We start from the raw sequence: 57,671 nt of genomic DNA on the forward strand, positions 1-57,671 counted from the left end.
ATTTGGATATATGCAGGAGTGCATCATTTTTTAACCCGATATCGATAAAGGCTCCAAAGTTAACTACATTTCTTACAGTTCCTTCCAGTTCCATCCCCTCTTTTAGATCGGATATTTTCAATACATCTGATTTTAGAAGTGGTTTCGGTATATCATCTCTAGGGTCTCTTCTATCCCTTATCAATGCTTCATAGATATCTTTAGCAGTTTCTTTCCCTACCTCTTCCTTTATTATAAATTCTTCTAAATCCATACTCTTTAAGTTAGACCTCACGCCTTCTAAATCTTCCTTATACTGAGCTAAACTAGTATCATTATTTTTCAACATCTTTTCGGCTATTTTATAAGACTCTGGATGGATGATAGTATTATCCAGGGGATTTTTACTTTCAGGTACGATCAAGAAGCCAGCCATCTGTTCATAGGCTTTTGCTCCTAATCCCTTAACCTTTAATAACTCTTTTCTGCTAGTGAACTTTCCATTCACCTTTCTATATTCCTCTATATTTTTCGCTACATTTTTCTTTACACCGGATATATAAGCCAGCAATGCCCAAGATGCTGTATTTACATTTATTCCAACTGAGTTTACTACTCCCTCTATGACATCTCCCAAAGAACCTTCTAATTTCTTCTGGTTTACATCATGCTGATACATCCCTACACCAATAGATTTTGGATCTATCTTCACTAATTCTGCCAGGGGATCCTGGATTCTTCTGGCTATGGATATAGCTCCCCTCACCGTTACATCAAAATCAGGAAATTCCTCTGCTGCAATTTTTGATGCAGAATATACCGAAGCTCCTGCTTCATTTACAATAAGATATTTCACATCTTCTTTGACCTCTTTTAATAGTTCAGCTACAAAGGCTTCTGTTTCCCGGGATGCCGTCCCGTTACCGATAGCTATGATATCTATCTTATATTTTTGTATATATCCCAATATTTTCTTCTTGGCTTCCTCTAATTTCCCTGGATTATGCATCCCCTTTACCAGGTATAATACGTCATCCATCTGGTAAAATCCATCTGAATTTATTACAACAGTTTTACACCCTGTTCTATAGGCCGGATCCAGACCTAAGATGTTTTTCTCATGTAAAGGTGGTTGTAACAGGAGGTTTTTAAGATTTTCTTTGAATATCTTAATAGCATCCAATTCACCTTTTTCAGTCATAATGTTTCTGACTTCTCTTTCTACAGATGGCAAAATAAGCCTGCTTAAGGCATCTTTTACTACGTCTAAATAAAATTCTTTCAGATCTCTATTTATGAATTCACTCAATAGATGAAATTCCACCATCTCTCTGGTTTTATCATTTAATTTTATGGATACTGAGATGATCTTTTCTTTCTCTCCACGGTTTACTGCTAATATTCTATGAGACGGCATTCTAGATACATTTTCTACATGTTCATAGTAGTCTTCATATGTTTTTTTCTCATCCAATTCCTTATTTTTTTTGATTAAAGTTGTATTAACTTCACCAAATTTTAACATTCTTTCCCTTATATTTTCCCTGTATTTAGCTTTTTCACTTATATTTTGAGCCAAAATCAATTTAGCTCCTTCTATAGCATCCTTAATCTCTAATACATTTTCATTGATATATTTTTTTGCTTCTTCCTCTATATCCCTTAATTTAATTCCTAGTTTCCTTGTATACAGGGCTAAGGGCTCTAAACCATTTTCTATAGCTATATCAGCCTTTGTCTTCTTTTTCTTTTTATATGGCAGATATAGATCTTCCACTTTTTGCAGTTTTTTAGCTCCTAAAATAGCTGTTTTTAATTTTTCTGTCAATTTCCCCTGTTCACTTATTAACTTTATAACCTCATCTTTTCTCTTCTCCAGGTTTCTCATATAAGTAGTTTTTTCTAAGATCTCTCTTATAACTACTTCATCTAAGTTTTCCGTAACTTCCTTTCTATACCTTGAAATAAAAGGAACAGTAGCTCCCTCATCCAATAATCCAATGGTATTTTCTACCTGTTCTACTTTGATTTTCAGCTCTTCAGCTACTATTTGGTTAATATTCAATTATTCTCCACCTACCTTCGTATTTTTACTCATAATTATACCATATCAAACACTTTTTTTAAAATAAAAAGAGAGTATAGGAGGGATTCCCCCTCTCTACACCCCTTGTTTTTATTATAACTTTATCGTTTTTAAATATTCTTTCAGCCCATCTTTAGTCTCTTCGTTACGCAGACCAAACTCTATATTAGCCTTAAGTAAACCTAATTTACTTCCGATATCATATCTTTTACCCTTAAATCTATACGCTCCTATATTTTTTCCATCCTTTATCATAGCCAGGATCGAATCTGTAAGCTGTATCTCACCACCTACACCTGCACCCTGCTTCTCCAAGTGCTTAAATATGTCACTGGTCAGCAGATATCTGCCTAAACAAGCCATCTTAGAAGGGGCATCCTCTAAGTTTGGTTTTTCTATAAAATCCTCCATGAGGACAGTATCTTCATCTAGATTTTTAATAGGTTTCACAATACCATATTTAGATACATCTTCATCTGCTACCTCTTGAACCCCTATGACACTATTACCGTATTGTTCATAGTTTTCAATCAGCTGTTTAGTTACCGGTTTCTCTTCATTATACATGATATCATCACCTAGAGCGATAACAAATGGTTCATCTCCTATAAATGGTTTAGCTTTCAAGATTGCATGGCCTAACCCCAGAGGTTTATTTTGCCTTACATAGAATATATTAGCCATATCAGATATATACTTTATCTTATCTAGCAGTTCTAATTTCCCTTTTTCCTCTAGAGTTTTTTCTACCTCATATGAATAATCAAAATGATCCTCTATGGAATTTTTATTTCTTCCTGTTACTATTACAATATCTGTTATTCCAGATTCTACCAATTCTTCCACTATATACTGTAACGATGGTCTGTCTACGATTGTGAGCATCTCTTTAGGCTGGGCTTTTGTTGCAGGCAGTACTCTGGTTCCTAATCCTGCTGCCGGTATAACTGCTTTTGTAATTTTTTTCATATTCACACCCCTACAATTTTATATTTCAAAAACCTCTATAAAATTTTGATACAGATTACATAAATCTAAAAGCCTTGACGCAGACTAAAATCTGATTTTTTGAACCTTTTTTTCTCACGACTTATCACTAATTCAAAAGATTCGATTTTTCTTTAATACAGAGATACACAGATTTTTTTCTCTGTGTGACTTTCTTTTACCTCAGTGTATCTCCGTGACCAATGTTTTTTATGAAATCCATAGAACACAAATTAATTTAATCAAAATTCTATATCTTTTATTTTTTATCTGTGTATACTCTCGCATCCACGCTCTATTTTTTCGTGTCATTCGTAACTAAGTTATTAGTTAAAACTATTTTATCTTACTGGCTACTTTTACAGCATCATCTATAAAGATTAATTTGGTTCTCTTTTTTTCCACTGTAGTCAGTAACATCCCTTGTGATATTTCACCCTGTAATTCTACTGAATTTAAATTTAACACCGCCATAACTTTCTTCCCTACTAACTCTTCTGGTTTTTTATAAGTTTTAGCTATTCCGGATACTATTTGTCTGATCCCAGATCCTGTCTCTACTTTAAATTTAATCAATCTTTTAGAACCTTCTACTAACTCTGCTTCCAATATCTCTACTACAGCCATTTCTACCTTCTCGAAATCCGTAATATCAATAGGGTTTTCAATAACTAAGTTCTCGTCTATTTCCACTTTTACTTCCTCTACAGGTTTTTCCAATCTTGGGAAGATAGGAGTAGCTTCTCCTAATTTATGCCCATTTTTTAATATATCCCATGCTTTTATATCTTCTATCTTAGCTGATTTTATATCTCCATGGATTCCCAATTGTTCCCACATCTTGGAAGCTGATTCTGGAATATACGGATATACCAATACTGCTATTTTATTCAGTGCTTCCACTAAATTTTTGAGTACCACTGCTAATCTAGGTTTCCCTTCATCGGTTTTAGCCAAAGCCCAAGGCATAGTTTCATCGATATATTTATTCATTCTTGATACAAATTTAAAAATAGCTTCCAAGGCCTTAGAAAATTCCACATTACTCATGTATTTATCTACCTCTACCAGTGTTTCTTCCCATAATTCTTTAATTTCATCATCATAGACTTCACGGCCTTCTCCGGCTTCAATTACTGAACCAAAGTATTTACTATACATCCCTAAAGTTCTATTTAATAGGTTCCCTAAATCATTGGATAGATTAGCATTTACCCTGTTTATCATAGCTGTAGTATTATAATCTCCGTCACTTCCAAAATGAACTTCACTAAGTAAGAAATATCTAAATGCATCCACACCATATTTTTCTATTTCTGCTATGGGATCCACTACATTTCCCTTAGATTTTGACATCTTTTCTCCTGCTACAGTCCACCATCCGTGAGCCACTATCTTCTCCGGCAATTTTTCCCCGGCAGCAAGCAGCATACAAGGCCAGATTATAGCATGGAATCTTAATATATCCTTTCCTAAAAGGTGTACAATTTCTCCGTCTTTCCAGAATTTAGAGAACATCTCTTCATTATTTTCATATCCTACAGCAGTCAGGTAGTTTGTCAGTGCATCAAACCATACATAGGTAATATGATCTTCATCTATCTTTAACGGGATTCCCCAGTCGAAAGTATTTCTTGAGATAGACAGATCCATCAATCCCTGCTTTATAAAAGATATAACTTCATTTCTTCTGCTCTTAGGCAGGATAAATTCAGGATTTTCATCTATATGTTTTAATAACATATCCTGGTATTTACTCATTTTAAAGAAGTACGACTCCTCTTTTACTACTCCTAGTTCTTTACCACAATCCGGACATCCGTTTTCTCCTACAATTTGATTTTCAGGAACAAAAGTTTCACATGAAACACAATATTTCCCCTCATAGGATCCCTTGTATATATCTCCGTTGTCATATACTTTTTGAATGATCTTTTGTACCGCTTTTTTATGTCTGTCCTCAGTTGTTCTGATAAAGTCGTTGTTATCTATATTTAATCTTTCCCACATCTCTTTAAATCTAACCGACATCTTGTCTGTCCACTCTTGAGGAGTATACCCCATCTCAATAGCTTTTTCCTCTACTTTTTGACCGTGTTCATCTGAACCAGTCAGAAAAAACACATCATATCCCATTGTTTTTTTATATCTAGCCAATACATCCGCTGCTATAGTTGTATAAGCACTTCCCACATGGGGATCTCCGTTTACATAATATATAGGTGTTGTCACATAAAAATTCTTACTCATAATATATCTCCTTTTTAATATTTATATTTTTGTATTCTTTAATTTACTTTCTGCCTGTCTATCCAATTCCAATAAGATTTTCTCCACTCTTAATGCCGCTGCTTCTAAATCTTCACCTGGCTCTATATTTATAGGATCTCCCAATATGTACACTATCTTGGAAAATGGTTTCGGCAGTTCTATCTTATCCCAAGTTTTTTCAAATACCCATTTATTTTTAGATGCAGTACCAATCGGAACTAATTTTTTCCCGGATTTTTGAGCTAAAAACAGCATCCCAGGCTTAACCTTATATACCGGTCCCTTTGGCCCGTCTACCGGTGTGCCCACACTGTATCCATCTTTCATTAATTTAACCATCTTCAAAAGACCTTTAACTCCATCCCTTCCGCTGGAACCTCTGATCACTTTATATCCAAATTTTTCTAAGGGTATACTAATTAATTCCCCGTCTTTAGAAGCACTGGCAAGAGCAGCTTTTTTCTTTATCTTATCCATAATCACAGTGACAGAAACTGTTTTATTATGCCAGAAAACATATACTGCATTTTTATTCATAGCTCCTTCTGCGCTTATCTTTTGGACTTTATATGTCTTAGATAAAATTCTTAAGATATAGTAGATCAGTAATCCAAATATCTTATACTTTTTCTGTTCTTCCATCGATTCACTCCCCATTCCCTTACTGGTTATAAAATTTAATAATGCCACTATATTATAGCACAACTTTTTTATATTCCCAGCAAATAATCACAGTAACTAAAAAAAATCAACATAATATTACACAAAAAAAGAGCTCGAAAGCTCTTTTAGATATAATTTAAAATTATCCTTAGAATAATCCTGGAATATTCATTCCACCAGTTACTGAAGACATCTCTTTTTCTGCTAATTCTTCAGCCTGTCTCATTGCCTCGGCTACTGCTGATACGATAAGATCCTCTAACATCTCTTTGTCGTTATCTTCTACAGCTTCCTTTAATATTTCATCTGAAATATTAATCGAAAGGATCTCTTTTTGTCCATTGATCTTAACGTTTACTGCTCCTCCACCTACTGAAGTTTCTAACTCTTTACCTTTTAATTCCTCTTGAATTTCTAACATTTTTTGTTGCATTACTTGTGCCTGCTTTAAGATATCCCCTTGATTTCCTGCCGCTTTATTTCCTTTAGATTTAATTTTTCTAACCAATTGTTGTTCCTCCCTTTATTCATTCTCTTTATTTTAAATGCATTTCTTGCTTCTTATGACAATATTGCACCCTTCATAAGGGCTTCTTACTCCTTAAAAGTATAGCATATCCACCTGGGATGGTGTCAATAATTTAATTAAATTCGTAGGGCATAAATAAAAGTGGTGTCTTTATCCTAAATCGTGCAGCTTCTATCATAGGTGTCCTCACAAAACTTCTCACCTTACTATATATATCCCTGTATCCCAGTACAGTTTCATACATCCCTTTTTTCTCCATTATCTCAACAACTTGATAATCTTTTAATTTTAAATCTCTTCCCAAAGTTTTTATAGTTGTTTCAAGTCCGCCAATTTCATCTACCAATCCATTCTCTACCCCCTCTTCTCCCAGCCAAATTCTGCCACCTGCAACGCTCTCCAGCTTATCCAAGGGAATATTTCTTCCCAGGCTTACCCTATTTTTGAATTCATCATACACTCCCAGACTGGATCTTCTTATCTTTTCAATTTCTCCCGGAGTCATCTCTGCAGTCAATGAATTCATCCCAGAATACCTACCTTTTTCTACCCTTTCTACATTAATCATTGATTTTTTCACCAACCCGCTTATCTCAGGAATTATAGACACCACTCCTATGGAACCTGTTATGGTTGATTTTGTAGCAAAGATTTTTTTTGCTCCTGCAGATATATAGTAGCCTCCCGATGCCGCAACTCCTCCCATGGACACATAGACCGGTTTACTCAATTTAGATATCTCGTGATGTATTATTTCAGATGCAAGTGCTGAACCACCTGGAGAGTTTACCCTCAAGACGATTCCCTTGACATCTTTATCTTCCTCTGCTTTTTTCAACTCACTTTTCATATTTTCCACATTTATGCTGTTTTCACTTCCACGAGGCCCTTTATATACTATATCCCCGGAAGCATATATTAAAGCAAGTTTTTCTTTTTTTTCTATCCTTTTAATGGTAGTCAGATAATCTTCCAAGGATATTTTATTTCCCACTTCATATTTTTCATCAAATTCACTCTGGTAGCTGAGTCCATCTATAAGGCCTATTTTTTTCCCGTATATTGGATTTGTCATGACTAATTCTCCACCTAATATAGCCTTATTCATTGTAAGTTTTTCTATATCTCTCCTTTTTGAAATCTCCTCTATCCTATCATTGTACACTCTGTCATATACCCTTTTGACATCTTTTTCAAACTCTTTTGACATCTTCCCCTTTGAATACTGCTCCCCGTAAGCCTTATATTCCCCTATGTGAATCACATTGAATTTTATACCTACATAGTCAGCTAAGTTTTTAAAATAGTTGAATTCCCTGTAATACCCGCTTAGATCTATCATAGCCGATTGTATGGGCGGCATCACTATCTTTGTAGCATATATTCCCAGCCTGTAGTTTTGATTATCTATATTTCTAGTGAAAGCATATACTTTTTTCCCACTTTTTTTAAATTCATCCAGTGCTTCCCCAACTTCCTCAATATGGTTGACCGAAATATCTACATGGTCAATATCCATATAAATCCCTTCTATATTGGGCTCCTTGGAGGCCTGTTTTATCCCCTCTAATACCTGGTATAATTTTATAGCTTTTTCTAACTCAAAGAACCCTCCTTCATCTTTTTCACTTATTCCCTTAGAAAAATCAAGTTCTAAATATGTATTTTTTTCAATTACAATTTCTTTTTTATATTCAGTTAAAGTCGCAGTTATTACTCCTGCTATAATAATTAAAAATATCATCACCACTAAGGTTGCCTGTAACACTTGTTTAGAAAAAAACAAAATAATTTTCCCTATATATTTTAAGATCATTTTCATTTTACACCCCATCATTATATTTATTATTTCACTTATTTTAGTTTATCATAAAAAAACACCTTAAGTATATTTATTTCATTTTAAACCTAATTCCTTCTTTTATAGATAAATTATAGATCAAACTTATAATTTTAGCAATAAAGTCTATTTTTTTCTAAGATTTTAACCTTCTATTTTCGCTTATTTTTTTTATTCAAATCAAAGTTTTTTTGATTTCATTTAATTTCAAACTTTACCTTAGAAACATTTTAGTTATTGAAAATACTCGTAAAAAATAAACACCGCTCTTTATAGTACTATTTTTCAGAACAAAAATCTTTTTTTTTATTTTGTGTTCTTTTATTGATAGTATCATCCTATTTCCAAAATGAAGTAGTTGACATTCTCTTTTATCTAAGTTATACTCCTAATACAATTCTAATGAAAAACTAGAATTATTAATTGAAAATTCAAGGAGGAGTTATGAACACATCAACGGTTAAAATCGAAAAAAAAATTAGTTTCGTAGACAAATTTCTAAACGTCATTGAAAAAGGTGGGAATGCATTACCCCATCCAGCAACATTATTTGGTATCTTAGCACTTGTAATGGTGGTTATATCTGGAATAGGATCAGCATTGGGCTGGTCAGTTGAATTTGAAGGAATAAACAGAAAGACAATGCAAATGGAAAATATGGTTATTCAAACTAAATCTTTAATGAATGCAGAGGGGATCAATTATATCTTCACACGTATGGTTAAAAATTTTACAGGGTTTGCACCCCTTGGGACAGTGTTAGTAGCTATCATCGGTATCGGTGTGTGTGAAAGGTCCGGATTAATGGCAATCTTATTAAAGAAAACAGCTCTTTCTACACCAAAGAAATTAGTTACTGTAATGGTAGTATTCTTAGGAATCATGTCAAACGTTGCATCCGATGCTGGTTACGTAGTATTACCACCATTAGCAGCATTGATATTTTTATCATTTGGCAGACATCCATTGGCAGGATTAGCAGCAGCATTTGCCGGTGTATCGGGAGGATTCTCAGCTAATCTATTGATCGGAACAATCGATCCATTATTAGGCGGTATCTCTACAGAAGCTTCCAGGCTTTTAGACGCTACATATGAAGTTGCACCTACTGCAAACTACTTCTTCATGTTTGTTTCTACATTTGTAATAGCTGTCATTGGATGGTTTGTTACAGAAAAAATCGTTGAACCTAGATTAGGAAAGTATGAAGGTGACGATACATTAGAATTTGATGAAGTTACACCTGCAGAAAAAAAAGGTTTAAGAGCTGCCGGATTAGCAACTGTAGCCTTAATCATCTGCTTAGTACCTCTATACTTCACATTAGGTAAAAACTTCTTAGGACACGGATTAGTTCCTATCATCGTATTGTTCTTCGCTGTACCAGGGTTAGCTTACGGTATCTCTGTAGGAGTTATAAAATCTGATAAAGATGTTATGGGAATGATCAGTAAATCTATGGCAACTATGTCCGGGTACTTAGTATTAGTATTCTTTGCTGCACAATTTATCGCATTCTTTAACTACTCAAACTTAGGTACTATCTTAGCAGTTAAAGGAGCAGGTTTATTAGAGGCTACAGGAATGACAGGCATCCCTTTAATCATTGGATTTATCTTAGTAGTAGGAATTTTAAACTTATTCATGGGATCAGCCTCAGCTAAATGGGCTATCTTAGCACCCGTATTTATACCAATGTTAATGAGAGTAGGATATACTCCTGAATTTACACAACTAGCATACAGAATTGGAGATTCAACTACAAATATCATCTCTCCATTGATGAGTTACTTTGCAATGATCATTGTATTCATGCAAAAATACGATAAGAAAGGATCTATGGGAACATTAATCTCTATCATGTTACCATTCTCAATGGCATTCTTAATCGGTTGGTCAATCTTATTGATTGTATGGATGATGCTAGGATTACCTATCGGACCTGGAATCGGAATCTATATGTAATAATATAATAACAATAAAAGACGAGATTAATTTCTCGTCTTTTTTTTATTATATTAATTTAATTTTTTTTATCTATTTTTCATAGTTTCGTATCTAACTTCGTTCTTGATTTCATCTCTGATCTCATTTTTTAACTTCATTAATTCTAAATCTTTTTTTAATTTTTCAAGTTCAGAATCAGAATTTGCAGGAGAGTTTGTCTCTGTCATCCCTTCTCTTCTAGCTATCTCCTTTTTCCCTTCTGGGTTGTAGTTATAATAAGCTACAGTCTCTTTCGTGTTTATAGTCTTAGCATCCATAATAGCTTGTGGAACTCCCCATACTGCAGATACAGGCCAGAATAATAAATTTCCAATTGCCGGTCCCGTTTGACCTAAATAAAAGTTTCCTCCACCAGGTAACAAATTAAGAGCACCTGCTGCTGCTGGACTTTTTGTCCCTAAAGAATCCTCTTGTATCCCCAGACTCTTAAGCTTTAGCACTTGTTGCTTTTCTGCCGGGTTTAAAGAACTGCAGCTTGTCAATAATAATGCTGATAATAAAGTAAGTATAAATGTGATTTTTTTCATAAATATGTCATCTCCCTAGTACATTTTTTTAACCATAGCAGTATATCATACCTTATACTACGTTAGCAACCAGTAGATGAACTTCTCTCTCCCATTTGAAGTTAAATAAATCTAAAAAAATTTGAACTTTAATTTTAAATAAAATCACTCTAACCTAATTATTTGTATTATTTTTCAACTTACCTATCTCCTCCTCCAATTGATCCAGGAGTCTGTCTAAATCCTTACTAACTGCTTCTACAGTCTCCCTTTTAGACAGGTCTACCCCTGCTTTTTTCAGCTGATTCATAGGGTTGTCATTCCCCCCTGATTTTAGGAGAGTAAGATATTTTTCCAAAGCTTCCTTCCTCTCATCTGCACTATAGTTTTCATTAGTTATCCTGTCATAAAATACCGATGATGAGGCAAAACAGGTAGCATACTGATATACATAATAGGGTGAGTTAAAGAAATGCGGTATCCTAGCCCATAAAACTTCCATTATCTTATCTGTTTCTGTTGAATCCCCATAATATTCTCTGAATAGGTCTGCCATAATTTTACTCAGCACATCCGGGGTTACAGGTTTCCCTTCTTCCACCAGTCTATGTGCCTGAAGCTCATAATCGGCCAAAAGAGATTGAAAATAAAATGTTCCGGTTATCCCCCTGATGGCTTGTTGTAATAGTGCGATCTTTTCCTTGGGATCCACAGTATTTTTCAGCATATGATCCAGTAACAGCCTCTCATTAAATGTAGAAGCCACTTCCGCTACAAAGATGGTATAGTCATGAGTTGCAAATGGCTGATTTTCACTGGAAAGGAGGGTATGCATGGTATGCCCCAATTCATGAGCCAGTGTAAATACATTGTCCAAAGTCTTATTATAATTCATGAGCATATATGGATGGACCCCATACACTCCTACAGAGTACGCCCCGCTCCTCTTACCCTTACTTTCGTATACATCGATCCAGCCATCACTTATGGCCGTCTTCATCTTACTGCTGTAATCTTTCCCCAAGGGAGCTATAGAATCGTATACATATTGTTTTGCATCATCATATTCATACTCTTTTTGAAAATCTACCAACGGAATCGAACCGTCATAACTATGGTAACTTTCTAATCCCAATATTTTCTTTCTGAGTCCGGCATACCTTTTCAATGGTTCACTGTTTGTTTTAGCTACCTCGATTAAATTTTCATACACCGAAGTAGGTATATCATTCTGCTCCAGAGCAGCTTCTAAAGTAGATTTATAATTCCTTGTTTGAGATACTGCAAAATCCCGTTGTAGTGAACTTCTATAGATTGCGCCATAGGTGTTTTTATAATCTTCAAAAGTTTTATAGTGGGTATCAAAAGCTTTTTTCCTCTCCCCCTGATCCATATTAGTTGCCATAATCTTGCTGTAGTTTCCATAGGTCATAGGCAGTTTAGTTCCGTCTTTAAATTCCACCTCACCAAATTTAATATCGGTTGTAGATAACTCAGAATATATACTCTTAGGAGCCCCCTGATACTGGCCGTAATAGGAGATTAATTTTTCTGATTTTGCATCTAATGTATGTTCCTGCAACCTGTAAATTTCCATCAGATTAAATTCATACGGTTTCAAATCTCGATTTTTCTTTATCCAGCTAACCACAGTTTCCCTTGGGATAGTCAATATTTCCGGAGTTACCCAAGCTGTAGAAGTAGTGTACTGACTGAATAACGTTATAATACGCTGGAGGTTTTCTCCAGCTTTTTGGTCTGCTCCATCCAAATCTTTTTTCATATTCGGATATAGATAAACCTTATAGGATAAAATATCCACCTCCTCCTGTAACTTTAAAAATTCTATAAAAGTTTTAGGAGCCTCAGATATTTTCCCCTTGTATTTATTGATTTCATCCATCATTTTTTCCATTTTAGAAAAATCTTTCTCCCATAAGGACCAGTCCCTGTATATATCATCTAAATTCCATTTATATCTATTTTTTATTTTTATATCCGCCACCGCACTTTTCACTTTTTTTTCACCTATCCTCTGTGAACTTATTTTTCCTTCTTTTCCTGTATAATTTTGACCTATATAAAGGTGGGATGCGATCCCCAATGCCAAAATCCCGGTTAATATTAAAATTCTCTTTTTCATATATTTTATCCTCCCTATCTCACTTCTGAAAAAAACCTTTCTTTTGCCACGAATTAACACCTATTTTCTCTAATAATTTTTCTGTCTCAGATTTCTCAGATTAACTTAGATTTTATTTTTCATCTGTGATACATTTAACTTTTATTTTCTTACTTCTAGTATATCCCTAATTTTAACCTTATTCAACAGGTTTTATTTATTTTAAAAACACCATATTTTTCAATCCTCAATGGACACTTTGTACACATTAAAACATTTTAATTATATCATTTACAATACCTGTAAAATAGTATATAATGCATTGTTAAGACCAAAATGAATATACAAAAGGAGGATAAGGTAATGTCGAAAAGAAAAAAACATCTAACAGAATTTTTATTTATTAATCTAGGATTTTTTATAGCAGCAATGGGTATCACTAATTTTTTAGGACCTGCAAAATTTACTGCCGGAGGATTTACAGGGCTGGCAATCTTAATAAATACACTTTTTTCAAATTTTTCTATAGGCCAGGCTATGTTATTACTTAACATCCCTGTGTTTATTTTAGGGGCCCTTATTATAGGAAAAAAATATGCTCTTACCACTACGTATGCCCTTATATTATTCCCATTCTATGAATGGTTTACCCATAGTTTTTTAAGGTTTGATCATCCTGGTGCAGATAGTTTAATATTTAAATTTATCGCCGTTGTTGCAGGTGCCATCTGCATCGGCATGGGAATTGGACTGGCTGTAGCTTTTGGCAGCAATACTGGCGGAACTGTTATCGTAGCTCAGATTTTTAATAAACTTTTTAAATTTCCTGTAGGAAACGTAATGATAGTAGCAGATTCTATCGTAATATTAATCTGTGCTTATTTCTTAGGATTTGATACAGCTATCTACGCTGTAGTCTGCTCATTCTTAATCGGAAGAACTGTTAATTTTACCATTGTTAAATCTAAGAAATTCCAGGAAAACATCTTTTCTGCAGCTTAAGAAAATTCTAAAGAAACTTTTCAATGAAAAGTTTCTTTTTTTTAATCATTGACATCCGTAAATAAATAGAGTATAATTTCGAAAGTTTAAAGTAGGGGAGGTAATACAATGTTAAAAAAAGATCTATCTTATACATTAGAAAAAATTATAAATTCATCGGAAACTGCCATAAAAATGGAATCTGGCGGATTAGATGTTTTTTCTACTCCAAATTTAATTGCTTTTATGGAAAAAACTGCATTTCTTAGTGTTGAAAAATACCTGGATAAAGAAAATACCACAGTAGGTATATCTGTAAATGCTAAACATCTAAAAGCTAACTTAGTAGGAGATAAATTAAGTTGTATTGCTACACTGACTGAGATCGACGGAAAAAAACTTTCCTTCGAAATTGTTGTTATCCACGAAGAAACTATTGTAGGAAGTTGTTTCCATGACAGATTTATTGTCAATAAGGAAAAATTTATAAATAAATTGATTAAAAGATAGATTTTACTATCTTTTTTTTTGAAAAAAAATTAGGAGGATTGAGAGAAAAATGCATAAAATTAACGGAAAGACAAAATATTTATTAGGATTACAACATGTGTTAGCTATGTTCGGGGCTACTGTACTGGTGCCATTCTTAACCGGGCTTAACCCATCTATCGCACTATTAGCCGCAGGGGGAGGAACTCTGCTATTCCATCTTTGTACCAAGAGAATTGTCCCTGTATTTTTAGGTTCTAGTTTCGCATTTATTGGAGCTATATCCTTAGTTTTAAAGCAAGATGGTATCGGAGCTGTAAAAGCAGGTGTTATATCGGCAGGATTTATCTATATCTTGATGTCTATAGTTATCATGGTCTTTGGTGTCGAGAAAGTAAAATCATTTTTCCCGCCAATAGTTGTCGGTCCCATCATCATGGTTATCGGTCTCAGAATGAGTCCGGTTGCCCTAGGTATGATTGGATACAATAATGGTTCATTTGAATCAAAAGGCTTGATCATTGCTGTAGTTGTGGTTACTACCATGGTAGTCATCTCTGTTTTAGAAAAATCTTTCTTTAGATTAGTTCCTATCCTTATCTCTGTAATGGTTGGATATACTTTAGCAGTCTTCTTCGGACTGGTAGATTTCACTCCCATTGCCAATGCCAAATGGATTGGATTTACAGATAGCGCCCTAAAAGACCTTACCACTATGCCTGAATTTTCGTGGACATCGGTTATAGCTATAGCTCCCATAGCTATGGTAGTATTCATAGAACACATTGGAGATATTACAACTAATGGTGCTGTTGTTGGAAAAAACTTCTTTGATGAACCCGGAATTCACAGAACTATGTTAGGAGACGGTATCGCCACACTTTTTGCCGGACTTATCGGCGGACCAGCCAATACAACTTATGGCGAGAACACCGGTGTATTGGCAGTTACCAAGGTATATGATCCCGCTGTCCTTAGAATCGCAGCTGTATACGCCATTGTATTATCATTTATAGGAAAATTTGGTGCTGTCTTACAGACCATCCCTACTCCTGTCATGGGAGGAATATCTATCATTTTATTTGGGATGATCTCAAGTGTAGGAGTGAGAACATTGATTGAAGCCGACTTAGATTTTGCCCATTCAAGAAATTTAATCATTGCTTCCCTTATCTTTGTTTTAGGAATAGCTATCAGCAACGTAGTTCTTTGGGGAACTATCTCTCTATCTGGTCTAGCTGTAGCAGCTATTGTAGGAGTAGTTTTAAATAAAGTTCTGCCTAAGAATATATAAAAAAGTATGGAAAAAATAAAAACAGGCGGCCATTGGCTGCCTGTTTTTATGCCAATTTATTTATCCACCTCTTGCTTACAAACCTTTTCATTCCAATTGCAATACGAAGAAACTCCTCAGCTAAAGTAGCTAAGTATACTATATATATAGGCAGGCCCAAATAAAAGGCCGCAAATATTGCTCCGGGGATCCTACATAGGGCTATAAGATTTATTCCCATGGCAAATTTCGTGTCTCCCCCGCCTCTTAGAACTCCTACCATCTTCGTCATGCTCAGTGCCTTAAATGGGAAAGATATGCAGAATGCCATCAATGTATATTTGCTGAGTCTCAATACATTTTCATCTACATTATACATTCCAACTAACTTAGAAGAGAATAATCCCATAGAGATTGCTAACATCAGTGCCAGACCGAATGAAACTTTGTAAAATTTCTTCCCATCAGAATAAGCTTCACCTAATTTTCCTTGTCCTATTTTATGAGCTATCATTACTGTAGCTGCATTGGCAAATCCAATTATTCCAACTACTGCTAATCTCTCAAAACTATTCTCTATATTTATTGCTGCCAATGACTCTGTTCCTATCCTACCATAAACAGCACTGTACACAGTTTGTCCCAATGCCCATAAGATGTCATTTATAATAACTGCTCCTGCTGTTACAATAAATAACTTTAATACAGCCATATCAAAGGAGAAGAACTCCTTTAATCTTATAGCTATTGGGTATCTCCTCCTATAGATGACCCCTACTACAACTACACACTCTATCCCACGGGCTATAGATGTGGCTAATGCAGCACCTTCTACTCCTAATTCCGGGAATCCATAATTACCAAATATAAGCAGATAATTCAGCACAATATTTACCACTAATGATAAAAAACTTGTCAGCATAGGCAGCTGGCTTTCTCCTAAAAATAAATACAATAAAAAAAGATCAACATTAAAAAGTTGACCCCTAAAGGTTCAACTTCAAATATCAATTCACAGGATGAGCTTTAGCTTAATGATACTCCTGTAGCACCAATGAGATGGACAATTTTGCCTAACGACACTCTCACAGCACCATTGAATCGACTATTTCAAGTCAAACAATGTATTTAATTTTAAATTACGTTGCACATTATACTCCTGGTTTTTATTTTTGTCAACCAACTCATTTATATAATTTTAAAGAATATATAGGTGGTATTTTATTTTTATAAAATCCAATTTCCATAACTAACCTAAGTTATTACTTCTAAAAAAGACCTAAGGATTCCATCCTTAACTGGCTCTGTTTCTTTTTATCTGAAAAAGAATTTTAACCTAAAAAATTAAAAAAAACACGGATATCCGTGTTTTTTTGTATAAATAGTATTTTTAGAAATTAAGCGGAGCTAATCTGTATGTCTCTCTAACTGCATTCCCTTCAATTACTAATTTTGAATTTGTCATCTCTATTACATTTCCTGCTATTACTTTTTCATTACCTTTAAAACTTTTTACAATAAAGGCTCCGTTTTCTTTTTTAAAAGAAACCATATTTTCCATAATTACCTTTGTCTCATTTAAATTTTTAAATAATAATTTCATTCTCATCCCTCCTAATATATTTCAAATAAATGTTGTTTTTATTTTATATACATATTATATATCGTTTGTTTGTTAAAGTCAACAAAATATTTATTTTATTTATGAATGAATACAGACAACATATTTAATATATATGTCCCAACTATTAAAATGTATCGAAATAAAGCGTTTTGTGTTTTTAAAAGATGTTACAAGCGAAAACAAATGATTTTCATATATGTATTTAATTAAAACAATATATTAAAATTATGACACTTCTATTTTCCACTAAACTTCTTCTTATCCAATTTATTTTAGTCATCTTAATAAAACGCAACGTGACGATAATAAAAAAAGGTGAAAGGATAGATTTCCTTTCACCTTGAAAACGACATTTTTACTTATAAACTAAAAATGTTATATAATCTACAACCTCTTCCATAGGATAATTCTCCCCTGAATGCCCCCTCCTCAAAATTTCTATCTTTGGATCATCTGCCACCAATTTACTATATTCTAAAAGGGTCATAATAGGCCCATACCCGCATATACTCAGATTATATTCATCTACTGTATTTTCTACTCCCTGACTGTCAAGTTCCATTATCCTGTCTATTGCCAACTGATCTAACCTATACCCAACTTCTTTTTTTTCATAGTGGGAAAAGTCAGAAGATGCTATTACCAGAATTTTTTTCCTTTGTTTTTTAGCGGCTTCATCTATTTTTTCAGCCAGATATTTTGCATTTTTATAAGTTTGAATCTTCATGGTAATTGGGACTATTTTAAATTCACTTTTTATAAAATATTTTAAAAAAGGCAGCATGACCTCTCCTGAATGCTCAAATTTATGTGCATCTCCCGAATAGGGCAGATCCAATTCTTTTTCAAAATCAAGGTCTATCTCCAGGTCTCCCATAGGGGAACCCCACACTTCATTTGTATCTAAGTTTATGTCTTCCCCGTATCCCGTATGACTTGGATTCACTATAATCACAGTTTCTATATCTTTTTCCTTTAATGTATTAAAAAAATGAACTGCAGAAGGTCCCGAAAATTCATAACCTGCATGGGGAACTATCCCTCCCAGGATCTCACCATCCTTTTTTTTAGGAGATTCTATTTTTAAAAAATTTTCAATCATTTTTTCAATATCTTTTTTTTTCTCAGGATAAAATTTCCCTCTTACAAACTCCTCCCTTTTTTTCATAGCGCCTCCTATATCTCCACTACCTTTTCTCCGCATTTATTACATTTACCATTTTCACTTAATCCTACCATCTCTATATTCCATCCATCCCTCTGAATAAGCAGATTTCCACAACCGCAGACTGTATCCATGTCTACCCCTGCATTTCCTACATATACATAGTTCAAATATTTTTTAGCCAGCTTATGAAATTCTAAAAGGAGTTTTTTTTCTGTTGCCGGAGTTTTCAGCTTATAACTGGGGTAATACCCGTTTATATGCAAAACAATATTTGATCCCAATTCATCCTTTATCCACTTAACCATTTTTATAAATGTCTCCCTATCATCATTTAATTCCGGCACCAATAAAAACTCGATCTCCAGATGTTTTTTTCTCCCTGCTATCAGTTTCAAGGTATTTTTAACCCCTTCTAAAGTTCCGCCCAGCTTAGAATAAACTTCTTCTGTAAATCCCTTTAAGTCTATGCTGAATGCATCTATGTAGGAAGTTAATTCCAGAAGCGGCTCCCTTTCTATAAGTCCGTTGCTTACCATCATGGTTTTCTTAGAACAGCATTTAGCTAATTTTGCCACATCCATCATAAATTCATACCAAACAGTAGGTTCATTGTAGGTAAAGGCCACTCCAAACCCTTTAAAGCCTTTCAATACCTCCTCATAGGTATATTCTTTAGTGGGTATCCCTTTAAATTCCTTGGCTATTTCATAGTTTTGGCAGTAAGCACAATTCATATTACACCCTATACTTCCAATGGATAAAACCTCTTTCCCTGGGTAAAAATGGTAAAATGGTTTTTTTTCAATGGGGTCTATATTGAGAGCCGAAACTACTCCATAATTTTGGGTTATCAATTTTCCCCATATGTTTTTCCTTACCCCGCATCTGCCCACACGACCCTCCTCTATGATACACCTGTGGGGACATAACTCACATCCTACTCTTTCACCCTCTAATCTCTTATAAAACATAGCTTCTTTCATCTTTTCACCTATACCTTTTTACAGTAAATTTTTTAATAACCAATCCAGGTTGACGGGTTATCCCGGCTTTATTCATGGCTATCTCTATCTGCTGCTCCACACTATCTACCCCTTCTAAATCCGGTAAAAGTACCCCTTGGGATCTTCCATCACTGATTAAGATACCATATTTTTTAGGATCTAATTCTTTTATATCCTCTATCTCCTCCATAGGGGAAAGGACATCTACAGAAATTTCCAACCATTCTAATTCCTCTTTTTTTAAGGGTTCAAATCTAGGATCATTGAAGGCAGCCGAGATGGCATTTGCCCTTATCTCCTCCAATAAATTTTCCCTGTATGGTACCATGGTTCCTATACATCCCCTTAGGGAATTCTCCTTGTACAGGGTGACAAAACAAGGTTTTTTTTCCATCAGATCTTCCATTTCCTGATATTTATCTTCCTCTTCACTTTGTCCGCCTAAACCTAATTTGTTTAAAATACTCTCTAAAGCTACTTTTACATAGATACTCCTTGGTTTATACACACAACCACCTCCTAAAAAATATTTATTCCTTATTCTTTATTTCATAAATTTAATAAACTTCCTCTTTTATTAAATTTATATATTTATCATGGGAAAATAAAATTTAATTTTTCAACTAATTATATAACTTTATTATGGTAACTATTCATTTTAAATATATTATTTTTTTTTAATAGTACAGATATTGCAGTCATATCTTCATTTTTCCTTAATAAAGTTAGCTTAAAAAACTAAGTTTATCAACTGGATAAGTAAATAAAAAAATACCGTCATAAAAAGACTTTTCTTTTTATTTCCTCTAATAAGGATATAAATATTTTTTTCACTTGACTTTGTGTTCTTTATATAGTAAAAATGTATTAGAACGAATCTATGAATGAGTTTTCATTTTTTTAGATAGGTAACATAAATCAAATATATAATAGAGGAGCATTTATTGTGGTAACTTTTAACATTCAAAGGATCGGAAGATCTTGCGAAGTTAAAAGTGAAGGACTTAATTGCCGAAAGGTTGGATCTATATAGAGCTAACCTTGGTCAATATGGGAAAATCCATCTTGACTGTCACAACTTTAGTTGTGGAGAGCTATTTCTTTTTAGTTCTTGGTGATTTTCTGTCTTAAATCATGGATAGGTGTTTTTTTGATGCAAAAAAATAAAAAAGGGGGAATGAGTTGTGAAAGAAGTAATGATTAGATTGAGGATGAGTACCCACGATGCTCATTATGGCGGTAATTTAGTGGATGGAGCCAGAATGTTAGGTTTATTTGGAGATGTAGCTACTGAACTGCTTATCAGACAAGATGGGGACGAGGGATTATTTAAAGCTTATGACAACGTTGAGTTTATGGCTCCGGTATATGCAGGTGATTTTATCGAAGCTGTAGGTCATATAGAAAAAGTTGGTAATACATCCAGAAGGATGGTTTTTGAAGCTAGAAAAGTAATCGTTCCCAGACCTGATATCAGTGATTCTGCGTGTGAAGTCTTAGAGAAAGCAGTTGTTGTCTGCAGAGCCACTGGAACTTGTGTTACACCTAAAGATAAACAAAGAAATTAGGGGGCAAAAGATGGAAAAATTAATCATAACAGCTGCCATATGTGGAGCTGAGGTAACTAAGGAACACAATCCTAACGTTCCTTATACTGTAGAAGAAATAGTAGAGCAAGCATATGGGGCATATATAGAGGGAGCCAGTATCATACATCTTCATGTAAGGGAGGATGACGGTACTCCTACCCAGTCAAAGGAACGATTTAAAATATGTATGGACGCCATAAAAGAAAAATGTCCGGACGTTATCGTCCAGCCATCTACCGGGGGTGCTGTAGGGATGACCAATGAAGAAAGACTGCAGCCTACAGAATTACATCCTGAGATGGCAACACTGGATTGCGGGACTTTAAATTTCGGCGGGGACGAAGTCTTTACCAACACAGAAAATACCATCAAAGAATTTGGTGAAAAAATGATAGAAAGAGGTGTCAAACCTGAACTGGAGTGTTTTGATAAATCGATGATTGAGATGGCTGTCAGACTAAATAAAAAAGGGTTTATTAAGTCGCCTATGCACTTTAGTTTTGTAATGGGAGTTAACGGTGGTATCGGAGGAGATCTGAGAGACTTCTTATTTTTAAGAGACAGTTTGCCTTGTGGTTCTACTTATTCAGTTGCCGGTCTTGGAAGATTTGAGTTTTCGTTGGCAGCAGCAGCTATCATAAGCGGTGGTCATGTGAGGGTTGGTTTTGAAGATAATATCTATTTAGAAAAAGGTGTCTTAGCTGAATCTAACGGTGTCTTGGTAGCTAAGGTAGTAAGGATTGCCAAGGAACTGGGCAGGCAAATAGCTACACCAGCAGAAGCAAGAGCCATATTAGGATTATAAGGGGGAGAGAAAATGATAAAAGGATGTCCATTTGGAACACACAGAGTAATAGAACCTATGGGAACTATGCCACAGGCTGCATTAAAAATTGACAATACAATGAAGATTAAAAACAACGAGTTATTATTAGATGTAATGACATTAAATATTGATTCAGCATCATTCACACAAATAAAGGAAGCATGCAACAAGGATATAGATAAGATGACCACTATGATCAATGAGATTGTAGGAGAGAGAGGAAAGATGCAAAATCCGGTAACCGGGTCTGGAGGAATGCTGATAGGTGTTGTTAAAGAGATAGGTCCTGATTTTCCTGATAAATCTTTAAAAGTAGGAGATAAATTAGCTACCTTAGTTTCATTGTCCCTTACACCATTAAAAATCAATAAGATTAAAAATGTAAATGTATCCAACGACCAAGTTGATATAGACGGACAGGCTATCCTTTTTGAAACTGGTATATATTCTGTATTACCTGCAGATATTCCTGAAAAATTAGCTTTAGCTGCACTGGATGTAGCCGGTGCTCCTGCACAGGTAGAAAGATTAGTTAAAGAAGGTGACACTGTTTGTATTATTGGCGGAGGTGGAAAATCTGGTGTTTTATGTGCTTATCAAGCCATGGTAAATGCCGGGGCTTCTGGTAAAGTTATCGTTATTGAATACAGTGAAGAAAATGCAAAAAGAATATTGGATATGAATTTAGCTCACCATGTAATTATTGCAGACGCAACTAAGCCTGTTGAAGTTTATGAAAAAGTAAAAGAGATCACAGGGGAAGATGTGTGCGATGTAGTTATCAACAATGTAAATGTAGCCAATACAGAGATGTCATCTATCCTCATTACAAAGGACGACGGGGTAGTTTATTTCTTCTCCATGGCAACATCATTTACAAAAGCAGCTTTAGGAGCTGAAGGTGTAGGAAAAGACGTACAAATGATCGTGGGAAATGGATATGCTAAGGGGCATGCTGACCTTACATTAGGTATCATACGTGAATCTAAAACTATCAGAAACTTATTTGAAAAATTATATGTATAGAAAATAAAAGGGGAGGCAACAAAATTATGATGAATTTAAACTACGAGAGCAGAAGAAAAGAATTATTTCCAAATGTAAGTGACGAGCAATGGAATGACTGGCACTGGCAAGTAAGAAATAGAATCGAAACTTTAGAAGATTTAAAAAAATATTTTGACCTAACACCAGAAGAGGAGGAGGGAGTAAAAACAGCTAACTCTATCCTTAGAATGGGAATCACTCCGTATTATTTAACATTGATCGATCCATCAAATCCAAAGTGTCCGGTAAGACAACAGGCAATTCCTACAGCTGCTGAAGTATGTAAGTCAGATGCTGATCTAGACGACCCTCTACATGAAGATGAGGATTCACCGGTACCAGGACTCACTCATAGATATCCAGACAGAGTATTATTGTTAGTTACAGATATGTGTTCTATGTATTGCAGACACTGCACCAGAAGAAGATTTGCAGGCCAGACAGATGCTGCCTTGGGAATGGAAAAGATAGATACTGCCATCGATTATATAGCTAAAACTCCTGTAATCAGAGATGTATTACTTTCTGGAGGAGATGCTCTGCTTATCTCAGATGAAAAATTAGAGCATATTTTCAAAAGATTGAGAGATATTCCCCATGTACAGATCGTAAGAATAGGATCTAGAACTCCTGTTGTATTACCTCAAAGAATTACTCCCGAGTTAGTAAATATGATGAAAAAATACCATCCAATCTGGTTAAATACTCACTTCAATCATTCAGATGAAATCACATCTGCTTCTAAAGCTGCATGTGAACTGATGGCTGATGCTGGAATTCCACTAGGAAATCAATCTGTTTTACTGAGAGGAATAAACGACTGTACTCATATCATGAAAGAGTTAGTACAGGATCTGGTAGCTATAAGAGTAAGACCTTACTATATATATCAATGTGACCTGTCAGTAGGGTTGGAGCATTTTAGAACTCCTGTATCTAAAGGAATTGAGATCATCGAAGGTCTTCGTGGACATACATCTGGATATGCAATCCCAACATTTGTTGTAGACGCTCCTGGTGGCGGAGGTAAGACTCCGGTTATGCCTCAATATATTATCTCTCAAAGTCCAAAAAGAGTTGTTCTTAGAAACTTTGAAGGAGTTATCACAACATATACAGAACCAAAACCATATGAAGATAAGTGTGACTGTAAACACTGCCAGGAAGAACGTAACCACATTGGAATAGCTAACCTTTTAGACGGTAAACAGCTAGCTATCGAACCTAAGGTCCTCGCTAGACATATTAGAAATGAACACTAAAAAGATAATCACTTCCCTTTTCCCCTATAGCAGCGTGTCTATTATTGGAATGGAAAAAAACTCGGGAAAAACTACCACTTTAAATTATATATTACAAAATTTAAAGGGAAGTAAGGTTATCGGCCTTACGTCTATTGGACGTGATGGTGAAGACTGTGACAGAGTGACCAACACACACAAACCTAGGATCTATGTAGAAAAGGGCAGTTTAGTTGCTACAGCTAAAAATTTACTCTGTAAATGTGATATAACCAAGGAAATCTTAGCTGCCACTGGAATCTCTACTCCTCTGGGGGAAATAATAATTATGAGAGCTCTGAGCAACGGATTTGTAGATGTGGCTGGTCCCTCCTACAACTCTGCTCTCATAAGGGTTAGAGATCTTATGTTAGATTTTGGATGTGACTTGGTCCTTATTGATGGTGCACTGAGCCGAAAAGGCAGTGCAGGAAATTTAGTTTCAGAAGCCGCTATATTGGCTACTGGAGCTAGTTTTTCCCCCGACCTGACAAAGGTCGTGGAAGAAAGCAGTCACAATGTAAAGATGTTACAATTACCAAAATGCTCTGATAAAACAGCAGATTTAACCAGACAGATATTAAAAATGGGAAGGATCGGGTTTATTGATACCCAATCAAATATTGAGGTCTTAGATCTCCCTACTTCCCTTAATTCCCACAGGGAGATAGTAGATGCAGTTAAGCCTAATCATAAATATTTAATTTTAGGCGGTGCTGTATCCAGGGGATTGATAGAATCTATCATACAAAATAGAGAGTTGTTTAAAAGTTTTACGATCATCATAGAAGATGGAACAAAGATTTTTATAGATTCTAATATGTATCATAAATTATCTATGATACCAGTCAGATTAGAGGTGTTGGACAGTATTAACCTCCTATATTTGACCTGCAACCCCACATCCCCTTATGGATATTCATTTGATAGTGAAAAATTTTGTGAATTATTAAAAACATCTATAGATATAGATGTTGTAGATGTTGTAGATGTTGTAGGAGGAGAATTATGAGATACCTTGATCTTAAAAACAGGGAAAAAATTGGCTTGGAATACCTCACAAATAATCTGACTACAATATCTCCATATGGAAACCTGAAAAAAAGAGATATTATTCCCATAGAGGAACCCGAAACTTTGGAAGTAATTTTTGATCATTTGGAGTTTTTCATAAAAAGATGCCAGCAGAATAAAAAAGAGATCCAAAAGATAGACCTTCTCCTTATGAAGTTAAAAGATATTTCTAATATTGTCTTAAATCTTCAAAAAGGAAAAATTTTAGATGAGGTTGAATTATTTGAATTAAAGATAAATGCCATGATCTTTATGGAAATCAGAAGTATTTCAAATGATATATTTTTAAAAGATTTTCATCTGATTGATCTGAGTCCTATTATAGATATTTTAGACCCGGGATCCAAAAAAATCCCTACCTTCCATATTTATAACGAATACTCAGAAAAATTAAAAGAGATCAGATATAAAAAGGCAGAAATTGAAAAATTAATTTTTTCAGCTAAAGATAACCAGCTGCAGATAAAACTTAAGGAAGAAAGAAGAGAGATCGTTGTTTTAGAAAGTTGTGAAGAATCCAAAGTCAAGATGGAAATAAGCAGACGATTAACCTTTTACACCAACGATATTCTAATAGATATCGACAAAATTAAAAATATTGATTTTACCCTGGCTAAAGCAAAACTTGCTATAAAATATGGAGCTAACAGGCCTAAAATAGGTGAACACATCGAATTTATCGGGATGTTTAATCCAGAAATTTTAGAAACTTTAAAAATGAAAAACCAAGAATTTCAAAAATTAGATATCCTATTAAAAAATGGTAATACTATCTTAACAGGAGCCAATATGGGAGGGAAAAGTGTTATTTTAAAAACCCTTACCCTTAATCTCATCCTGGCACAAATGGGGTTTTATGTTTTTTCAGATTATGCAACTATCCCTATATTAAAGTTTATACAATTTTTATCCGATGATATTCAAGACGTTTCCAAGGGGCTCAGCAGTTTTGGGGCTGAAATAATGAAACTAAGGGAGATTACAGGCTGTCTCAGAACTTATGATAAGGGGTTTATTGCACTGGATGAATTTGCCCGGGGTACCAACCCAAGTGAAGGTAAAAAATTTGTAAAGGGATTGTCCAATTATATGAAAAACTTTGACAGTTTTTCAATCATGGCAACTCACTATGATGGTGTAGTCGATGATTCGACTCCTCATTATCAGGTTGTCGGATTAAAGAATATAAATTTTGACAGCTTAAAAAGAAAGATTGACCTGAATAACCAGAATTCAATCTCTCTGATCCAGAAACATATGGATTATTCCATAGAAAAGATTTATTCTAACTTAGAGGTTCCAAAGGACGCACTAAATGTAGCAGCTTTAATCGGAATCGATGAGGATTTAAAAGATATAATAAAAAATTTATATTAGTCCCTCTTCCTTCTTAGGGAGAGGGTAACTTTGGAGGTAAAGATATGCAAGATTCAAAATTACACTTAGATTGGGATGTAGTGGCAGACGCTAGGAAATCAGCTAAAAATATCGCCATAGATGTACAGACTTATATAGATGACCATTCTACAGTATCGGTAGAAAGAACAATTTGTCGTTTACTTGGTATAGACGGTATCGATAAATTTGAAGTTCCCCTGCCAAATATCGTAGTAGAGCATATTGAAAAAGAAGGAAACCTTACTTTGGGAGTTTCCCACTATATTGGAAATGCCATGGTAGAAACAGGTCTTTCTCCCCAGGAGATTGCTGAAAAAGTATCCCACGGAGAATTGAATCTAGGGAAGATATCCACCCATGATGCATTTGAAATAAAATTAGCTATAGATAAGATTGCTCGTGAAAATACAGATAAGATTGCAAATAATAGAAAGGACAGAGAATCTTATTTAGAAAGATTTGGAGATAAAACCGGACCCCTTCTATATCTTATTGTAGCCACTGGAAATATCTATGAGGATATAACTCAAGCTGTAGCAGCTGCTAAGCAGGGGGCAGATATTATTGCGGTTATCAGAAGTACAGGTCAGAGTTTACTGGACTATGTACCTTTTGGAGCTACTACAGAAGGATTTGGCGGGACATTAGCTACCCAGGAAAATTTTAGAATCATGAGAAAAGCACTGGATGAGGTAGGAGAGGAATTGGGTAGATATATCAGACTTTGCAACTACTGTTCTGGTCTATGTATGCCTGAGATCGCTGCCATGGGAGCATTTGAAAGACTGGATGTAATGTTAAATGATGCTCTTTATGGAATTTTATTCAGAGATATCAATATGAAGAGAACATTTGTAGACCAATATTTTTCTAGAATCATCAATGGATTTGCAGGAGTAATCATCAACACCGGAGAGGATAACTACCTTACCACAGCAGATGCCATAGAGGAAGCTCATACGGTACTGGCTTCTCAATTCATAAATGAACAATTTGCACTCCTTGCTAACCTCCCTGAGGAGCAGCAAGGGTTAGGACACGCATTTGAGATCCATCCAGACACAGAGAATGGATTTTTATTGGAACTATCCCAGGCTCAAATGGCCAGAGAAATATTTCCAAAGGCACCATTAAAATATATGCCTCCTACAAAATTTATGACTGGAGATATCTTCAAAGGCCATGTACAGGATGCTCTATTTAATATGGTAACAATTATGACAGGACAAAGACTTCACCTCATGGGAATGATGACCGAGGCCATCCATACTCCATTTATGTCCGACAGGGCCCTGGCTATCGATAATGCTCAATATATCTTCAAAAATATGAAAGATTTCGGTTCCGAGATAACATTTAAAAAAGATGGAATGATTGTGAATCGTGCCAAGGAAGTTTTAGAAAAAGGTAGAGATCTGATCAAAGAGATTGAAACAACAGGAATGTTTGATACCCTGCAAAAAGGTAAATTTGCAGGTATAAAAAGACCTATTGATGGTGGAAAAGGATTAAACGGAGTATTTGTAAAGGATACTACATACTTTAATCCATTTATAGAACTAATGACTGGAGGTGACAGATAATGAGTGGAGGATTATATTCAACTGAAGATAAAAATTTTGATACTACATTAGACCTAAAAAAATTAAAACCTTATGGGGATACTATGAATGATGGAAAGGTGCAGATCAGTCTGACTCTGCCAGTTCCTGCCGATGAAAAAGGTGCTGAAGCAGCCAAAGAATTGGCTAAAAAAATGGGGTTATCTGAACCTGCTGTTTCTCATTACGGATCTTTAGATACTCACTTCTCATTTTATGTAGTTTACGGATCATTGAACCATACTGTAAATTATGATGAGATCCATGTAGAAACAGTGGATATAGAGACTATGGATATGTACGGAGTACAGAACTTTATCAAGGAAAACATTAAAAGAGATGTAGTTATCGTAGGAGCCAGTACAGGGACCGACGCTCATACAGTGGGAATAGATGCTGTTATGAATATGAAGGGATATGCCGGGCACTACGGCCTTGAGAGATATAAAGGGATCGAAGCTTATAACTTGGGATCCCAGGTAGAAAATGAGGAGTTCATCAAAAAAGCTATTGAATTAAAAGCTGATGCATTACTGGTTTCCCAGACAGTTACTCAAAAAAATATTCATATTCAAAACCTGACTCACCTGGTGGAATTGATGGAAGCTGAGGGAATCAGAGATAAGGTAATCCTTATTGCCGGGGGTCCTAGAATCTCCCATGAACTGGCTAAAGAATTAGGTTATGATGCCGGATTCGGACCTGGAAAATATGCAGATGATGTAGCAACCTTTATTGTAGAAGAGATGGTAAAAAGAGAGATGGTGTAAGAACGTTTAACTACGAATTACGCTAAATAGATATAGCCAGAACTTTTGAAAATAAAAAATATAAAGATTAAGTAACAAGAATTTTTTTCTTGTTACTTTTTTCCGGATAAGTTCTTACTATCCTTTTCCATAAAACTTAGAGTTTTTCGTAGAAATTTTGAAATCTTTTATTAATTTTTTAATTTAAAAGGAGTAAATTCTATGAATGAAACTACAGCTAAAGAAACACCTATTAGACAAAAAAATATTTTTGAAAAGTTTACAAATTTATGTGTAATATTAATACAAAAATATCTGCCTGATCCATTTATATTTTGTGCCATTTTGACATTTATAGTTTTTTTGATTGCAATCCCTATTACTAAACAGTCTCCTATGTCTATTATCAATAGCTGGACCAATGGATTTTGGGGGTTATTATCCTTTGCCATGCAGATGGCACTGGTATTAGTTACTGGGCATACTATGGCTAGTTCTCCGTTTTTCAAAAGAACATTATCATTTATGGCCGGCAAATTAAAAAATCCATCTCAAGCCATAATAGGAGTTACTGTAGTTTCTATTTTAGCTTCGTTTATTAATTGGGGGTTCGGTCTTGTAATTGGGGCTATATTTGCTAAAGAAATTGCTAAAAAAGTCAAAGGTGTAGATTACCGGTTATTAATTGCTTCTGCGTATACTGGATTTTTAGTCTGGCACGGAGGATTATCCGCTTCAATACCTTTAAAACTTGCCTCTGGCGGAGGTTTAAAAAGTGCAACAGCTGGGGCTGTTACAGAAGCAATTCCTACATCTATGACTATTTTTTCAGCCACTAATTTAATAATCTTAGTCATTTTATTTATTACTTTGCCCTTTGTTAATAGGGCTATGCATCCTAAAAAAGATGATGTTATAACTATAGACAATGATCTGCTTATCGAGGTTCCAGAAGAAAAACTAAATATCGCTGCTATGACCCCGGCGGAAAAAATAGAAAACAGTAAGATAGTTTCTTTGCTTTTAGGAATAATGGGTTATACTTATATTATTTCATACTTTATGAAAAATGGATTCGCATTAAACTTAAACATAGTTAATTTTGTGTTCTTATTTACAGCAATACTTTTACATGGAACACCTCATAGATTTCTAAATGCAATCAAAGAAGCTTCCAAGGGTGCCGCAGGAATAATCCTTCAATTCCCTTTCTATGCTGGAATAATGGGGATAATGATTGGAAAAGGACCCGAGGGAATTTCTCTGGCAGGAGCCATGTCTAATATGTTTGTTAATATTTCCACTGAAACAACTTTCCCTTTCTTTACTTTTTTAAGTGCAGGGATTGTTAACTTCTTTGTTCCATCTGGTGGAGGTCAATGGGCAGTTCAGGCTCCAATAATGATGCCTGCTGGTGCTGCTTTAGGCATTCCAGCAGCAAAAACTGCCATGGCATAGCATGGGGGGATGCATGGACAAACATGATACAACCATTCTGGGCCCTTCCTGCTCTTGGTATTGCAGGCTTAGGTGCTAAAGATATAATGGGTTATTGTTTGGTAGTACTTATTTACTCCGGTGCTATAATTTCACTGGTTTTAATGTTTCTATAAGTTTAATGTCTTAAAATAAAAAGGGGGAAACAAGTTTATGTCTAAGAAAATAATTGATGTTGCAGATGCAGTATCTAAAATAGAAGATGGGATGACCATCATGGTAGGAGGGTTTTTAGGTACCGGAACACCTCATACCATCGTAGATGCTATTATAAAAAAAGGTGTAAAAAACCTGACTATCATATCTAACGATACAGGAATAAAAGATAGTGGTGTAGGAAGGTTTATCTACAACAATATGGTTAAAAAAGTAATCACATCACACATTGGTACAAACCCGGAAACTGGCAGACAGATGAATGAAAAAGAGATCGAGGTAGAGTTAGTTCCCCAGGGTACTTTGGCAGAGAGGATTAGGTCTGGAGGAGCCGGTTTAGGCGGTGTTCTTACTCCTACTGGTCTGGGTACTATCGTAGCAGAAGGTAAACAAATAATAGAGGTAGATGGAAAACAATTCCTTTTGGAAAAACCTCTCAGAGCAGATGTTGCCATCCTTTTAGGACACACTGTGGATACCAAGGGTAATATTATCTATGCCAATACTGCCAGAAACTTTAACCCTATCATGGCTACAGCTGCTGATACAGTTATAGTAGAAGCTGAAAATATAGTAGAAGTAGGCAGTATCAATCCCAATGAAGTTGTTACACCTAGAATTTTTGTAGATCATATAGTAGGAAGTGGTTGTAATGGATAAAAAATTAATCAGAGAGATTATTGCTAAAAGGGTTGCTCAGGAATTGAACGATGGAGATGTAGTTAATCTGGGTATTGGTCTTCCCACTGCGGTTGCCAACTATGTCCCGGAGAATATGGATGTTATCTTCCAGTCGGAAAACGGCCTTATAGGAGTGGGTCCTGCCCCGAAAGAGGGAGAAGAGATCAAAGACCTTGTTAATGCAGGCGGAATGCCTATCACTACCTTAGATGGAGCAGTGTTCTTTGACTCTGCCATGTCTTTTTCTGTAATCCGTGGCGGACATGTAGATATGACTGTACTGGGAGCATTACAGGTAGATGAAAAAGGTAACCTTGCTAACTGGATAATCCCTGGAAAGATGGTTCCCGGGATGGGTGGAGCCATGGACCTTGTTGTAGGAGCAAAAAAAGTAATAGTTTCTATGGAACATACTGCAAAGGGGAAGCCAAAGATCTTTCCGTTGTGCACATTGCCCCTGACTGCTGCTAACCAGGTAAACTTAATTATCACAGAGATGGCAGTCATTGAAGTAACTCCTGATGGGTTATTGTTAAAAGAGATCGGGCCGCATAATACTGTAGAAGATGTAATAGCTAATACTCCTGCAAAGTTAATTATTGCAGATGATATAAAGGTTATGGAGGTTTAATTATGATAAAATCATTAAAAATCGGAGATTCTTATAGCTTTAATAAGCTCGTAGAAGCTGTGGATGTAGAAAAATTTGCAGAAGTAAGTACAGATCATAACCCTGTTCATTTAGACGAGGAATATGCTAAGACTACTATGTTTAAAAAGAGGATAGCCCATGGGATGTTGGGAGTATCTTATATCTCATCTATCTTAGGGACGAAATTTCCCGGTGAAGGAACTATATATTTAGGACAGACAGTTAAATTTTTAGCTCCGGTTTATTTAGGAGATACTTTAGAAGTTAAGGCTGAAATTATTGATCTTAAAGAGGGTCGAAACGACAGAGCTACTCTGAGAACTACCTGCACAAATCAGGAGGGCAAGATGGTAATCGATGGAGAAGCCAGTGTAATGCTTCCAAAGGCATAAAAACAACGTGACGTTGCATCCAGAGAGGCATAACTTATGTTTACGAAGTAAATTACTAGTGTTTTAATTATGCCTCTTACAGGTGTAATTTTCTATACTATAAAAAATCGAGGAATTTAATCCTCGATTTTTTTATTTTATTCCCAAAAGAAAAAAGAGCAGAACTCGCGTTCTGCTCTAAGATTTATATATATGGTGCCACCTGCCGGAGTCGAACCGGCTACCTCTACCTTACCATGGTACTGCTCTACCTAGTGAGCTAAGGCGGCAAAATGCTGCTTTTAAGGCAGCAATTATTTAAAATATTTCATTGGATTTACAGGAGTCCCATATTTTCTTATCTCATAGTGAAGATGCGGACCTGTTACCCGTCCGGTTTTTCCACTCTCTGCAATAAGCTGTCCTCTGCTTACCCTCTGACCTTTCTTTACTTTTATCTTATTTAGATGCGCATACCTGGTTTCATAGCCTTTGGAATGTTTAACAATAACTATCTTACCATATCCACTCATCCATCCTGCATATGTAACAGTTCCGTTTTCCGAAGCTTTTACATCTATATAATGAGCTCGCAAATCTACTCCCATATGACCTATCCACCTTTTTAATACAGGGTGTAATCTTCTTCCATAGGGACTGGTAACACCTTTCCAAGCTGTTGGCCAATATACATCGAAACCTTTTTTGGTTCTGGTAATTCTGGCTAGATCTACCTTGGGATTATTTATTATTAACATTTGATTCAGATTAACTATATTTGATGTTAAATTATTGGTAGTTTTTAATTCACTTACGGTTTTCCCAAATTTTGAAGCTATCTTTGAAAGGGAATCTCCCTTAGCTACCTTGTAAGTTATGGAATTTCCTCTGGTAATTTTAAGTTTTTCTCCAATTTTTAGATACTTTCCCATATTGGGATTGTTGTATTTTAAAACCGTCTGCGACTGCCCAAATCTATTGGCAATTCCACCCAGTGTATCTCCAGATTTTACCTTATAATACGTTATTTCTGCTCTTTTTTTTGATTCTTCTTGTGTTTTTTCACTTACAATGGTGTATTGTTTTTCATATACTTTAAAGTCAGAAGTTAATAGCTGGTAACCACCGTTATCGGCCTCTGATTCAGTATAGTAATCTGTAAAATCATTCAAATTAACAACTTCTTTTTCCATTTTTTTAATAGTATTATATGCTAAAAACACATTAAATACAAGTAAAATTACGAGAAGCTTTTTTATTTTTTTATTCAATTTTTTGCTTCTCCTTTCGAATAATAGTTTAACAATTCTTCATTAGTCTTTGTTTTTTTTATAGTGTCTATCAGTTGTTTAGAACCTTCAGCAGTACTAAGCTTACTGAGGTATCTACGAATTTTCCAGATTGCCGAGAGTTTATCTTCCTCAATCAATAACTCCTCTTTTCTTGTTCCCGATCTTTTTATATCGATAGCTGGGTATATTCTTAATTCAGCTAAAGTTCTGTCCAGGTGGATATCCATGTTTCCAGTACCTTTAAACTCCTCAAAAATAATATCATCCATCTTACTTCCGGTATCTACCAACGCTGTCGCTAAGATGGTCAAACTTCCGCCGCCACGAATGTTTCTTGCTGATCCAAAAAATTTCTTTGGATAATATAGAGCTGTCGGGTCTATCCCACCAGATATAAGCTTACCACTAGATGGTATCACAATATTATAGGCTCTTGCAAGTCTTGTTATTGAATCCATCAATATTACAATATCTTTTCCGTCTTCTAATATTCTTTTGGCTTTATCTAAAACCATCTCAGTTACCTTAATATGGTTTTTAGGATCTTCGTCAAAGGTAGATGAAAAAACTTTAGCTCCACAAACTGTCTCCTTTATATCTGTTACTTCTTCAGGTCTTTCATCTATAAGTAATATCCATACTTCCAAACCCTTATTGTTCTTTATTATACTATTGGCAATATTACTTATTAACATGGTTTTACCGGCTTTAGGAGGAGCTACAATAAGACCTCTCTGTCCTTTTCCCAGAGGTGCAATGAGGTCGATAACTCTTCCTGAGATATCTCCCTCCCCTCCTAATAGGATTTTTTCATCTGGGTATGCCGGTATTAATTCATCAAAAGGTACACGATTTTCTGCTTTTTCTAAATTATCTCCATTTATCAGGAGAATCTTTCTCATGGCATAGTTTTTTTCTGTTCCCACCGGTACCCTGGCTTCACCTAAAACTATATCACCATTTCTAACCTTAAATCTTCTTATCTGTGTAGAAGATATATATACATCCTTTTCCACATTGGTTTCACGGAGAAAACCATAACCATCAGCAAACACTTCGATCTTACCCCAGGCTATGGTGTGCCCGTCACTTTCCCTTACATATTCCCCTATTTTTTCAATCAATTCCAATTTTTTATAATCATAAGATTTATCTATATTTAATTTTTTAGCTATCTCCCTTAATTCAGAAAGGAGTAACCCACTTAAATCCACCAAAGTCATCATCCCCTTTTTATATACAGTATATACATTGATACAAAGTAAATTAATCCAATAATATATGTATCATATCTTCTTTTTTTATTTTTAAACATAATTCCCATCATAAATACCAAAAGTATCAGCATAGAAAATATAGCTGTTAACTTATGAAATCCACCTAATGATTGATATATATTTTCATCCCTTAAAAATAGATCTGTAATAAATATAATCATTATATTAAATATGTTGCTTCCAAATAAATTTCCAACAGCCATATCATATGATTTTAATTTAATCGCTTCAATACTTACAGTTAATTCCGGTAAGGATGTTGCCAGAGCTATTAATATCAGCCCTACAAAAGATTCTCCCAATTGGATTCCAAAGAATGGTGTGCTGGCAATCTTATCACCTATAAAGCTAAGCCCTGTTCCTAAAACAACTACGAAAAATGCATTTATAGCAAATCCCTTTTTTGCCTGTGGAAGAGTTATCCCGCCCTCTTCTATCTCATGAAATTCCTTTATCTCTTCTTCCAATTTTTCACTAAATTCATCATTTTGCTGATGTTCATAGACATAGATTGATTTCATGGCTATAAAATAAATTCCTAAAATCATCAGGGAGAATAAACTGATGTTCATTATTCCCTCTGTTGGGAATGAAAATCCCAATAAAAATATTAAGGTTAAAATCATAGCCCAAAAACCAGCCATAAAGTTTTTACTGCTTACCTTGGATGACAAAGAGGTGGATCTTAATACAAATATATCAACTATAAATACTACAAATATATTGAATAAATTACTCCCAAATATATTTGATACTGCCATTTGAGGGTTCCCCATAAGGGTAGCACTGATACTTGTAACCATCTCTGGCAGGGAGGTTACCGCTGCTAACATCACTATCCCTATCCAGGACTTTTCAATTCCCATCAAGTCTCCTATGGCATCTCCATATAAACTTAATTTTTTACCGACTACTATTATAAATCCTGCCAATACTGCAAAGATCAATATGTATAACATCTTCTCACCTCTATTTTATGCTAACTCTCCGTATAAAGTCCATGTTTTTGCCGTTACAATTTTAACATCCACAAAGGTTCCCTTTAAAGAACTGTCACCTTCAAAGATAACTACTTTATTTGCACTTATCCTTCCTGTCATTTTTTCCTTATTTCTGTGACTAGGACCTTCCACTAGAACCTTCACAGTCTTTCCTACATAACTCAAACTGCATTCCTTTGCATTTTCATTTTGAACTTCCATCAATCTTTGTAATCTTGATTTTTTTACTTCCTCTGAAATCTGCCCTTCCATAGTTGCTGCCGGTGTTCCCTCTCTGACAGAATACATAAACATATAAGAATTTTCATATTTAACTTTTTTAATTATATCCATAGTATCCAAGAAATCTTCCTCTGTTTCCCCAGGAAATCCAACTATGATATCTGTAGTTAGTGATATGTCCGGCAATGCAGTCTTTATCCTATCTACCAGAGCCAGATAATCTTCCTTAGTATACTTTCTATTCATGGCTTTTAACATATTAGTCGATCCCGACTGCACTGGCAGATGCATATTCCGGGCTATTTTTTCCGGGTATTTAGCAGCTACTTCCAGCACATCCAAAGTCAGATCTTTTGGATGAGGTGATACATATCTAATCCAGTAATCTCCCTCAATCTGACAAATTTCATCCAATAATTTAGCAAAATTAATCTCATGACTATTATCAAAATCTTTTCCATAGGAGTTTACATTTTGCCCCAACAGTAAAATATCCTTATACCCTTTTTTTACATATTTTCTCACATCATTCACTATATCTTCCATGGGAACCGATCTTTCACGTCCCCTTACATATGGAACTATACAGTATGTACAAAAGTTATTACAACCATAATTTATTGCTACAGAAGCCGAAATCCCGTCTCCGAAGTTAGCATCTATCCTAGGAGGCAACTCATCTTCCTTGTCAGTCAGTACTGCATGTACTACTTCTCCCTTTAATATTTTTTCCATAATTTCCGGCAGTTGTGCTATATTTTGATTCCCGATAACTATATCTACATGGGGTGCTCTTTCTAAGATATGCTCTTTTTCCTCTTGAGCTACACAGCCTGTTACTCCTATTATCATCTTAGTCTTTCTCGCATTTTTTATAGTCTTTAAGTTTCCTAATTTCCCCTCTATTCTTCCTGCTGCTCCACCTCTTACAGTACATGTATTTAAAAATACGGCATCTGAATCATGGATGTCGTCAGTCATCTCATATCCATTTCCCTCTAGTAATCTTGTCATTTTAGCAGTCTCATTTACATTCATTTGACAACCATATGTTATTATTGTAGCTTTTTTCTTACTCATTAATTTCCTCCATCTAACATCTTTTATACATAAAACTTAATCCTATATATTGTAGCATAATACTTTGTTTTTCGATAGGATTACTTAAAGACTTCTCCTGCTTCTAAATACCATAACAATAGATCAAAATGATCCATAGGAATCTCTATCTCCCTGCAATATTTTTCGATTTTTTTCTCGATTTCCAAATATTTTTTAGGCGTTATAGTTTTAGGAATTTCATCGATCACTCCTAATCTCATTATATTTTTTAATATATGCCTGTCTAAAATGGCTATCTCGTCTCCAAACCCTATATTTCTAAGGAAATGACTGGCTTCTTTATACCCTATCCCCTTGATATTTTTTACCAGCCAAATTCTTTTTTCAAATACATCACCGATCTTGTCTACCAATGTCTTGGTGACTATCCTCCCCTCTTCATCCTTCATAAATTCACGAAGAATAACAAGGTTTTTTGCCTTAGTATTTTTAAACCTCACTACATTTAGATACGGTATCAAATCATCTTCCATCCCGGTCCAAAATACCTCAGCCTCCAGCATCCCATTTATTGCCTTTTCTGCTCCCCTGGCCTTAGACTGGGGGGTCAGAATGCAAAAAGCCAGTTCTTTATAGACATCCTCATTGTTTCCGTTAAACCAAATCTCCTTATACCCATCTATCCTAGCTTCTATAAGCGGCTTTATCCTTTTATACACTTTCATTATTTCTATTAAATATTGATTACTCATCTACGATCCCTCCTTACAATAAATTAAAATTAATTCAATTATACCTCAAATTTTTGTCTTATCACAAATCTTTAAAAAATTTAACCCCTCATCCCTGGGAGATTTAACCCCTAATGTCGCTAATAGAAAAATTAAAATCCCGTATTCTCTATTTCTTACCTATGCTTGTTCCCTCATCCGCGTTCTATTTCTTTAGGTTAATTTGCGTAATCTGCGATTTTTTTGACACAGATCAAAATTTTAATATGGATTTTTTAAAATCATATAAAATATCAATTTTCTTATATATATATTATTCATTCTATTTATTAAAATTTGACACACTATGCTTATATCGGTATAATATAATATATACAATATATGCGATATATATATATCAAGAATTTTAGGAGGTAGATATTTTGACTGGTAGACAAATTTCCCTGAACAGGGCTGACGAACTTAAGAACACCATAAACGATTATTTAATAGCAAGAGACGGTATACCAACTGGTATGAGCGAAGATGTAAGGAAACAATTTGAAATCTCAAAAGCCGTCCTTTTAAAGCATTTTGGGGCTACAGAAAAGGACTGGAACGATTTTAAATGGCAGCTTTCAAATAGAATCACAGACGTTAAAACTTTAAGTTTAATCTTAGACTTAAGTGAAGAAGAAAAAAAAGAGATTCAAAGTGTAGGAGATAAGTATAGATGGGCAGTTTCACCATACTATGCTTGTTTACTGGATCCAAAGGATAAATACGATCCTATTAGATTACTTAGTATCCCTGCTTCTGTCGAATTAGATAACAACTCTGGAGATGCTGATCCCATGGGAGAGGAATACACTAACCCTGCTGGAACTATCACTAGAAGATATCCAGACAGACTTATCATAAACACAACCAATGAGTGTGCAATGTATTGCAGACATTGCCAGAGAAGGAGAAATATCGGTGAGAACGACACCGCTACCCACGATAAAGATATTTTAGAATCAATTGAATATATCAGAAATAACCCTGAAGTTAGAGATGTGTTGCTTACTGGAGGAGACGTTTTAGCCCTGTCTGATTCTAGATTGGAATGGATCTTAGCTGAACTTAGAACTATCCCCCATGTAGAAATCATTAGAATAGGTAGTAGAACACCTGTTACTATGCCGCAAAGGATCACAGATGATCTGGTTAATATGATAAAGAAGTATCATCCTATCTATTTAAATACCCATTTCAACCATCCAAAAGAAATAACTCCTGAAGCTAAGGCCGCGTGTGAAAAATTAGCTAATAATGGAATCCCTGTAGGAAACCAGGCAGTTTTATTAAACGGTATAAACAACAATAAGTTCGTAATGAGACTTATGAATCAAGAATTATTAAAAATCAGATGCAGACCTTACTATATCTTCCATGCAAAGCATGTTCAAGGAACCGAGCATTTTAATACATCTGTAGATGACGGATTAGAGATCATGGAATACCTGAGAGGATTCACTTCTGGAATGGCTATTCCAACTTATATTGTTAATGCACCAAAGGGACAGGGTAAAACACCTTTAATGCCTCAGTATATGTTATCTCGTGGAACTGATTATGTTATGATTAGAACTTGGGAAGGTAAAGTAATCAAGTATGAAAACCATCCTACAAAAAATATAAGAGAGATCTATTAATCTTTTAATTAGGCTGCCCCTCATGGTCAGCCTAATTTTTATAATTTTTTTAACACCAATAAACATTAATATTCATAAATAAAAAAAAACTGAACCGCAAATTACGCTAGTAGACACGAATAAATAGAATGCGGATATTGAAATATAGCTCTTTGGTGACGACCCTTGCGGTTACTTTGTGATAAAAGGGTTTTATTAGCGATATTAGCGGTTTCAAAAAATTAAAAACTACTTGCTCCTCCTTGTTTTTTGGGGGATCTTGTGGTAATATAGATAAAATCAATTCTCATATATTTTCTTAATAAGGAAGAAAGTTTCTACTAGCTGCCGTAAATAGCTAACTATGAGTGTAATTTTAAGATGAATATTTTCTTAATAATTTCACTCAATATGAGGTGTTTAAAACATTTTTGGAGGTTTAATTATGAAAATATTACATGATACTATATTAAAGGATGGATTAGCGTTATCGGACTCAATCTTAAAGGTCGATTCATTCGTTAATCATCAAATAGATCCTAAACTTATGAACCTGGTTGGAAAAGAGTTTGTCAAAAGATTTGAAGGTAAGAAGATCGATAAGGTTCTAACTATCGAGGCTTCCGGGATTGCTCCTGCTATGATCACCGCTTTAGAACTAGGTGTCCCTATGGTCTTTGCTAAAAAACATAAACCCATTACTATGGATGACTTTTACTCTACCACTGTTTACTCATTTACAAAGGAAACAAATTATAATTTAACAGTTTCCAAAGAATTTATAAATGAAGGGGAGAATATTCTTCTAATCGATGACTTTTTGTCAGCAGGAAACGCTATCCTTGGACTTAGAGATATAGTAAATCAGGGTGGAGCCACTGTTGTAGGAGTAGGTATTGTTATTGAAAAAGGATTTAAAGAAGGAAGAGAAAATCTTTTAAAAGAAGGATTTCACCTGGAATCACTTGCCATTGTTGAGAAGATGGAAAAAGGTAAGATTACATTAAATAAATTAAAATAACGCAGCATTGTGAAAAAGAAGATCCCTAGGGACCTTCTTTTTTTTAAGCTATAACCTTTTTAATTTTTTTAGCTAAACCTTCTAATTTTTTACTGGGACTTCCGCATATTGCAATCCTTATCCCATGGGCTACCTGGATTGGATATATATTTTCGTGGTTCAGCTTTTCAATACTTTCTTTGATTTTTTCATTTTCTATCTTTAATGTAATAAAAAAGCCCTCTTTATATGGATAAACTTCTAAACCTACTTCCTTGGCTTCCTCTAAAAATATCTTAGACCTTTTCTCCAACAGTTTTACATATCCATCTCTTTCCTCTGTTAATTTATCCCTTAAGGTTTTATTACTTTGGATAGTTGAAAATAATTTCATCCCACCCTTAGGAACATTTGACCAAACACCCCGACACGTAAATTCATTGGCTCTCATATAGTCATCTATATTTTTCTTTTCATTTGAAATAAATACACTTCCCCCTACACGAAGTCCATATTTAGTCAGTGTTTTCGAGCAGCTAAATGCGAATACAACTAAATTTTTAGGAGATAAGTTCGTAAAACTTTCCATATATTTACGACTTTCTTCATATCCTTTTACAGAGTAGTCTATATAAGCAACATCATTTAAAAGGATAAAATTCCCATCTTCAGACAGGTCATTCATGACTTTTACAACACTCTCCCACTCAGATTTGCTCATAGAGTATCCTGTAGGATTGTGACACGGATCATTTATTATGACTAAAACTTTTCCCTGTAATTTCATTATCTTGGATGATTTTTCTCTGAAACTTTCGATATTAAACTCATCTTTTTCATTGAATAACTCATAGGTTTCTATTTTTAAATCATGTTCCTTTGCCATTATCTTATAGGGGCCCCAACCGATATTTGGAATAAGCAGTGTTTCTCCTGCATCCAATATATTTTTCAGGGTAGAACTCACAGATCCAGATCCACCAGGGGTAGCTATAGCTCCCACATTGAATTTTTCTTCATGATCCCCTAATACCCATGACTTTATTTCCCTCAGATAATCATTGTTTCCAATAAATGATTCTGCATACGGTGCTATGTCCATCTTATTTAAATTTTTATACACCTCACTTACAGAATCAAAAATAGTAAATTTGCCATCCTCATCACAAAGTGCTCCTATCGTTACATCCACTACCTTGTCTTCACCATACTTAAGCTTAGCATCACTGGCCTTTTTTACCATGGTAAATACCGTATCTACAATATTTTTATCTTCCGATCTTTTGGCTAATATTCCCATTTTCTCCTCCTTATTTTTTATAGATTGTTCCCTTTATCTTTTCATATATTTCCTGTATATCACCCTCCGGCATTTCTCTTTCCTGCCATATTTCTTCTGCTTTTACAGCCTGCCCCACCAGCATCAAGAGTCCATTTTCTCCTACTTCAAACCCCTCTAAAAATTTAGTTTTTTGCGGGTTATAGATAAGATCAATTCCAGCCTGGTATTCTTTTTTTTCCTCTATATCCAGTATACTACATTCTATATTTGGATGCATCCCACAGGGAGTGCAATTAACTATTAAATTTTTTTCAGATATGGTCCTTAATTCATTGTAGGAAATAATATTTAAATCTTGAAAATTTTGAAAATTAATCCTGGCTTTTTCTGTATCTCTGGTGACTAAGTAATTTTCTCCCCCTAAATCTTCCAAACACTTAACCACTGCTCTCGCTGATCCACCACCACCACAGATAAAGTTTTTTTTATTTTTTACCTCTAACTTTAATTTAGATATTATCATCTTGAATCCATAGTAATCTGTATTATAGCCGATTAATCTCCCGCCTTTAGACATTACAGTATTAACTGCTCCTATCTGTTTGGCTTCTTCGGATATTTCATCTAAATACTCCAAAATATCTGTCTTGTAGGGGATGGTTATATTTATACCTAATAATTCTGACCCTCTTAACTTTTTTACCACTTCTGCCAGATTATTATGAGCCACCTCTATCAATGAATATTCCCCATCTATCTCAAATCTTTCAAATATCATCTTATGGATCATAGGAGAATAACTATGCCCTAATTTCTCTCCAATTAAAGCGTATTTATTTTTCATAACTGCCAATCACCTCAAAATATTTACTTTTTTTCTCTATCTCTTCTATTGAAGGTTTCAAGGTGTTGTAGTTCCCCTCCAATTCTACAAAAAAAACATATTCCCAGGGAGAATCTTTAAGAGGCCTTGATTTTATACTTAACATATTGATACCGTATCTGCTGAACTTCCCTAAAACACTGGAAAGGTCTCCTGATTTATTATATGTGGAAAATGCCACCATGATCCTGTTATGATTTTTGTTTACAATTAATTTATTCCCAATGACCATAAATTTAGTTGTATTTTCTTCATGGGTATTTATGTTTTTTGCCAGGATATCCAAATTATAGATCCTTGCTGTTTCAGCACTTCCTATAGCCCCTTTAGTTATATCCTTCATTTCACTTACATATTTTGCACTTATAGCTGTATTGTAGTATGGAATCTCCTTATAACCTCTCCCCTTTAAAAAAGTTTGAGATTGTTTGAACCCCTGAATATGAGAATAGATTTCTTTGATATCACTTAATTTAGAGCCCTTTATCCCCAGTAAATTGTGGTCTATTTTCAACTCTATAATATCTATTATATAGGCATTGTATTTTTTTATAAGATCAAAATTATCGGTGATATCCCCTGTATAGGAATTTTCAATAGGCAGTACCCCTACCTCTATTTCTTTATTTTTTAATGCTATAAATACATCTTCAAAGTTGTGGTAGGAGTTTAGGAGTTCATCTTTATATTTAGTTTTAAGTGCCAAATAACTGAAGGATCCCGGTATCCCCTGGTATCCAACCACCTTATCCAGCCCCAGAATAGCCTTTTGATAACTTCTAGAAATTTCCATATTTCCTTCTAAAAATTCAACATAATATTTTTTTAGTTTTTCATCTGAAACCCTCCTGGAATTTTCTTCTATTACTACTTTTTCCCTTGCTGTATCCAGCACTTCCATCCCTGTACTCTGCTTATATTTTGCAATTTTTTCCACCACGTTCATTCTTTTTACAAATAATTTTGCCATCTCTTCATCTATTTTATTTATCTCACTTCTCAATTGATCTAATTTATTCATTTCCACCATCCTAAGATACCATCAAAAAATCTAAGATCCCTATGGCTGCCATGGCTTCTACTACCACTAAAGCTCTTGGAACTATACAGGGATCGTGCCTTCCTACAATTTTAAATTCTGTTTCCTCATTAGTTTTCATATTTATAGTTTTTTGAGCCTTTGATATAGAAGGAGTTGGTTTTATAGCCACCTTAAAGTTTATAGGCATCCCATTGGTAATTCCTCCTAAAACTCCCCCGTTATTATTAGTTATAGTTTTTACTTGCTCGCCATCCATATAGATATCATCATTGGCTTCACTTCCAAATAGATCGGTTATTCCAAATCCAGCACCAAACTCCACACCTTTTACAGCTGGGATAGAATACATCAACCCGGCTAACTGGCTCTCAATAGAATTAAAAAATGGGTTTCCAATTCCGGGTTTCATCCCTATGATAGAGCACTCTATTACTCCTCCCAAGGAATCACACCTACTTTTTGCCTGGAGTATCTTTTCCCGGCTGAGACTTTCCAAGGTTTCATCTAAAAATGGGAGCTGTTTTTCAGACAGTTTTTTAAAAACTTCCATATTCAGATCCTTTTCACAAAAATCCCTGTCTTTAAGATCTTTTATACTCTTTATATGTGTTCCTATATGGATCCCTTTCTGCTTTAATATTTGCTTTGCCACTGCCCCTGCAAATACAACGGGAGCTGTCAGCCTGCCGGAAAAATGACCTCCTCCACGATAATCATTGTACCCGTCATACCTTTTATACCCGGTATAGTCAGCATGAGCCGGTCTGGCTATATTCTTTATCTGGCTGTAATCCCTCGATTGCTGGTCTCTATTTCTAATCAGTATACTCAGAGGTGCTCCTGTAGTATAACCATTAAAATATCCGCTTAAAATTTCAAAAGTATCTGCTTCTTTTCTGGCTGTTGTAAGTTCATTTTTACCTGTAGCACGTCTTTGCATCTCGAATTTTATCAAATCCAGGTCTAACTCCACCCCTGCCGGTAAGCCGTCAATGGTAATCCCTATCCCTGCACCGTGGGATTCTCCAAACAATGATAATTTTATATTTTTCCCCCAAGTTGAACCCATAACGCCTCCTTTTTTGCCGCAGATGACACTGATTATCAACAGAGCTTTTAGAATCACAGAACACGGTTCTCTTTTAGATTACCCGATATGGGCATCACCAATATCTCTAAAGTTTATTCCATAAACTAAGAATATTGCGAACACAGGAAACTCTCTGATTTTTACGGATTAACTTTTTTCTAGGTTTTACCCATAAAATAAAAAGCCAATTTTTCTCATTTCCGTGATAATTTATGTCATTCATGGTTTCAGTTTTTTATCTTTTTACTCCTCTATTATTTCCATATTCCCGCTTAGTTTTTCAAAATCTTTCCAAAAGTTCGGATATGATTTTTTCACCGAATCTGCACCTGTAAGGATAATCGGCTCATCACATCTGCTGCTGGCTACTGCCAGTGCCATGGCTACCCTATGATCGTTCCAGGCATCTACTTCTACTCCACCCTTTAGTTTTTTTACTCCCTCTATGATCATCCCATCCTCAGTTTCTACTATCTTAGCACCCAATTTATTCAGTTCGGTTGTCATAGAAGTTATCCTGTCAGATTCTTTTATCCTCAGTCTGCCGGCATTAATTATCCTGGTAGTCCCTTCACTTAAACTAGCCAAGACCGTCACTATAGGCCCTAAATCCGGGCATTGACTCAGGTCAATTGTTGCCCCGGTTGATTTTTTCCCTGCTATACTAATTACACCTTCATCTATTGTCAAGTCGCCACCCATATCTTTCAATATCTTTATTATTTCCCTGTCGCCTTGCAGAGACTCAGGGTTCATTCCAAGACAATTGATACCATCATTTAAAAATCCAGCTACCAGCCAAAAGGCTACCTGGGAAAAATCTCCCTCGACCCTATAATCATGTGCCCTGTATCCTTGATTCCCAGGAACAATAAATTTTTCATAATTTTCATTGATTATTTTGATGCCGAATCTGTCTAAAATATCTAAAGTCAGGTCTATATACCCTTTAGATTCCAAATTAGTAGTTATAATTATTTCAGAATCGCCATCTAATTTTGGCAGTGTATAGAGCAGCCCCGTTATAAATTGAGAACTTATATCTCCCCTTACCTCAAACCTGCCTGGTTTTAATTTCCCATCTATAGTTAAGGGCAGTTCTTCCACACCCCGGCTGTATTTTATCCCCTGTTTGTCAAAAATTTCATGGAATACATTGAGTGGTCTGGTAGTCAGTCTTCCCTCTCCTACAAAGGTCACTTCCCCATCTGCCAATAGAGATATAGGTATCATAAATCTGATTGTAGATCCCGATTCCCCGCAATTTATAATTTTATTTATCCTTTTTAGGTTTTTAGATCCTGTAATAACTTCATAATCTTCAAATATTTCTATCTCCACTCCTAAATCTTTCATAGCCTGGGTTGTTACTGCTATATCATTTGAAAAATTAAGGTTTGTTATCACACTCTTTCCATCAGCTAATGAACCTGCAATTATAGCTCTATGTGCCAGACTTTTAGACGGTGGTATCACCACATCCCCTTTTAATTTGTTTGGAATTATTCTTACCTTCATTTCTACCCTCCTACCCTGCAAAATTACTAGTTCTAGACTACGTTGCATCCATTTGATTTAAATCTAATCTTTTATTTAAACAATTTATTGGTGATCTCTTCCTCTCCTACCTTCTTTATCTCTACCTTCCCTATTTCAGATAAAAATATAAAATTTAATATTCCCGATATATTTTTTTTATCGGTTTTCATGATCTCTATAAGATCTTTTATTTCAACCTCGTCTTCTATGGGAAGGTTATATTTTTTTAAAATTTCCTTTATTTTATCCGAAACCCCTGGTTTTGTTATTCCTAATCTTTCCCCTAACTTTGTTATGTCATACATGCCTATGGAGATTGCCTCTCCGTGGGTATATTTCCCATAGTTATAATATTTTTCAATGGCATGACCCAGAGTATGACCAAAATTTAATATCATACGCAAGCCCAGATCCAGCTCATCTTTTTCTACTATTTTCGCCTTTATCTCACAGCATTTTTTAATTATTTTTTCAATATCCGTCATGGAACTCTTTAGATCTTCCTTCCCCAGCAGATAGTCAAAAAACTCACTGTCATAGATGGCACCATATTTTATTACCTCGGCCATCCCGCTCCTGACTTCCCTTTCATCCAGAGTTTTAAGGAGATCAGGATCGATAACTACCATCCTGGGCTGGTAAAAACTTCCAACTAAATTTTTACCCCTGGTTGTATCCACTGCAACCTTCCCTCCTACACTGCTGTCTACCTGAGCCAGCAGTGTAGTTGGTATCTGTATAAAATCTATCCCTCTATATATTGTAGATGCTGCAAATCCTGCCAAATCTCCAACAACTCCTCCACCAAAAGCTATGAGAAGATCTCCCCTTTTTATCTCTGAATCGATTATTTTTTCATATACTTCGGTGAGGGTCTCAAAGTTTTTATTTTCTTCCCCTGCATCAAAGACTACCTTTGCAGGCATATAACCTGACATTTTCAAATTTTTTAATAATTTATCTCCATAAAGTTTATCTACATTTGTATCGGTCACTACAACTATTTTTTTCTTCTTGTAGACTTTTGATATATATTTTCCTATCTCATTAAATATTCCCCTGTCTATAAAAATATCATAGGATTTTTCATCCAAATTTATATGCAATTTTTCCATTTTTAAGATATCTCCTTTCTCCTCATGGTAGATTTTCTAAACTCTTCTTTCAGGGATTCACTATCTCCTTCTTTTAAAGAATTTTTTATTATATCTAAACTTTCCTCAAACCTTTCTATCTTTTTTATAAGATTTTCCTTGTTTCCCATGAACAGTTTATCCCACAGGTCTTCATTGATCATGGCTATACGGGTAAGATCCCGGTATGAATCTCCTACAAACACATTGGTATCAAAGTCTTTTTCATCTGAATTAACTAATGCAACTGCTATGGCATGAGTTAACTGACTGGTAAAGGATATAATTTCGTCATGCTTTTCAGGAGTTATCCGGGAAACCCTCTTAAATCCCATCTTATATGCTAATTTTTCTACTAAGTCCAAATTTTCGGCATGATTCAAAGGATGAGGAGTTATTATAAAGTTGGCTCCATGAAATATCTTTTCACTGGAGTTCCATACTCCCTGGACTTCCCTTCCTGCCATGGGATGGGCTCCTATAAAGTCTATATCTAATGGAAGTTTTTTCATTACCCTGTCTAAAAGATCACCCTTTACTCCTGCTGCGTCTGTAATAACTGCATTAGTTTTAAAATCATCTCTATTTTCCCCTATAAATTTTTCTACCAGGTTTGGATAGAGACAGATTACTATTAGGTCACTTTCAGATAGAGGGAGTTTAGGATCTGCAAATCCCCTGTCTATTATACCTTCAGATTCTGCATAGGAGAGGGCTTTTTCATCCACATCTATCCCATAGATCACATCAAATTCATCTCTCAATGTTTTAGCATAACATCCACCTATAAGTCCTAACCCTACTATACTTAATGTTTTTTTCTGCTTCATAATAAAAATCCCTTTCCTTAAAGGTTTCCCTAAAGGGACACCAAATAACATCATTTAGAAAAAAGATTATTTCATAATCTTTTCTCTAAAACTTTTTTGTTAAATTCCGCCATATGCTGCCACTATAATTTTATGATTTACAACTGCTTAAATTTGATATTTGATAAAAGAATAGATACCCCGGGGGTATCTCATATAATTACTACATCTTCTTACCTACTACCTCTAATATCTTCTTTACATCGATTACTAAGTCTTCAAATTGCTCTGGTCTGAGTGATTGTGCCCCGTCACATAGGGCATTTTCAGGATCATTATGCACCTCTATCATCAACCCATCTGCTCCTACTGCTGCTGCTGCCATGGCTAACTTTTTTACCATCCATCTTTTTCCTGTAGCATGGCTGGGATCTACAATTACCGGCAGGTGACTCAATTTTTTTACTGCTAATACCGCACTTAGATCCAGTGTGTTCCTTGTATACTTTTCATATGTTCTGATTCCTCTTTCACACAGGATTACCTTGTCATTTCCCCCTGCCATGATATATTCAGCAGACATCAGCCATTCTTCGATGGTAGCCGACAGCCCTCTTTTTAATAAAATTGGTTTATCTATCTTACCAAGGGCTTTCAACAGATCAAAGTTCTGCATATTTCTAGCTCCCACCTGGATTATATCCACTTCTTCAGCAAATTTTTCCACCAGATCTACCGACATAATTTCAGTTACTATTGGCATCCCCGTTTCTTTTTTCGCTTCCTTTAATAGTTCTAATCCCTCTAATTCCATCCCTTGGAAAGCGTAAGGAGAAGTTCTCGGCTTATATGCTCCTCCACGGAGGATTTGAGCCCCTGATGCTTTTACCGATCTTGCTACTTCCAAGATTTGATCCCTTGATTCTACCGAACAAGGTCCAGACATAATAGTAAAATTCCCCCTGCCGATTTTTATCCCGTTTACATCTATTATTGTGCATTCCTCCTGCATCTTCCTGTTGGCTTTCTTAAATGGTTCTTGTATTCTAGTCACCTTTTCTACTCCTTCTAATGCTTCCATATCTCTTATGCTTAATTTTGATGTGTCTCCTACTATTCCTAAAACTCCATATTCCTTTCCCGATATATCCTTTATTTCCATTCCAAGGCTTTCAAATACTTCTACAATATGGCTCACTTGATCATTTGTGGCACCTTTTTTTAGTTTAATTATCATCATTTTTCCTCCCAATATATCTAGATTTTTAAATTATCCTATAAAATAAAAAACCTGTTCTCAATAGAACAGGTTACAATTTCCCTAATAAAAAAACCTATATTTAAAATATAGGTCTACAATTAAAAAATTTATTTTAACGAATTGTTTTAAGTTTAATAAACCTGTTGGTTATGAAATTTGATTGCTTTTCAATTCATACCAATATCTAAAGCCCTTCATCACCATCTGATTTACCTCCTTAAAATTTATTTGATCTAATCATACTCCTATTGTATCTCTTTGTCAAACATTTTTTATTTATTTTTATCCCTGCTCTACATCTATACCATTCTGTAACTTCAACAGCCTTTTAATTCCCTGACTTTCTTCTCTATTACTTTTGGATCACCATTAGTTTCATGAACTAATTTTACGATAGCTGATCCGACTATGGCTCCATCTGCTATCCTATGTATCTTTTCTACATGTTCCCTGCTGGATATCCCAAAACCAACCGCTAAAGGTAAGTCTGTCACGGCCCTTACTTCTTCCAGAAAACTTTTTAAATCTACATCAAAGTTATCCCGAACCCCGGTCACACCAAAAGATGATATGCAGTAGACAAATCCACTCCCTCCCTGATTAATTATGTCCCCTAACCTCTCCTTGGAATTAGGAGCAACCAAGGGTATTAAATCTACATCGCTTCCCTCTATTAATTCTCTGATTTCTTCCCTTTCCTCCAGGGGAAGATCCGGTATTATGAGCCCATCTACCCCAGCTTCCTTACATTTTTTTATAAAATTTTCTATCCCCTGGCTCAAGATAGTATTGAAATAGATTAAAAACACCAAGGGGATCTCTGTTTTTTCCCTGGTTTTTTTTACAACTTCAAATACTTTAAATAACCTGGTCCCATTGTCCAGGGCCCTCTTGCCGGCTGCCTGGATAACAGGCCCGTCAGCTATGGGATCTGAGTACGGTATCCCCAATTCTATTATGTCGGCTCCTCCCCTTTCCATAGCATAAATCAGCTGTTCTGTCTCATCTAAGCCAGGATCTCCAGCTGTTATATATGTAACCAGCGCTTTTTTATCTCCTAATTCTTTAAATTTTTGCTCTATCCTCTTCATAGTTTTATTCCCCCCCTAAATATTCAGCCACCGTATGGATATCTTTATCCCCACGTCCCGATATGTTTATTACTAATACCTGCTCTTTTCCCATCTTAGGAGCTAATTTCACTGCATAAGCTATGGCATGGGAACTTTCCAGTGCCGGTATTATTCCCTCCTGTCTGGTTAACAATTTAAACCCTTCCAAGGCTTCATCATCTGTTACCGATTCATATTTCACCCTTTTTATATCATGCAGATGGGCATGTTCCGGACCTACCCCAGGATAATCTAATCCAGCCGATATAGAGTGTGCCGGCGTTATATTTCCATCCTCATCGCAGAGCATATAAGTTTTCATCCCGTGTATTACTCCTACGTGACCGCAAAATGCTGCCGCATGCTGCCCTGTTCCTATTCCATACCCCGCTGCCTCTACTCCATACAGTGCTACTTCTTCATTTTTTATAAAGTCATAAAACATCCCCATGGCATTGGAGCCTCCCCCTACACAGGCAATTATCGCATCTGGCAGCCTTCCTTCAGCTTTGACTATCTGTGATTTGGTTTCTTCTCCTATTACCTTTTGAAAATCCCTTACCATAGTCGGATATGGATGGGGTCCCACTACCGATCCAATCACATAAAATGTATCCCCTACCCTCTGCACCCATTTTCTTATGGCTTCATTGGTTGCATCTTTTAATGTCCCCGTTCCTGATGATACACCTGTTACCTTGGCTCCCAATAGTTCCATCTTAAAAACATTTATTTTCTGTCTTTCCATATCCTCTACACCCATGAAAACTTCACATTCCATCCCGAATAATGCCGCACCTGTTGCTGTTGCTACCCCATGCTGCCCTGCTCCCGTTTCAGCTATCACCTTCTTTTTTCCCATTCTTTTAGCCAGTAAGATCTGTCCAAGCACATTATTTATCTTATGAGCCCCAGTATGATTCAGATCCTCTCTTTTTAAGTAGATCTTTGCCCCTCCTAATTTTTCACTTATTTTTTCAGCATAAAATAACGGTGTTTCACGGCCTACGTATTCTTTCAGGTAATACCTGTATTCCTCCATAAATTCCGGATCATTCTTTGCCTCTTTATAGGCTGATTCCAGTTTTTTCAATGGATTCATCAGTGTTTCAGCCACATATTGACCACCAAATTTTCCAAATTTTCTATTCATTTTTCCCACCCCTTCTTAGTTTTTGAATAACGTTCTTTATTTTTTCACCATCTTTAACCCCATCTGTTTCCACCCCTGAACTGAGGTCTATAATATAAGGCTCTACCTTTCCCACAGCTTCTAATATATTTTTATAAGTTATCCCTCCAGCCAGAGCAATCTTATATTTTTTACTCATCCCCTGGATCAAATCCCAGTTGAAAACTTTACCACTTCCGCCTCTGACCCCTTTATTATAGGCATCTAAAATACACAGGTCTGTATGTTCTTTATATTTTAGAAGCCTTTCCTCTATACCTCTATTCTTTACCGAAAACGCCTTCCAGATTTCATATCTGCCTCTGAATTGCCCACAATACTCAGCTGTTTCTTCCCCGTGGAATTGCAGAATATCCAGTCTACAGTATTTTGCTGTCTTTTCTACATCTTCTCTTCTTTCATCTACAAATACTCCTACAGTTTTTATCCTTTTATCCAGTTTGTCGATCAATTCTTTAGCTTTTTCTTTAGCGATCTTTCTCTTACTCTCGGCAAAAATAAATCCCACATAATCAGGTAAATTTTTATTCACCATCCCGATATCTTCCACCCTTTGCAATCCGCATATTTTTATTTTGGTCATCCTTTCCCCCTAAATTTTTCTGCTAATTTCCCTATATCATCACACCTCATAAATACTTCTCCGATCAGAACTCCGTCTATCCCTGCTTTTTTTAACTTTTCTATATCCATCTGATTTTTTATCCCGCTCTCAGAGACTATCACCTTATTTTTTGGAATTAATTTTGCCAGCTCTACCGTTGTATTCAGGTCCACTTCAAAGGTTTTTAAATCCCTGTTATTTATCCCTATTATCTGAGCTCCTGCCCTGATGGCTGTCTCAATTCCCTCTTTTGCATGGACCTCTACCAGGGCATCCATCCCCAAACTTTCAGCTGTCTGTATAAATTTTTTCAATGTCTTTTCTTCTAAAATTGCTGTTATTAAAAGTATTGCTGAAGCTCCTAATATTTTTGCCTCATAAATTTGAACCTCTTCTATTATAAAATCCTTCCTCAGGGCAGGGATCCCCACCGCATCTGTTATTTTTTTTAAATATTCCGGGCTTCCCAGGAAAAAATCTTCCTCTGTCAGTACAGAAACTGCATCTACACAATTTTCATATTCCACAGCTAATTCCAATGGATCAAAATTTTCTTTTATCACCCCCTTAGATGGAGATGCTCTTTTCACCTCCCCGATTATGGATAAGCCTTTTTTTTGAAGTGATTCTATAAAACTAGGTCCGGGTTCTGACCTTTCAGCTTTTTCCTTTAGCAGTTTTATGTCTAAATTTAACTCCTTCAGCCTCATCTTCTTTCTTTCTACTATCCTTTCTAAGATCATTTTTACCCTCCCTATTTATCTGTTTGTCATTTCTACCAGTTCATCTAATTTAGCAAGAGCCTTACCGCTTTCGATTATCTCTCTGGCCATCTCTACTCCCTCCTGGATAGACGATGCTTTTTTTCCTGCATACAGAGCTGCTCCGCTGTTTAGAAGTAATATATCTTTTTTTGCTTCTCTTATCTCTCCCTTAAATATTCCCCTTATTATCTCTGCATTTTCTTTAGGAGTTCCCCCTTCCAATTCTTCTTTAAACCTTCTTTTCATTCCAAAATCTTCTGGTTCTATATAATAGGAGTTAATTTTTCCACCTTTCAATTCACTTACCTTGGTTCTATCGGTTACTGTTATCTCGTCCATTCCATCCATTCCATGAACAACCAATACATGTTCAGTTCCTAATTTTTTCATAGCCTCTGCCATAAGTCCGGTTAAATTTTCATGGAATACTCCCAATACCTGTCCATTGGCTCTGGCAGGATTCGTAAGGGGCCCCAGCATATTGAATATCGTCCTAAACCCCAGCTCTTTTCTAACTGCTGCTGCGTATTTCATAGAACTATGAAATGCAGGAGCATATAGAAATCCCAGATCTATCTTTTCCACACATTCTTTTACCCTTTTTGAATTTATTCCTATATTTATGCCCAAAGTTTCCAGTACATCTGCACTCCCGCACTGGCTGGATACCGACCTATTTCCATGTTTTACTACTGCTACTCCTCCAGCAGCTGTTACAAATGCTGATGCTGTAGAGATATTGTATGTGTCTGTACCATCTCCCCCTGTTCCGCAGGTATCCACAGTATATCTATCCCCTAAATCTATCTGTTCCGCTTTATCCCTCATAACCTTAGCTCCACCACTTATTTCTTCTGAGGTTTCCCCTTTTAATCTTAGAGCTGTTAAAAAGCTGGCCATATGAACGCTGCTCACCCTCCCTTCCATTATTTCTGTCATTGCATAGGTCATCTGAGATTCTTTAAGATTTTCACCACTGACTAATCTCTCAATAATTTTAATCATATACCTCCTCCTACAACAAAATTTTCTATCATCTTCATCCCTTCAGGTGTGTAAACAGATTCAGGATGAAACTGTAATCCTACAATCTTATATTTTTTATGTCTCACAGCCATTATTTCCCCATCATCAGTTCTTGCTATTATCTCCAGCTCTTCATTTAACGTCTCCTCTGCAATAGCCAGGGAATGATATCTTGCCGCCTTTGTATTTTGGGTTATGCCGCTGAATATTCCATCTTCAGAATGAATTATTTTAGAAGCTTTTCCGTGAAATATCTCCTTGGCGTAGGATACAGTCCCGCCAAATGCCTCTCCTATAGCCTGATGTCCCAGACATATCCCCAGGATGGAATATTTTTTATACAATTTTTTTATAAGTTCTATGCATATCCCTGCTTCCTTAGGAGTCTTAGGCCCCGGAGATATCACTATCTTATCGGGATTCAGCCTGTCTATCTCCTTTACACTTATCTCGTCATTTCTAAAAACTCTTATATCTTTTTCAAACCTTCCTAAATACTGATATAAGTTATATGTAAATGAATCGTAATTATCTATTAAAATTATCATGAATCCCTCCTCTTAACTGTTAAGTGCCGATACCAGAGCTCCTATCTTGTTCCTGCACTCCTCATATTCATTTTCCGGAACAGAATCTCCTGTGATCCCTGCTCCTGCCTGCAGATATACCTTTTCATTTTTTATAACCATGGTTCTAATGGCTATACAGGTATCCATATTCCCTCCATAGGAAAAATACCCCACTGCTCCTCCATATATTCCCCTTCTATTTTTTTCTAATTCCTCTATTATTTCCATAGCCCTTACCTTTGGAGCTCCTGACAATGTTCCCGCCGGCAGGATAGAAGAAAGTACAGAAAAATTGGTTTCCTTCTCTTTTTTCTCCCCTTCAACTAAAGAGACCAGATGCATCACATGGGAATAATTTTGTACTTTCATAAATTGAGTTACCTCTACACTGTCTATCTTTGAAACTTTCCCCACATCATTCCGGGCCAGATCCACCAGCATCACATGTTCCGCTGCCTCCTTTTCATCATTTATCAGGTCTTCTGCCAGAATTCTATCTTCTTCCGGACTTGTCCCTCTTCTCCTTGTTCCTGCTATTGGGCAGGTATATATCTTATTTCCCTTTACTTCCACCAGCATCTCAGGGGAACTTCCAGCTATCTGATAATCTCCAAAATTTATATAAAATAAATATGGAGAGGGGTTTGTAATCCTCAATTTTCTGTATAGGTCAAATGATTTTTCCCTTGTCTCCATCTCCCACCTCTGTGACAATACCACCTGGAATACATCCCCTTCATAGATATATTTTTGTGCTTTCTCTACATTTTTCATAAATTCTTCCTTTGTTATATTCCCTTTTAACCCTCCTTCAAGTCCCCTTTCTTTCTTAGGATCTAATTTCATATCAAGGTCATTTTCCAAGGTCTTTTCCATCTCCATAAATTTAACATCTGCCTTTAATTTTCCCTCTCTATCCGATTCTTCTATCACTGTAAATATAAGATTCTGGTGAAAATGATCAAATACAATCCCTTCTTTAAAAAACATTAAATCTGAATCTGGGGTTCCTATATTATCTGGGTTCTCATCCAATAATTTTTCATATTCCCTGACCATGTCGTATCCTATGGTCCCGTAAGCTCCTCCGATATATACACTTTCCTCATCCTCTAGAGGATATTCTTTTATATAACCCTCCACAATTTCCATAAATTTCTTTCCATCTTTTTTTATCTTTTCACCATCTAACTCATATTCATCTCCATAACTTTTCAGCCTTCTAAATGGATTTTTAGCTATAAACGAATATCTGCCTTTCTTATTGTCCCTGCTTTCAAGGAGCAAGCCCACTTTATCGCCTACATATTTTTTAAAGACAGTAACCGGGGTTTCAATGTCCCCTGTTATTACCCTTGTATAAACTTTCATCTGCCCTTTCTTTTCCATCTTACTCCTCCTTTTTTACTTTTTTTGCCCTGTTCATCTATAAATTTATATAAAAAAAAGCCCCCTCATTATGAATAGGCTTTTCCTCAGAAAAATATAACAAAAAAACCTGCTCATAGTGAACAGGCTGTTAATTTTAAAAAATTAAATTTTATATACAAAAATTAATAGATCGATTTATTGCCTAAACCTGGTCCACGTGTCAAAGCTATTTTATTTGTTGAGTTATCGCTTTTCCACCACCAAGTAATTCTAATCATCTCTATCTCCTCTTTAAATTTTATTACAATCACTATATAATTTAATTTTTATTTTGTCAAACTTTTTTTATATTTTTTATTGTTCACCATAAACTTTTATCTCCTCAACTCCTAGTCTATGATTTATATATTTAGATAAGATAAAAAGGTAGTTCGACAGTTTATTTAAATAGTCAAAAATTACACCATCTACATGGATTCCTGTAGCACTGCAGTAAGTTACCTGTCTGAACAACCTCCTATTTACTGCCCTGGCAATATGAATTTCTGCTCCCAAAAGGCTTCCTCCCTGAAGGATGAATCCGTCAAATTTTCCAACTATCTCCTTATATTTTTTTTCTTTATTTTCGAGAAAACTTATATTTTTTGAAGTTATTTTGGTTTTATTATTCAGAGAATAGCTCACTAAAAAATTATTTTTTTGGATTTCGATTACCTCTTCCACCACCTCCGGCAGATCGATTTTAGCCATGGCTGCAGCCTTTCCTAAATGACAATTCAACTCATCTATGACTCCCTTGGCTTCTATCATATAGTTTATTTTTAACATGATTTTTCATCCATATAGATAAAGCCCCAGAAAATAAATTTCTGAGGCTTTTTCCTTACATTGTATATCTGAATCCTACATAATATCTTCTCTCTGGTGCTGGATAATAATATCTTCCTGACCATGAGCTTTCTCCTACATATTCATAGTATTCTTCATCGGTTAAATTCTTTATTCCTCCGTAAATATCGAAAGAATCATTTATCTTATATGATAAATTAAGATCTAAAGTCGTATAGGAATCTACCTTGCTTTCCTCATTAGTCTCATCACCAAATGCATAAGATGACCCTACATAGTTTAATAGTAAATTAGACTTCAACTTTTCCGTGAAATCATATTTTGCTCCTATGGAGAACTTATGATTAGGCACTCCTGGAGTTTCATTACCTTTATCTTCTCCCCCGTCTATCTTGGATTCTAAATAAGAATAAGATGTAGTCAAGGTTAATTTTTTCATAATTTTTCTCTCAGCC

The 57,671-nt window shown here is 35.4% G+C and carries 52 protein-coding genes, 1 tRNA gene, 1 pseudogene and 2 riboswitches (2 of these 56 cut by a window edge); of the genes and pseudogenes, 18 read left to right on the forward strand and 36 right to left on the reverse strand.

Annotated features, from left to right (window positions below):
* The 6 genes from DYH56_RS01865 to sppA all read right to left on the reverse strand — a co-directional run.
* On the reverse strand, positions 1-2,044 hold the 5' portion of the coding sequence (locus tag DYH56_RS01865; protein ID WP_114641151.1) for a Tex family protein. It extends 119 nt beyond the left edge of the window; the window shows 2,044 of its 2,163 coding nt (coding positions 1-2,044); it begins with the start codon at positions 2,042-2,044; its stop codon lies beyond the left edge, outside the window.
* A gap of 114 nt (positions 2,045-2,158) precedes the next feature.
* Positions 2,159-3,034: a UTP--glucose-1-phosphate uridylyltransferase GalU gene (galU, locus tag DYH56_RS01870; protein ID WP_114641152.1), complete on the reverse strand. Its 876-nt coding sequence runs from the start codon at positions 3,032-3,034 to the stop codon at positions 2,159-2,161.
* A 354-nt stretch (positions 3,035-3,388) separates the two neighbouring features.
* Positions 3,389-5,302: a methionine--tRNA ligase gene (metG, locus tag DYH56_RS01875; protein ID WP_114641153.1), complete on the reverse strand. Its 1,914-nt coding sequence runs from the start codon at positions 5,300-5,302 to the stop codon at positions 3,389-3,391.
* Between the two features lie 21 nt (positions 5,303-5,323).
* Positions 5,324-6,013, reverse strand: a complete 690-nt coding sequence (locus DYH56_RS01880; RefSeq protein ID WP_233499975.1) for a lysophospholipid acyltransferase family protein — start codon at positions 6,011-6,013, stop codon at positions 5,324-5,326.
* 121 nt (positions 6,014-6,134) lie between these two features.
* On the reverse strand, positions 6,135-6,494 hold the full coding sequence (locus DYH56_RS01885) for a YbaB/EbfC family nucleoid-associated protein (protein WP_028855572.1): 360 nt from the start codon (positions 6,492-6,494) through the stop codon (positions 6,135-6,137).
* Positions 6,495-6,627: 133 nt separating this feature from the next.
* Positions 6,628-8,337 carry a signal peptide peptidase SppA gene (sppA, locus tag DYH56_RS01890; protein WP_158539014.1) on the reverse strand — a complete coding sequence of 570 codons (1,710 nt, stop codon included), beginning with the start codon at positions 8,335-8,337 and terminating at the stop codon, positions 6,628-6,630.
* 483 nt (positions 8,338-8,820) lie between these two features.
* Here sppA and DYH56_RS01895 point away from each other — a divergent pair, with 483 nt between their 5' ends.
* Entirely contained in the window at positions 8,821-10,320 is a 1,500-nt protein-coding gene (locus DYH56_RS01895) for an AbgT family transporter (RefSeq protein ID WP_369927686.1), read from the forward strand.
* 68 nt (positions 10,321-10,388) lie between these two features.
* Here the strand turns inward: DYH56_RS01895 and DYH56_RS01900 are convergent, their stop codons facing one another.
* The gene (locus tag DYH56_RS01900; RefSeq protein WP_114641157.1) at positions 10,389-10,889 is read right to left on the reverse strand and encodes a TM2 domain-containing protein; all 501 of its coding nucleotides are present in this window, start codon (positions 10,887-10,889) and stop codon (positions 10,389-10,391) included.
* Between the two features lie 154 nt (positions 10,890-11,043).
* Positions 11,044-13,011, reverse strand: a complete 1,968-nt coding sequence (gene pepF, locus DYH56_RS01905; RefSeq protein WP_114641158.1) for an oligoendopeptidase F — start codon at positions 13,009-13,011, stop codon at positions 11,044-11,046.
* Positions 13,012-13,353: 342 nt separating this feature from the next.
* On the opposite strand from pepF, the gene DYH56_RS01910 reads away from it, so the two are divergent.
* The 3 genes from DYH56_RS01910 (at position 13,354) to DYH56_RS01920 (ending at position 15,754) form a co-directional block, all read left to right on the forward strand.
* The gene (locus DYH56_RS01910) at positions 13,354-13,992 is read left to right on the forward strand and encodes a YitT family protein (RefSeq protein WP_158539015.1); all 639 of its coding nucleotides are present in this window, start codon (positions 13,354-13,356) and stop codon (positions 13,990-13,992) included.
* A 108-nt stretch (positions 13,993-14,100) separates the two neighbouring features.
* Positions 14,101-14,481: a thioesterase family protein gene (locus DYH56_RS01915; protein WP_114641160.1), complete on the forward strand. Its 381-nt coding sequence runs from the start codon at positions 14,101-14,103 to the stop codon at positions 14,479-14,481.
* A gap of 49 nt (positions 14,482-14,530) precedes the next feature.
* The gene (locus DYH56_RS01920; RefSeq protein WP_114641161.1) at positions 14,531-15,754 is read left to right on the forward strand and encodes a uracil-xanthine permease family protein; all 1,224 of its coding nucleotides are present in this window, start codon (positions 14,531-14,533) and stop codon (positions 15,752-15,754) included.
* A gap of 46 nt (positions 15,755-15,800) precedes the next feature.
* On the opposite strand, the gene DYH56_RS01925 is transcribed toward DYH56_RS01920, so the two are convergent.
* The 5 genes from DYH56_RS01925 to amrA all read right to left on the reverse strand — a co-directional run bounded on the left by DYH56_RS01925 (position 15,801) and on the right by amrA (position 20,037).
* Complete coding sequence (locus tag DYH56_RS01925) at positions 15,801-16,688, reverse strand: MATE family efflux transporter (protein WP_147269581.1); 888 nt, start codon at positions 16,686-16,688, stop codon at positions 15,801-15,803.
* Between the two features lie 435 nt (positions 16,689-17,123).
* The gene (locus DYH56_RS01930) at positions 17,124-17,336 is read right to left on the reverse strand and encodes a hypothetical protein (protein WP_114641163.1); all 213 of its coding nucleotides are present in this window, start codon (positions 17,334-17,336) and stop codon (positions 17,124-17,126) included.
* 376 nt (positions 17,337-17,712) lie between these two features.
* Positions 17,713-18,525: an AmmeMemoRadiSam system protein B gene (gene amrB, locus DYH56_RS01935; RefSeq protein WP_158539016.1), complete on the reverse strand. Its 813-nt coding sequence runs from the start codon at positions 18,523-18,525 to the stop codon at positions 17,713-17,715.
* A gap of 8 nt (positions 18,526-18,533) precedes the next feature.
* Positions 18,534-19,508: an AmmeMemoRadiSam system radical SAM enzyme gene (gene amrS / locus DYH56_RS01940; protein ID WP_114641165.1), complete on the reverse strand. Its 975-nt coding sequence runs from the start codon at positions 19,506-19,508 to the stop codon at positions 18,534-18,536.
* Positions 19,509-19,512: 4 nt separating this feature from the next.
* Positions 19,513-20,037, reverse strand: coding sequence for an AmmeMemoRadiSam system protein A (gene amrA, locus DYH56_RS01945; RefSeq protein ID WP_114641166.1), 525 nt, complete (start codon positions 20,035-20,037; stop codon positions 19,513-19,515).
* 414 nt (positions 20,038-20,451) lie between these two features.
* Positions 20,452-20,634: riboswitch (Lysine riboswitch) on the forward strand.
* A 91-nt stretch (positions 20,635-20,725) separates the two neighbouring features.
* Between amrA and kal the strand changes: the two genes are divergently transcribed.
* The 12 genes and pseudogenes from kal to DYH56_RS02005 all read left to right on the forward strand — a co-directional run bounded on the left by kal (position 20,726) and on the right by DYH56_RS02005 (position 32,471).
* Entirely contained in the window at positions 20,726-21,097 is a 372-nt protein-coding gene (gene kal, locus DYH56_RS01950) for a 3-aminobutyryl-CoA ammonia lyase (RefSeq protein ID WP_114641237.1), read from the forward strand.
* A gap of 10 nt (positions 21,098-21,107) precedes the next feature.
* Positions 21,108-21,923, forward strand: a complete 816-nt coding sequence (gene kce, locus DYH56_RS01955) for a 3-keto-5-aminohexanoate cleavage enzyme (RefSeq protein ID WP_114641167.1) — start codon at positions 21,108-21,110, stop codon at positions 21,921-21,923.
* Positions 21,924-21,935: 12 nt separating this feature from the next.
* Complete coding sequence (kdd, locus tag DYH56_RS01960; protein ID WP_114641168.1) at positions 21,936-22,970, forward strand: L-erythro-3,5-diaminohexanoate dehydrogenase; 1,035 nt, start codon at positions 21,936-21,938, stop codon at positions 22,968-22,970.
* 29 nt (positions 22,971-22,999) lie between these two features.
* Positions 23,000-24,253: a lysine 2,3-aminomutase gene (kamA, locus tag DYH56_RS01965; protein ID WP_114641238.1), complete on the forward strand. Its 1,254-nt coding sequence runs from the start codon at positions 23,000-23,002 to the stop codon at positions 24,251-24,253.
* On the forward strand, positions 24,243-25,283 hold the full coding sequence (gene kamB, locus DYH56_RS01970; protein WP_114641169.1) for a lysine 5,6-aminomutase reactivase subunit KamB: 1,041 nt from the start codon (positions 24,243-24,245) through the stop codon (positions 25,281-25,283). Before kamA ends, kamB begins: the two co-directional genes overlap by 11 nt.
* A complete protein-coding gene (kamC, locus tag DYH56_RS01975) occupies positions 25,280-26,722 on the forward strand; it encodes a lysine 5,6-aminomutase reactivase ATPase KamC (RefSeq protein WP_114641170.1) in 1,443 nt (480 codons plus the stop codon). Before kamB ends, kamC begins: the two co-directional genes overlap by 4 nt.
* Positions 26,723-26,766: 44 nt before the next feature.
* Positions 26,767-28,326 carry a lysine 5,6-aminomutase subunit alpha gene (gene kamD, locus DYH56_RS01980; RefSeq protein ID WP_114641171.1) on the forward strand — a complete coding sequence of 520 codons (1,560 nt, stop codon included), beginning with the start codon at positions 26,767-26,769 and terminating at the stop codon, positions 28,324-28,326.
* Positions 28,326-29,114 (forward strand): lysine 5,6-aminomutase subunit beta, encoded by a 789-nt coding sequence (gene kamE / locus DYH56_RS01985; protein WP_114641172.1) that lies wholly within the window; start codon positions 28,326-28,328, stop codon positions 29,112-29,114. Before kamD ends, kamE begins: the two co-directional genes overlap by 1 nt.
* Positions 29,115-29,315: 201 nt before the next feature.
* Positions 29,316-30,706, forward strand: a pseudogene (locus DYH56_RS01990) (short-chain fatty acid transporter).
* A gap of 37 nt (positions 30,707-30,743) precedes the next feature.
* A complete protein-coding gene (gene atoD / locus DYH56_RS01995; RefSeq protein WP_114641173.1) occupies positions 30,744-31,406 on the forward strand; it encodes an acetate CoA-transferase subunit alpha in 663 nt (220 codons plus the stop codon).
* Positions 31,399-32,058, forward strand: a complete 660-nt coding sequence (locus tag DYH56_RS02000) for a 3-oxoacid CoA-transferase subunit B (protein WP_114641174.1) — start codon at positions 31,399-31,401, stop codon at positions 32,056-32,058. Before atoD ends, DYH56_RS02000 begins: the two co-directional genes overlap by 8 nt.
* A 2-nt stretch (positions 32,059-32,060) precedes the next feature.
* The gene (locus DYH56_RS02005; RefSeq protein ID WP_114641175.1) at positions 32,061-32,471 is read left to right on the forward strand and encodes a MaoC family dehydratase; all 411 of its coding nucleotides are present in this window, start codon (positions 32,061-32,063) and stop codon (positions 32,469-32,471) included.
* A 193-nt stretch (positions 32,472-32,664) separates the two neighbouring features.
* Here DYH56_RS02005 and DYH56_RS02010 read toward each other — a convergent pair.
* The 6 genes from DYH56_RS02010 to DYH56_RS02035 form a co-directional block, all read right to left on the reverse strand.
* Positions 32,665-32,740, reverse strand: a tRNA-Thr gene (locus tag DYH56_RS02010).
* A gap of 24 nt (positions 32,741-32,764) precedes the next feature.
* Positions 32,765-33,721, reverse strand: coding sequence for a peptidoglycan DD-metalloendopeptidase family protein (locus DYH56_RS16415; protein WP_114641176.1), 957 nt, complete (start codon positions 33,719-33,721; stop codon positions 32,765-32,767).
* A complete protein-coding gene (rho, locus tag DYH56_RS02020; protein ID WP_233499976.1) occupies positions 33,718-34,959 on the reverse strand; it encodes a transcription termination factor Rho in 1,242 nt (413 codons plus the stop codon). The genes DYH56_RS16415 and rho overlap by 4 nt, the downstream gene beginning before the upstream one ends.
* A 5-nt stretch (positions 34,960-34,964) precedes the next feature.
* Positions 34,965-35,978: a sodium:calcium antiporter gene (locus DYH56_RS02025; RefSeq protein WP_114641178.1), complete on the reverse strand. Its 1,014-nt coding sequence runs from the start codon at positions 35,976-35,978 to the stop codon at positions 34,965-34,967.
* Positions 35,979-35,993: 15 nt separating this feature from the next.
* Positions 35,994-37,322 carry a tRNA (N6-isopentenyl adenosine(37)-C2)-methylthiotransferase MiaB gene (gene miaB / locus DYH56_RS02030; protein WP_114641179.1) on the reverse strand — a complete coding sequence of 443 codons (1,329 nt, stop codon included), beginning with the start codon at positions 37,320-37,322 and terminating at the stop codon, positions 35,994-35,996.
* An 80-nt stretch (positions 37,323-37,402) separates the two neighbouring features.
* Positions 37,403-38,056 (reverse strand): N-glycosylase/DNA lyase, encoded by a 654-nt coding sequence (locus DYH56_RS02035; RefSeq protein ID WP_114641180.1) that lies wholly within the window; start codon positions 38,054-38,056, stop codon positions 37,403-37,405.
* A gap of 401 nt (positions 38,057-38,457) precedes the next feature.
* On the opposite strand from DYH56_RS02035, the gene eam reads away from it, so the two are divergent.
* A complete protein-coding gene (eam, locus tag DYH56_RS02040; RefSeq protein ID WP_202922747.1) occupies positions 38,458-39,711 on the forward strand; it encodes a glutamate 2,3-aminomutase in 1,254 nt (417 codons plus the stop codon).
* A gap of 266 nt (positions 39,712-39,977) precedes the next feature.
* A riboswitch (purine riboswitch) is annotated at positions 39,978-40,075 on the forward strand.
* A 60-nt stretch (positions 40,076-40,135) separates the two neighbouring features.
* Positions 40,136-40,711 carry a xanthine phosphoribosyltransferase gene (locus tag DYH56_RS02045; protein WP_114641182.1) on the forward strand — a complete coding sequence of 192 codons (576 nt, stop codon included), beginning with the start codon at positions 40,136-40,138 and terminating at the stop codon, positions 40,709-40,711.
* Between the two features lie 43 nt (positions 40,712-40,754).
* Here DYH56_RS02045 and DYH56_RS02050 read toward each other — a convergent pair whose 3' ends face one another.
* From DYH56_RS02050 to DYH56_RS02130, 17 genes are all read right to left on the reverse strand, one after another.
* The gene (locus DYH56_RS02050) at positions 40,755-41,990 is read right to left on the reverse strand and encodes a pyridoxal phosphate-dependent aminotransferase (protein ID WP_202922748.1); all 1,236 of its coding nucleotides are present in this window, start codon (positions 41,988-41,990) and stop codon (positions 40,755-40,757) included.
* Between the two features lie 10 nt (positions 41,991-42,000).
* A complete protein-coding gene (locus DYH56_RS02055; protein WP_114641183.1) occupies positions 42,001-42,816 on the reverse strand; it encodes a shikimate dehydrogenase family protein in 816 nt (271 codons plus the stop codon).
* Complete coding sequence (locus DYH56_RS02060; protein ID WP_114641184.1) at positions 42,806-43,876, reverse strand: chorismate mutase; 1,071 nt, start codon at positions 43,874-43,876, stop codon at positions 42,806-42,808. The genes DYH56_RS02055 and DYH56_RS02060 overlap by 11 nt, the downstream gene beginning before the upstream one ends.
* A 10-nt stretch (positions 43,877-43,886) precedes the next feature.
* Positions 43,887-44,966, reverse strand: a complete 1,080-nt coding sequence (gene aroC, locus DYH56_RS02065; protein ID WP_114641185.1) for a chorismate synthase — start codon at positions 44,964-44,966, stop codon at positions 43,887-43,889.
* A gap of 264 nt (positions 44,967-45,230) precedes the next feature.
* Positions 45,231-46,505 carry a 3-phosphoshikimate 1-carboxyvinyltransferase gene (gene aroA, locus DYH56_RS02070; RefSeq protein WP_114641186.1) on the reverse strand — a complete coding sequence of 425 codons (1,275 nt, stop codon included), beginning with the start codon at positions 46,503-46,505 and terminating at the stop codon, positions 45,231-45,233.
* A gap of 71 nt (positions 46,506-46,576) precedes the next feature.
* Positions 46,577-47,641: a 3-dehydroquinate synthase gene (gene aroB, locus DYH56_RS02075; RefSeq protein ID WP_114641187.1), complete on the reverse strand. Its 1,065-nt coding sequence runs from the start codon at positions 47,639-47,641 to the stop codon at positions 46,577-46,579.
* 2 nt (positions 47,642-47,643) lie between these two features.
* Positions 47,644-48,489, reverse strand: a complete 846-nt coding sequence (locus DYH56_RS02080) for a prephenate dehydrogenase (RefSeq protein WP_114641188.1) — start codon at positions 48,487-48,489, stop codon at positions 47,644-47,646.
* A 202-nt stretch (positions 48,490-48,691) separates the two neighbouring features.
* Positions 48,692-49,705: a 3-deoxy-7-phosphoheptulonate synthase gene (gene aroF / locus DYH56_RS02085; RefSeq protein WP_114641189.1), complete on the reverse strand. Its 1,014-nt coding sequence runs from the start codon at positions 49,703-49,705 to the stop codon at positions 48,692-48,694.
* 341 nt (positions 49,706-50,046) lie between these two features.
* Entirely contained in the window at positions 50,047-50,820 is a 774-nt protein-coding gene (gene trpA / locus DYH56_RS02090) for a tryptophan synthase subunit alpha (protein ID WP_114641190.1), read from the reverse strand.
* A gap of 4 nt (positions 50,821-50,824) precedes the next feature.
* Positions 50,825-51,994 (reverse strand): tryptophan synthase subunit beta, encoded by a 1,170-nt coding sequence (gene trpB / locus DYH56_RS02095; RefSeq protein ID WP_114641191.1) that lies wholly within the window; start codon positions 51,992-51,994, stop codon positions 50,825-50,827.
* Entirely contained in the window at positions 51,987-52,616 is a 630-nt protein-coding gene (locus tag DYH56_RS02100; RefSeq protein ID WP_114641192.1) for a phosphoribosylanthranilate isomerase, read from the reverse strand. The genes trpB and DYH56_RS02100 overlap by 8 nt, the downstream gene beginning before the upstream one ends.
* Positions 52,613-53,380, reverse strand: coding sequence for an indole-3-glycerol phosphate synthase TrpC (trpC, locus tag DYH56_RS02105; protein ID WP_114641193.1), 768 nt, complete (start codon positions 53,378-53,380; stop codon positions 52,613-52,615). The genes DYH56_RS02100 and trpC overlap by 4 nt, the downstream gene beginning before the upstream one ends.
* Positions 53,381-53,395: 15 nt before the next feature.
* Positions 53,396-54,406, reverse strand: coding sequence for an anthranilate phosphoribosyltransferase (gene trpD, locus DYH56_RS02110; protein WP_114641194.1), 1,011 nt, complete (start codon positions 54,404-54,406; stop codon positions 53,396-53,398).
* A complete protein-coding gene (locus DYH56_RS02115; RefSeq protein WP_114641195.1) occupies positions 54,403-54,975 on the reverse strand; it encodes an anthranilate synthase component II in 573 nt (190 codons plus the stop codon). Before DYH56_RS02115 ends, trpD begins: the two co-directional genes overlap by 4 nt.
* 12 nt (positions 54,976-54,987) lie before the next feature.
* A complete protein-coding gene (trpE, locus tag DYH56_RS02120; RefSeq protein WP_114641196.1) occupies positions 54,988-56,385 on the reverse strand; it encodes an anthranilate synthase component I in 1,398 nt (465 codons plus the stop codon).
* Positions 56,386-56,721: 336 nt separating this feature from the next.
* The gene (locus DYH56_RS02125; protein ID WP_114641197.1) at positions 56,722-57,195 is read right to left on the reverse strand and encodes an ATP:cob(I)alamin adenosyltransferase; all 474 of its coding nucleotides are present in this window, start codon (positions 57,193-57,195) and stop codon (positions 56,722-56,724) included.
* 55 nt (positions 57,196-57,250) lie between these two features.
* A protein-coding gene (locus DYH56_RS02130) for a TonB-dependent receptor (protein WP_147269583.1) crosses the window boundary here: on the reverse strand, positions 57,251-57,671 show its final stretch. It continues 1,505 nt past the right edge of the window; only the last 421 of its 1,926 coding nucleotides appear in the window; its start codon lies off the right edge, out of view — the gene reads right to left on this strand; its stop codon occupies positions 57,251-57,253.

This window comes from Psychrilyobacter piezotolerans, from assembly GCF_003391055.1.
Taxonomy (GTDB): Bacteria; Fusobacteriota; Fusobacteriia; order Fusobacteriales; family Fusobacteriaceae; genus Psychrilyobacter; species Psychrilyobacter piezotolerans.

Coding starts and splice junctions, on each gene's coding strand:
- kamD (WP_114641171.1), top strand. CDS start 26,767: ATGCAAGATTCAAAATTACACTTAGATTGGGATGTAGTGGCAGACGCT.
- trpA (WP_114641190.1), bottom strand. CDS start 50,820: ATGAAGAGGATAGAGCAAAAATTTAAAGAATTAGGAGATAAAAAAGCG.
- DYH56_RS01920 (WP_114641161.1), top strand. CDS start 14,531: ATGCATAAAATTAACGGAAAGACAAAATATTTATTAGGATTACAACAT.
- amrB (WP_158539016.1), bottom strand. CDS start 18,525: ATGAAAAAAAGGGAGGAGTTTGTAAGAGGGAAATTTTATCCTGAGAAA.
- trpE (WP_114641196.1), bottom strand. CDS start 56,385: ATGGAAAAGAAAGGGCAGATGAAAGTTTATACAAGGGTAATAACAGGG.
- DYH56_RS02045 (WP_114641182.1), top strand. CDS start 40,136: ATGAAAATATTACATGATACTATATTAAAGGATGGATTAGCGTTATCG.
- kamA (WP_114641238.1), top strand. CDS start 23,000: ATGAATTTAAACTACGAGAGCAGAAGAAAAGAATTATTTCCAAATGTA.
- DYH56_RS02100 (WP_114641192.1), bottom strand. CDS start 52,616: ATGACCAAAATAAAAATATGCGGATTGCAAAGGGTGGAAGATATCGGG.
- aroB (WP_114641187.1), bottom strand. CDS start 47,641: ATGGAAAAATTGCATATAAATTTGGATGAAAAATCCTATGATATTTTT.
- aroC (WP_114641185.1), bottom strand. CDS start 44,966: ATGGGTTCAACTTGGGGGAAAAATATAAAATTATCATTGTTTGGAGAA.
- DYH56_RS02115 (WP_114641195.1), bottom strand. CDS start 54,975: ATGATAATTTTAATAGATAATTACGATTCATTTACATATAACTTATAT.
- DYH56_RS02055 (WP_114641183.1), bottom strand. CDS start 42,816: ATGAAAAATAAATACGCTTTAATTGGAGAGAAATTAGGGCATAGTTAT.
- trpB (WP_114641191.1), bottom strand. CDS start 51,994: ATGAATAGAAAATTTGGAAAATTTGGTGGTCAATATGTGGCTGAAACA.
- sppA (WP_158539014.1), bottom strand. CDS start 8,337: ATGAAAATGATCTTAAAATATATAGGGAAAATTATTTTGTTTTTTTCT.
- metG (WP_114641153.1), bottom strand. CDS start 5,302: ATGAGTAAGAATTTTTATGTGACAACACCTATATATTATGTAAACGGA.
- DYH56_RS02125 (WP_114641197.1), bottom strand. CDS start 57,195: ATGTTAAAAATAAACTATATGATAGAAGCCAAGGGAGTCATAGATGAG.
- DYH56_RS01900 (WP_114641157.1), bottom strand. CDS start 10,889: ATGAAAAAAATCACATTTATACTTACTTTATTATCAGCATTATTATTG.
- trpD (WP_114641194.1), bottom strand. CDS start 54,406: ATGATTAAAATTATTGAGAGATTAGTCAGTGGTGAAAATCTTAAAGAA.
- aroA (WP_114641186.1), bottom strand. CDS start 46,505: ATGAAGGTAAGAATAATTCCAAACAAATTAAAAGGGGATGTGGTGATA.
- amrS (WP_114641165.1), bottom strand. CDS start 19,508: ATGAAAGAAGCTATGTTTTATAAGAGATTAGAGGGTGAAAGAGTAGGA.
- DYH56_RS02080 (WP_114641188.1), bottom strand. CDS start 48,489: ATGAAGCAGAAAAAAACATTAAGTATAGTAGGGTTAGGACTTATAGGT.
- kal (WP_114641237.1), top strand. CDS start 20,726: ATGATTAGATTGAGGATGAGTACCCACGATGCTCATTATGGCGGTAAT.
- pepF (WP_114641158.1), bottom strand. CDS start 13,011: ATGAAAAAGAGAATTTTAATATTAACCGGGATTTTGGCATTGGGGATC.
- DYH56_RS02025 (WP_114641178.1), bottom strand. CDS start 35,978: ATGTTATACATATTGATCTTTGCAGTATTGGCAGGATTTATAATAGTA.
- kdd (WP_114641168.1), top strand. CDS start 21,936: ATGATAAAAGGATGTCCATTTGGAACACACAGAGTAATAGAACCTATG.
- aroF (WP_114641189.1), bottom strand. CDS start 49,705: ATGATAATTAAACTAAAAAAAGGTGCCACAAATGATCAAGTGAGCCAT.
- miaB (WP_114641179.1), bottom strand. CDS start 37,322: ATGAGTAAGAAAAAAGCTACAATAATAACATATGGTTGTCAAATGAAT.
- DYH56_RS01915 (WP_114641160.1), top strand. CDS start 14,101: ATGTTAAAAAAAGATCTATCTTATACATTAGAAAAAATTATAAATTCA.
- kamB (WP_114641169.1), top strand. CDS start 24,243: ATGAACACTAAAAAGATAATCACTTCCCTTTTCCCCTATAGCAGCGTG.
- kamE (WP_114641172.1), top strand. CDS start 28,326: ATGAGTGGAGGATTATATTCAACTGAAGATAAAAATTTTGATACTACA.
- DYH56_RS02035 (WP_114641180.1), bottom strand. CDS start 38,056: ATGAGTAATCAATATTTAATAGAAATAATGAAAGTGTATAAAAGGATA.
- trpC (WP_114641193.1), bottom strand. CDS start 53,380: ATGATCTTAGAAAGGATAGTAGAAAGAAAGAAGATGAGGCTGAAGGAG.
- DYH56_RS02060 (WP_114641184.1), bottom strand. CDS start 43,876: ATGAATAAATTAGATCAATTGAGAAGTGAGATAAATAAAATAGATGAA.
- galU (WP_114641152.1), bottom strand. CDS start 3,034: ATGAAAAAAATTACAAAAGCAGTTATACCGGCAGCAGGATTAGGAACC.
- DYH56_RS01930 (WP_114641163.1), bottom strand. CDS start 17,336: ATGAAATTATTATTTAAAAATTTAAATGAGACAAAGGTAATTATGGAA.
- kamC (WP_114641170.1), top strand. CDS start 25,280: ATGAGATACCTTGATCTTAAAAACAGGGAAAAAATTGGCTTGGAATAC.
- DYH56_RS02005 (WP_114641175.1), top strand. CDS start 32,061: ATGATAAAATCATTAAAAATCGGAGATTCTTATAGCTTTAATAAGCTC.
- DYH56_RS01910 (WP_158539015.1), top strand. CDS start 13,354: ATGTCGAAAAGAAAAAAACATCTAACAGAATTTTTATTTATTAATCTA.
- atoD (WP_114641173.1), top strand. CDS start 30,744: ATGTCTAAGAAAATAATTGATGTTGCAGATGCAGTATCTAAAATAGAA.
- DYH56_RS02000 (WP_114641174.1), top strand. CDS start 31,399: ATGGATAAAAAATTAATCAGAGAGATTATTGCTAAAAGGGTTGCTCAG.
- DYH56_RS02050 (WP_202922748.1), bottom strand. CDS start 41,990: ATGGGAATATTAGCCAAAAGATCGGAAGATAAAAATATTGTAGATACG.
- kce (WP_114641167.1), top strand. CDS start 21,108: ATGGAAAAATTAATCATAACAGCTGCCATATGTGGAGCTGAGGTAACT.